Below are 53,369 nucleotides of genomic sequence, written 5' to 3' on the forward strand. Positions count from 1 at the left end.
AATCCACCGTCTATCCCGGCGCGACCGAGGAAGACTGCGTACCAGTGCTGGAGCGCACCTCGGGCCTGAGTTTCAACACTGATTTCTTTGCAGGCTACAGCCCCGAACGGATCAATCCCGGCGACAAGACCCATCGGATCGCGGATATCTGTAAGGTGACCTCGGGCTCGACCCCCGCAGTGGCCGATCTGGTCGACACGCTCTATGCCCGGATCATCACCGCAGGCACCCACAAGGCCGAAAGCATCCGCGTGGCCGAGGCCGCCAAGGTGATTGAAAACACCCAGCGCGACCTGAATATCGCGCTGGTGAACGAATTGGCGATGATCTGCGGGCGGATGGAGATCGACACCGAGGCCGTTTTGCGCGCGGCAGGGACCAAATGGAACTTCCTGCCTTTCCGTCCCGGTCTGGTCGGCGGGCATTGCATCGGCGTTGACCCCTACTACCTGACCCACAAGGCCGAGGCTGTGGGGCATCATCCCCAGATCATTCTGGCCGGGCGGCGGCTGAACGATCAGATGGGCAGTTATGTTGTGTCTCAACTGGTTAAACGCATGACCCGCGACGGCATCAATGTCGGTGCGGCACGCGTTCTGGTTCTCGGCCTGACCTTCAAGGAAAACTGTCCTGACCTACGGAACACACGCGTCGTTGATATCATTGAAGAATTGCAGAGCTATGGCATCAGCATTGATGTCCACGATCCCCATGCTGACCCCGCCGCAGCCGAGGCTGAATACGGCCTCTCGCTTTCAAGTTCCCCTCAGGACGGAACTTATGATGCAGTCGTTCTGGCCGTCGCGCATCAGGAATACAAAGACGCTGATCCGTCAACGTTCCGAGCTTACGGCAAACCCAACAGCGTGGTGTTCGACATCAAATCATGCCTGCCAAGGGACGCGAGTGACTTGAGGCTCTGATGCGGTCTGGAGTCCAACAAAAAAAGCCGGCGCACCATGCACCGGCTTTTTTGTCTCTTACCCGCCGAAATCGTCGAGCATGATGTCTTCGCGGTCCACACCCAAATCCAGCAGCATGTTGATGACCGACTGGTTCATGATTGGAGGACCACACATGTAGAACTCGCAGTCTTCAGGCGCGGGGTGGTTCTTGAGGTATTCTTCGAACAGAACGTTGTGGATGAAGCCGGTATAGCCTTTCCAATCGTCCTCGGGCTGTGCGTCCGACAAGGCGACGTGCCAATCGAAATTGTCGAACTCTTCGGCCAGTTGGTCGAAATCCTCGACAAAGAACATCTCTTTCTTCGACCGCGCACCGTACCAGAAGCTGATCTTGCGATCGCGGTTCTCAAGACGCTTTAGCTGGTCGAAGATGTGGCTGCGCATCGGCGCCATGCCCGCACCACCGCCGATGAAAACCATCTCTTTTTGGGTTTCGCGGGCGAAAAACTCACCGAACGGACCCGAGATGGTGACTTTGTCACCCGGCTTGAGGTTGAAGATATAAGACGACATCTGACCCGGAGGGATGCCATCGGAACCCGGAGGGGGCGAGGCCACGCGGACGTTCAGCATGATCATGCCCTTTTCGTCCGGATAGTTCGCCATGGAATACGCACGCTCAATCGGTTCTGCGACGACAGATTCGTACTGCCACAGATTGAAGCGATCCCAGTCTTCGCGATATTCCTCTTCCACGTCGAAATCGGTGTATTTCAACTGGTGCGCAGGGGCCTCGATCTGGATGTAGCCACCAGCGCGGAAGTTCACGTCCTCGCCTTCGGGCAGGTCCAGGGTCAGTGCCTTGATGAAGGTCGCCACGTTCTCGTTCGAGCGAACGGTGCATTCCCATTTCTTAACGCCAAAGACTTCCTCGGGGACTTCGATGTCCATGTCCTGCTTGACCGCAACCTGACAGGACAGACGGTCACCACAGGCCGCTTCACGCTTGGTGATGTGGCTTTCCTCGGTCGGCAGGATTGACCCGCCACCGGAATGAACCTTCACCCGGCACTGCGCGCAGGTACCACCGCCACCACAGGCAGACGGAACGAACAGCTTTTCAGCCGCCAAGGTCTGCAGCAGCTTGCCACCGGCAGGGACCGAGATGGTCTTTTCGCCGTTGATGGTGATGTTCACGTCACCGGTCGAGACCAGTTTCGAACGGGCCGCCAGAATGATCGTCACCAGCGCGATGACGATCACTGTGAAAAGGGCAACGCCTAAACCAAAAGTTTCCATTCTGCCCTCCTTACAGTTTCACGCCCGAGAAGGACATGAAGGCCATTGCCATCAGACCCGCGGTGATGAAGGTGATCCCCAGACCTTGCAGGCCGTCGGGAATGTCTGAGTATTTCAGCTTTTCACGAACGCCCGCCATTGCGGTGATTGCCAGTGCCCAACCAAAGCCCGAAGACAGGCCATAAGTGGTCGCCTCTGCAAAGTTGTAATCCCGCTCCACCATGAACAGCGAACCACCCAGGATGGCGCAGTTCACCGTGATCAGCGGCAGGAAGATCCCCAGCGCGTTGTAGAGCGGCGGGAAATACTTATCCAAAACCATCTCGAGGATCTGAACCATCGCCGCAATCACGCCGATATACGAGATTAGGCCAAGGAAGGTCAGGTCCACATTCGGGAACCCGGCCCAGGACAGCGCACCCGGCTTGAGCAAGTAGTTCAGCAGCAGGTTGTTGGCAGGAACGGTAATGGCCTGCACGACCATGACCGAAATACCCAGACCCAACGCGGTCGAGATCTTCTTCGACACGGCGATGAAGGTGCACATCCCCAGGAAGAAGCTGAGCGCAAGGTTTTCGACAAAGATGGCCTTTACGGCCAGTGAGATCAGACCTTCCATCAGTGGGCCTCTACCTGCTGAATTTTGTATTCACGCTCTTCCACCTGGTTCGGCTTCCATGTGCGGAAGGCCCAGATGATCAGACCGATGATGAAGAACGCCGACGGGGGCAGAAGCAGCATGCCGTTGGGCACGTACCAGCCGCCGTTGTTGACGGTCTCCAGAATGGTGACACCGAACAGCGACCCGGCACCGAACAGCTCACGAATGAAGCCAACCAGCAGCAGGATCAGGCCGTAGCCCATGCCGTTGCCCATGCCGTCGATAAAGGACGCAACCGGAGGGTTCTTCATCGCAAACGCCTCGGCGCGGCCCATCACGATACAGTTGGTGATGATCAGGCCAACGAAGACGGACAGCGTTTTGGAAATTTCAAACGCAAAGGCCTTTAGGATCTGGTCCACCAGGATCACTAGCGAGGCGATGATCACCATCTGCACGATGATCCGGATCGAGCCGGGAATTTGGTTGCGCAGGCATGAGATGAAGAAGGACGAGAACGAGGTTACGAAGATCACCGCCAACGCCATCACCATCGACACCTGCAGCGATGATGTCACCGCTAGTGCCGAACAAATGCCCAACACCTGAAGCGTGATTGGATTGTTGTCGACAAGCGGGTCGACCAGCATCTCTTTCTTGGTCTGGGACATCAGAGCTCTCCTGCTTGCAGTTTGGCCAGAAACGGTGCGTAACCCGCATCGCCCATCCAGAATTTCACCAGGTTATCGACACCTACCGAGGTCAGGGTCGCCCCAGCCAGCGCGTCGATATAGAAGTCGGGTCCGGCGGCGGGCTGGGATTTCGACACGGTGATTTGCAGATCACCATTATCGTCACGCAGCTTCTTGCCATTCCACAGCGCCTTCCAGCGTGGGTTGTCCACCTCGGCTCCAAGGCCGGGGGTTTCACCGTGCTGATAGAACTGCAGGCCATAAATGTCGTTGCCGTTGTTCTCCAAAGCGATAAAGCCATAGAGTGTGGACCAAAGACCGTAGCCATGCAGCGGTAGGATAACCTTATCCAAGGCCCCTGCATCATCGCGCAGCAGGTAGATCACGCGATAGTTCGACTTGCGGCCAATGCCCGCCGGGTCATCATCCAGCGCGACGCTCAGCTCAGGGTCGCTAGCGGCTGCGATATCGTCGAATGTGGCCGGATCAAACTGATCGTCGACAAACTCACCAGTCGCCAGTTCCAGCACATGAGGCTCAAACGCGGCGAAGGCTTCGGTCACGTCGATGCCAGGCTCATAGACGCCCGCAACCTGCAAAACGTTGACCTGTTTGTCCTTCAGGCGGTTGGTCTCCTGCACCGGGCGCAAGCTAACAGCGGCCGCGGACACGACCATCGAGGCGACCAGACAGACAGCAACCGCGATGATGATCGTCTTGCCGACAGAGTCCGGCGAGGCTGCCAGAAACTTGGCAATTGCGCCTTTAGGTGCCTCGTTTTGATCTGGGGATTGCGTATCAGACATGGCGACGCGCCCTCCGTTTGATGTTGGCTTGGACGACGAAGTAGTCGATCAGCGGAGCAAAGACGTTGCCGAACAGAATGGCCAGCATCATGCCTTCGGGGAAAGCCGGGTTGATCACACGGATCATCACAACCATGATACCGATCAGCGCGCCATAGATGTAGCGACCCATGTTGGTGTGGCTGGCCGAAACAGGCTCGGTCACCATGAAGGCCAGACCGAAGGCATACCCACCAATGACCACATGCCAGTACCAAGGCATCGCGAACATCGGGTTCGTGTCCGAACCAATTAGGTTCAGCAGCAGGGTAAAGCCGATCGTGCCTGCTAGACAGCCTACAATCAGGCGGTAGTTGGCGATCCGAGTGGCCAGCAGAAAGGCCAGACCGATCATACAAGCAAGGGTCGAAGTCTCACCGAAACTGCCTTGGATCGAGCCGAAGAACGCGTTCCACCAGGTGATGCCATCAGCGGCCAGAGCCTGAAAGCCCTGCGACGCGGAGACGGACAGCGCGGTTGCGCCCGAGAAGCCGTCAACCGGCGTCCAGACTGTGTCACCGGACATGCTCGCCGGGTATGCAAAGTACAGGAACGCACGACCGACCAGAGCCGGGTTCAGGAAGTTCTTGCCGGTGCCGCCAAAGACTTCTTTCCCGATCACGACGCCGAAGATGATGCCCAAGGCCACCTGCCAAAGAGGCGCGGTTGCGGGCATGATCAGCGTATAAAGCATTGAGGTAACAAGGAAACCCTCGTTCACCTCATGGCCCCGCACGGTGGCAAAGATGACCTCAAAGATACCACCCGCTACGAGCGTCACGATGTAGATCGGCAGGAAATAAGTGAGCCCGTGCATCACATTGGCAAAGACGCTGGATGGATCCAGCGAGATACCAAACATCTGCAGCAGAGCAATCCGCCATCCGGTGGCCGATTCAGGCCCCAGCAGCGCGATGGCCGAGTTCGCCTGATAGCCGGTATTGTACATCCCCCACAGGATACAGGGGATCGTCGCGATCACGACGTAGGTCATGATCCGCTTCATGTCGATATACGACCGAGCATGCGGCGCGGCGGTGGTTACAGTTTTCGGAGTGTAGATGAAGCTTTCCACCATCTCGTAGATGGGGAAGTACTTCTCGTACTTGCCGCCCTTGGTAAAGTTTGGCTCGATCCGATCAAAGAAGCTGCGCAAACCCATTTGGATCAGCCCTCCTTTTCAATCTTGGCAAGGCAGTCGCGAAGCGCCAGCCCATATTCATATTTCGCCGGACAGGCAAAGCCGACAAGGCCCAGATCCTCTTCGTCCAGCTCCAGTGCACCCAGTGCCTGAGCGGTATCGGTGTCCATCACCAGCAAGGCCCGCAGCAACTGCGTGGGCAGGTAGTCCTGCGGCATCAGCCGTTCGAACACACCTGTTGGCACCATCGCGCGGCGGCCACCATTCAGGTTGCTGGTCAGATTATACAGTTTGTTGGACAATGCCGAACCCAGAACCGGTTGGACCGAGTATTTCGACGGCATTGGACGAATCCAGCCCATCGGAATCTGATCGTGGTCTTCCCGGATGATGGTGATCTGACGCGCGAAGCGGCCCAGATAGGCCGTCGGTCCCTCGGCCTGAGTACCCGACAGAACCGAGCCCGAAATAATCCGGGGTGTTCCGTCCAAGTTGATCTCATCCTTCGTCAACTCATCTGTCGATGCACCCATTGCGGTGCGGATCAAACGCGGCTGACGTGCGCCCGGTCCGGACAGAGCGATCACGATATTCGGATCCAGATGGCCGGACTGCATCAGGCGACCAATCGCGATGATGTCCTGATATCCGATGGTCCAAACCTGCTTGTCGCCTGCAAGCGGCTCCAGGAAGTGGATGTGAGTACCTGCCAGACCGGCGGGGTGCGGTCCTGCAAAGGCCGCCGCTTCCACTCCGGCAACGTCTGCACCGGGAATTGCGTCGCCATCCTTGTGGCACAGGTAGGTCTTACCATCCGACAGCTTGGCAACCGCCGCCAGACCGGCGGCAAAGGCTTCCCCCGCATCACCGATGATCACCGCGGCATCAGCGGCCAGCGGCTCGCTGTCCATCGCTGTTACAAAGATCGCCGCCGGTTTGGTGCCAGGGGCCGGCATCTTCGAATAGGGCCTTGTGCGGAACGCCGTCCAAAGACCCGCCGCGCAGAGTTTTTCTGCCACGCCCTCGGCCGTATCGCCATTGCCCACGCCCGAGAAATCGACGCCCGCGTCATTCGGGTCGGAGATTTCGATCACAACGCTTTGCAAAACGCGGCGCGCACCCCGGTTGATCTGAATGACCTTGCCGGTCATCGGGGCAACCATCATCGCCTCGGGGACGTCTTTGTGGCAGAACAGCGGAGTGCCACGCTGCACCTCATCGCCTTCCTGAACCAGCATACGGGGTTTCAACCCCAAATAGTCGCCGCCCAATGCGGCAACCTGGCTGAATTCCGGCCCTGGCTGGATCGTTTGATCCGGGGCACCCTCAATCGGCAATTCCAGCCCTTTTTTCAGTTTGAAAGTTTGCATCTCGCTACTGTCTTCCAAGCCTCTCTCCTGCGCCAGCTATCATAGCCCAATTGGAAGAGGCATCTGATAGCGCGGATGATGAACCGACCGAGTCGCAAAGAGCTATTTGCTGGTCGGAATCCGCAGGCGTGTGTCTGATGTCGGTCCTTTACGCGCCGACGACCAGAAACGCAAACCCGTTAGGCTCGAAATTATCTATTGTTTGTCACTTTGTCTTAATCGAATGTTCATATTGGCGCTAACACACCGATATTTTGCCGGTCGCACCTCTGCCGCATCCGGTGTAAGCAACAAAAATGAGCATGACCCACGACCTTGATATCTTCCTGGTGGCAACACCGGGCCTCGAAACCCCGCTCTGCGCCGAGGCCACGCAGCACGGATTCGCAGGCGCACGCGTCGTGCCCGGCGGCGTCAGCTGTACTGGCAACTGGTCTGAGGTCTGGCGGGCCAATCTTGTCCTGCGCGGTGCCAACAAGGTTCTGGTGCGCATCGGCAGCTTTCCTGCCGTCCATCTGGCCCAGCTGGATAAACGCGCGCGTAAGTTTCCCTGGTCGAACTTTCTTCGCCCCGACGTGCCCGTCAAGGTCGAAGCTACAAGCCGCAAGTCTCGCATTTACCATGCCGGGGCGGCGCGCCAGCGTATTGAGGGCGCAATCTCTGACACCCTGGGCGCAGCGATTTCTCCCGAGGCCGATCTGCGTGTTCTACTGCGCATCGAAAAGGATCTCTGCACGCTTTCGATCGACAGTTCAGGCGAGCCGCTGCACAAGCGCGGTCACAAAACCGTTGTCGCCAAAGCCCCCATGCGCGAGTCCATGGCCGCTATGTTCCTGCGCGAATGCGGGTTCGAGGGAACGGAGCCGGTTCTTGACCCTATGTGCGGCTCGGGCACCTTTGTGATTGAAGCCGCCGAGATCGCCCTTGGGCTGGCGCCGGGACGTTCACGATCTTTCGCTTTCGAGCAGCTGTCCGGGTTCGACAAGGCGGCATGGCAAGCAATGCGGAGCGCGTGCCGCCCATCCGAAAGCCCCCTTCAGTTCTACGGCTCCGACCGAAATACAGGCGCTGTCGAGGCCGGCTCTGCCAACGCCGAACAGGCTGGTGTGGCGGAGCATACCCGTTTTCAGCATCGTGCGGTCAGCGATATCAAACCACCCCTCGGACCCGCTGGTCTGATCATCGTGAACCCCCCATACGGCGCACGGATTGGCGATGAAAAACGACTACGTTCGCTCTATGGCAGCCTTGGCAAAACGCTGATGAACCGCTTTCAGGGTTGGCGCGTTGGCGTCATCACCAGCGCCCCTGCCCTCGCCCGCGCGACACGCCTGCCTTTTCTGCCCACTGGTCCGTTCGTCGATCACGGAGGCACGAAAATTCGCCTGTATAGAACCGAGATTCTACAATAGTGCATTCAGCGCAAGCCCGCTGAGCGCGCTAAGACTTTTCCAATTTCGCGCGCAAGAATCCCTCTTGCGCATCCAAACCCACGCGTATAGACCCGCCGCCACGGTCGGAGTGTAGCTCAGCCTGGTAGAGCACTGTCTTCGGGAGGCAGGGGTCGGAGGTTCGAATCCTCTCACTCCGACCAATTAAATCAATACCTTACGTTGATTTTTCGAGACCCCGATTTCCCGAGTTTTTGTTACACGTAACGAAAACCCTACGATTCCGCGCCCAATCTACTGGATGTTTTGTACTGGGCTGAAGCCACCTCTGGCCATTCCGGTAGTCTATTCGGCGCCGGTACGTCGTGCCGTTCCAGCCACTCTTTGATCGCCATCCAATGGTCTTGGGGCTTTGACGTGTACCGGCGCGAGTGCAGATCCGCCATCGATATCTCCAATTGGCGCCACCACACGATCTTGAGCTTCAGGCCGTGAGTCTTGGCCCATGCCCTCAGGGCAGCATCCCACTCGTCTATGCGTCGGGATTCGAGTTCCTTATGGAGGTCGAAGGGGATTCTGTTGGGCCACGCCATAAGGAACATTTAGAGAACATTCTAAACGCCGCCAAGCCAAATTTCATTCAAACCTGTCGGGGTTCCTCCTAACGGCACTAAAGCCGCAGTCCGGCTGTTCGACGTCATGTTCGAAGGATGCGACGCGCCGAACTCGTACCCCCTCATTTACAATCGCAAACCCCATTCAAGACGCGCCGCACTTACCCGCTATCGAATTTGAATGTTTGAATTGTGACAGATTGATGAAAGAGACGTGGGAAGCTTGCTGACGTTACGGAAAGCACTTCATCGCTATCGTTGGTTCCTTGAGGGTTTCGTTGGGTGACACACCGAACCAATTAACCCCCTCAAATCCAGTCGGAAAAACCAGAACGTTCTAAAATACAAGCGTGTCACCCAGGGTCTGAGGATCTCATTGCGGCGAAATTGTGTCCACGATTCATTGCGAAACCTTTCGTTTCAGCCATGGAAACAAATCGTTTCGCCGCAAAACTGGGCATTACGGGGTTTCCCCAATTTTAACCAAAGAGCTTTGGTGTCACAGTAGATCAGACTACACGCACCTCCACTCACTCACGGGTGAGAAAAAGGGGCTGGTCCTTACCCCCTCGACCAGCCCCTCACATCACCAAAACCCTTAAGATTTCAAAAAAAGACAGCTTTAGCGGAAATTCGTATCTTGCTGCGATCCACTTGCGGGTCGATCGAAGACGCCAAAACGCCCAAACTTGTCCAACTCTCGTCTTGTGCGTAGCCTTTGGGGCCATGTGCAACCTCTACTCCAACACCATCCCTGCCACAGCAATGCGCCAACTGTTTGATGTGGCCGTTGAACGTGACAGGCTTGGGAATGCAGAACCATTGCCAGCCATCTACCCGAAGCACTTAGCCCCTGTAGTAAGGAAAGATGACGAGGATCAGCGTGAGCTGGTCCCGCTGAGTTGGGGCTTCCGTACCACCAAGAAGTCAAAGAAAACCGGTGCAATTATTCAACCCGGGGCTTGGAATAACGCGCGCGATGACAAGGTTCGCTCAAACGGTTTGTGGAAGCAGAGCTTTGAAGAGAGGCGTTGCCTTGTTCCGGCGAGTTCGTTCTGTGAGGCCAAAGGAAGAAACCCGGCCACTTATTACTGGTTCGCCCTGACAGGTGATGAAGGCCGCCCGCCATTCGCATTTGCTGGTATGTGGCAAACCTCGCGATACCAAGGCAAGGACGGGCCCGAAGAGGTTCAAACCTACACCGTCATCACCACAACAGCTAATGACCTGGTAAAGCCCATACACCCGCAGAGAATGCCCGTCATCCTCAAGCCGGAGGACTATGGGCAATGGATGGACGGCAACGCGGATGATGCATTTGAACTGTTGGAACCCTACAATTCGAACGACATGCAAATTGTTCGGTTTGGCGAGGGTGAGAAGTCGGACCCAGTAGGAATAGACGATGGAATTTACGACTGATTACGTAGACAAAGCCGACGCCATCATTGCGATGTTTTTCGAAACCTTTGCCGCATCGGAAGGACCCGAGGCTGGAACACTGATTAAGGCGTTAGTGGCCGATATGCTGACTTCGCTTGCATCTGACGACCTGCACGTGTTCACGGCAATAGAGAACGGAGAGGTCTTAGCCAGTATCATTTTCACACGAATGATCTATGCCGATGATAGTCGGACGGTGTTCATTCTTGCGCCCGTGGCGGTGGCAACCGCTCAACAGGGTAAAGGACTTGGGCAACGATTGATTAAACATGCCCTGCAAGCACTAAAGGATCGTGGGGTGGATGTTGCCCTGACTTATGGTGACATCAACTTCTATTCAAAAGTGGGCTTCGCTCACATCACAGAAGCCGATGCGCAACCGCCCTTGCCTTTACAGTATCCAGAAGGATGGTTGGGCCAGACCCTGAAATCCGGATCATTCCTCCCGCTTAGAGGTCCTTCGAGATGCGTTGGCCCGCTTGACGATCCAAACCATTGGTGACGCAACATAAGGCGCATGAGTGCATCTCCGTTACTAACCATGATCCTCAACCTCTTCGCCTTGATCCACAACATCGAAGAACAGCCAGAGAACAATCATCGATCCGAAAGGTGACCAGCAAAGCGAGATTATCCACCACGGCCAAGGGCTATGGCCACGGTCTCTAGCCATATCTCCAACTATTGAAAATATTACCCACACGAGCGCTATTGCGGCAAGGATTCCGAGCAGCGCAACTACGCCTTCCACGCTCATCACTATTGCTCCAGTCTTGCCAAAAGCGCCCGCTCGATTTTTAGATTTTGTTCTAGGACCGCTCGGCGTTCGTCATCCTCGCATCCGGCCAGTTCTTCTTCAATCTTGGCCATGTAGCGCTGATAGGATTCGCGGATCGCTGACTTCATCTCTCACCTCCAGCGTCTAGCGCGCAAATCACACCCATGCTCGCAAATCAACCAGTAGGCTCGTCGCATCTTGCGCGGCCTGTGCGGAACACACAAACCAGTCAACACGAGCGAAAAACGCCACGGTCAAGAAGGCAAGAGGTACTATGACTTCGACAAAAATCGGGAACCCAAAATCGACATACGTTTTTGCTGCTGCATAAATCCTTGACCGATAGATTTGTCTATTATGGGTTCGAGAAAGACGCGCAGTCTTTTTGTCATATTTTGCCTTTGCAGATGCAAGCTTCTTTCTATCGTTTGAGTCAGTTGTTGACAGACCGTCCAAGTAACTGCGCAAATCTCGTTCGACTGTTCTCTTTTTTAACGTCCAATAGCTTTCCAGTTGCGAAAGCTGATTGTCCAAGCCGTCTTGGATTTCGCTGTCTATTGCGACGAAACGAAAGAAAACCCCTGATTGAAACAGCCTCACGACAAATAGAGCAGTGTACGCAAACAGCAGCCACCGAACTAGCGACAGCATCTCGCTTGACGAAATACGCACGTCCAGACCGAGAAGTCTGATCTGCGAGAACTCAACCACACATTGGTTGAGGAAAATATACATCACGGAGACGATAATGACAGCTCGACCAGCCTTCACGTGGTCGTTGTGGTCCAGAATAGACAACCTCGAAAAATCCTTAGTTTCTTGAAATGCATTGCCGTTGATTTGACAGTCTTAGCAATCGCTTGCAGCGCACAAAACAAAAAAGAACACCCCAGCCGAGTCCAGGGCAAGTCGAGGGGAAGTGGTATCTAGTTTAGTTCACCGCCGCACGCTGCATAGCGACCCAGATCTCACTTGCAATAACCGGCCCGCTTGAGCCGTGATTGAGCTTCTGGGGTTTCTAGGTGTCGATACTTGCCACCCGAGTATCGTTCGCAGTCCAAGGCATGCCCTGCAGCGATAACGGCGGCACTTAGGTTTTCGCCATTTACGAAGCATGTCCCGATGTGGCGGTCCCCGTTCATTTCGCCTGTCAATTCACAACGGACGGTCTTGCCCTGAAGGTGGTCTATCATCCACTGCTTGCCTTCCTGGCCGTCCTGCGTTTCAAGTTCGGGCGCATCAACGCCCTGAAAGCGTACAGGTATCCCCTTCCTCCCGTTCATAACAATCGTATCCGCGTCGCGAACATAGATGTCCGAAGATACAATCCCGCCTGAATCGCAGGCTGCTAGTAGGGCTATCAGGCAAAAAAAACGTTTCATCGGTCGGCTTGTCCCCAAAAGTCAGCCAATCACGTATTCGGCTACAGTCTCGTTAGCAACCCGTTCGAGCTGAATGAGTACTCTTCTTTTTTTCCAATGATGACATGGTCATGGACCAAGATCCCCACGGTATCGCACGCGTTCTGAATCCGCTCAGTCATCAAAATATCTGGCCGGCTGGGGGTCGGGTCACCCGAGGGGTGGTTGTGTACTAGGATGAGCGCACTCGCATTGAGTTCAAGGCCACGTTTCACAACTTCCCGCGGATACACCGGCACATGGTTAACGGTGCCCCTTGCCTGCTCTTCGTCAGCAATCAACACGTTCTTACGGTCCAAATACAGCACCCGGAATTGCTCTACCTCTCGGTGAGCCATGGCTGTACGGCAATATGTAACCAGAGCTTCCCATGATGACATCACATCCCGCTTCAAGACCTGCGCCTGGGCCATCCTGTGCCCGAACGCTTCGACCACGCGCAGATGGTAGTAGACCCAATCGTTTGCTCCTTCGACTTGGAGAATACGATGCTTGGACGCAGCAACCACACCGTTCAGATCACCAAACTCAGCCAGAAGGCGCTTTGCCAGTGGTTTCACGTCGATCCGTTGGATCGCATTGAATAACAGTAGCTCCAGGAGCTCGTACTCAGGCATTGGCTCGTGACCGCCCTTGAGGAAGCGAGTTCTCAGTCTCTCTCGGTGCCCCCAATAGTGTGGACGTTTGGCCCCGTCATCCCCTTTGACCAAACCGCCGCCCGCGGCATTTTTTGGCGATAGTCGGTCACGGTTGACATAGGCGGGTGCGTAGGCCGGTTCCAAAACTGCGTCAGGCGGTGGAGTACGGGCTTCCAGATCCTTAAGGCCTTGCAGCGCATCTTCAGATAAACCGCCCTGTCCTTCGTATTTGACCAGCTTGCCGAACCTGTTCTTATCTCCGGCAATGACTTGTTTGAGATGATCGAGCATTTGGCTTTTCATTAATGGTTCCGCTTCAGGTGCCTACGACGAAACCATGCTCTAGTGTTGGTTAACGAACGGTAAATTGCCATTCAGCCAATTGTTGTCAGCGTCGGGGGACATGCTTCAGCCCATCGCTTTGGTCTTCCAGCAGAGCCTACGGAGCTCATGATCGGTCAAGTCTGCTTTCTACTGTAGGCTTAATGATCCAAGCTTCTCGGCCCATCTTTCGGCGTGCTCACGAAACACTTCAGACCGGTCAACATACATGGCCATCAGCGCGCATCCAGCCCACATGGCAGCGCTATACTCTGCATCCGTTTCTTGCATCGCATGCGCATTTGCGACGGCAGAACCAGGTGTTGCTCGCTCGTGTTTCAAATAGGGCTCCCAATAGTCGACCACAGGTCCGAAGACAGGCTAAATCCGATCAGCCGGAACCCCGTTTTAATAATCATTATGGGCATTTTGAAGGCCGGGATACCTTTTTAAACGACAGACCGTCGATGGTTTCGCCAAGATGTTTGAACTGACCGGCTTGAAAAGTCGCCTTCGACATGTCTCCAAGTCAATTAACGCTACTTGTTGCTAACCTTCTGCGGGCGGCAGCGTGCCAAAATTACTGGCACTAAAGTGCGCGCGAGCATCTGCTATCAGAAGGAAGGCCAAAAAGTGACAAAACCAACGGCGTTTTTGCCAAGGGTTCGTGGCGCATAATTTTTTAACGATCTTGGTCACGGCTCGACGAGTGACAAAAACGACCGTTTTGACAAACTACTTTTAGCAAGGGGTTTGTTTCTGTTGTACAGGCGAAGCTTGTCGGATGGCGAACAAGAGCGTTAAACTATTGGCATTTCATACAGTCTTTTTTTGGAGGCTACGTTGAGCTTTCTTTCGAGTATTAGGTCCGTTGACGCCGCTTACATCGCCCTGTCAGATCAGGATCAGCGATCCCGGCAACGTAAGCTTGCCTTTTGGATCGGGATTATGGCTATTGGGCTAGCGCCCGCCGTGCTATGGATAGACAGCCTATTTCCGCCCGGTTGTTATCGCAAAAGTATCAGTGCCTATTTTTACGAACCACGCTCTGGCCCCGTATTTGTATTCATTCTTGCATTTGTTTCCGCGTTTATGTTTCGCTATCGCGGAGAAAATAGATGGGACGGCATACTTGCAACAGCTGCTGCTGCTTTCGCGATCATTGTCGCGATTGTGCCGACTGATCTAGACGTTTTCTGTACCGATAGCGGGCACCAAGTCGACTTGCGCGGCAGTATCACATATGCGCTCGAGACGCCGAGGGCGCTGGCAATGGATGCGACGCTATTTGCGTCCGTTACCGATGGTGCAGAGCGATTGAGCATCGAAGACCCACAAAAGCTGTTTGCAAGCGCGGTTCTATTGCACGTCGTCGCGGCTATATTGTTGTTGTTGGTTCTTCTTTACTTCACTGCAATCGCATTTCGTCGAAAACGAGCGGAGGACTTTGTGGGCGACAAACTCCGATGGCAGAAAAAAACTCGCAATCGCATCTATGATTTTTGCAGTGTGCTGATGATCGCAAGCCTGGCTCTAGCAGGCGCCGGGATTATTGGCTTGGGCGCAGATTGGTCATTACACCCAGTCTTCCTTGGTGAAGCAGGAGCGCTAGCGGGGTTCGGCATTGCGTGGCTGGTGAAAGGTCGATTCTGGTTCGGCTGGCTCGACAGTGTATGAGTTAAGGGAGAATCGGGCGCAGCAATGCTATTCGACAGGGGTGGTGCTGTCCGTAAGCACAGCTTGGGACACGGCCTTGTCAAATGGGGTCGCCCTCCCCCTGTCGGCTAGGGGAGTTTGGTGTGTCAAAATCCCGCTGGCCCAAGAAAAAGGAGCGGCGGGACTAGCGGCCCCGCCTCAATTCATTCCGCTACGCAGGAAATGTCCGCTTTGAACTCATACCGGCATTGGTTGCCGTTCGGATTTTTGCACTTTCAGTAGGTGGCAAACGTCGCATTCCAGACATTCACAGCACGGCGTCTGGTGGCTTATTGGCGGACGAGGCCGTCGTTTTGGACAAAACGGCGGATGACCGAAATTCATCTGGATAAAAACGAGCGCTCCATGTTTTGACGCAAGTATTGCCTTATTTCTGGTACAGTTACGTGCTATCGAACGATTGTGATAGAACCGAATGTCATCCAATCAACGAAGCTACGCGTCGCCAGCATACACATTGTGTGGGTCTGCGTCGGGCTGATTTGGCCTGTACTCTATGTATTCGCAATTCACCCAGCCAATCATATCGGGGGGTTTTTCAAAGTGCTTTTTGCGCTTTGCGCTTTGGCAAGTGGTTTTCTTGCATTGAGCGAGGGTCGACGAACGTGGCTTATTTTCAACACACCGGGAGGCTGGAAAGCCACAATAAGTGCTGGCAGGCTGAAATGGGATGCTGCCATACCTTGTGAGAGTTTACCGATAGACGTCGCTCTGGGGGAAATTGCAAAAGCACTACGGTTGGAAACTCTCCGTACAAGCAAAGACAGTGACGGCGAGTACACCGAAATCAGGGAACGCTTCGAGCTTCATTTGACCGACGACCGGATCCTGACCTTTGATCGCGAGGCCACAGGCATCAACCCCCATCGGGTTTTTTTTGAACTTGCAAAGCAGGGCATTCGCTACGAATTGTGGTCGCAAGATCTCACCAAGGGCAGCGTCAATACGTCGAAGATATTTCAAAGCGTGTATTGAGCTACACCGATGGCACGCTGTCATTTGCAGTAGTCGTGGCACTTGGTGCTTTGCGCTTGAAGTAGCCATTCTCCACAGCAGGTTCAGGCAAAATCATTGAGTTCTTAGCCGCCGTTGCGGTCCGTCTAGGACGCTGTTAGCGAATTTGGCAACTAGCAACCCCGAAGTGGGCTCTCGACTCGCCTCGACTATCCAGCCTAACGGCTCACTACTGAAACTATTTGGCCGCGCTACTTAGTCCCTCGATTGCCAAGGACCGGCACTGGTGCTTCAACGTAAAGCTTACGGAACTCTGTCAGCACCATTTCAACCGCCGCATCAAAAGTCCCCTTGCTGAATGATAGGCTTTTTTCAACCTCATAGATGTAACGCCAATCTATGAAAGCGTTTTGGTGCTGAATTAGGACGCTACGAAGATCGTAGTCCGCGAAAGAAAAGTCCGGATACAAAGGCGCTACAGACAGTTTGAATTCTTGGTTTAGCCTACGTTGCGTCTCTGGCTTTAGCTTATTGAAAAGTTTGACCAAGTTATGCTCTCGAGGGACTTTCGGATTGTTGTGGTCGAAGACGAACCACGCCTTTAAAGCTAATTCCATCGCCAAAGCTAAAAGCATGGGTTCGACACCGATATGATCGAGGCTGTCACTATCCCAATGCTCAGTTTCATGAGGATTCGGGATTTTTCGGGATTTGACAAGGATGCCGTTCGCAGCTTTGGCAATTCGGATCGAGGTGGTTAGACGGTGGTTCATATATCAGCTTTTAGTTACCCATGTTTTGTAAGCGGCATAGCTAAGATCGTAAACCTGAGCCAAGTTGACTGCATTGCGAATAGCTGCCGTTGTTTGTTCTTTTTTTATCAACACAGCGAACGGCGGCTTGGTGGCCCTTGTTGCAGCGGAGCCGGTGGCGCGACCATCTGTCTGGAGGCCCGTTCTCAACGGGCTTGGGCAGTCTTTCTTTGCCTCTACCCTACGCATCATCCTTCACTACATCGAAAAACAGCCACAGAACGATCATCGATCTGAACGGTGACCAGCAAAGCGAGATTATCCACCACGGCCAGGGGCTATAGCCTCGGGATTCGGCCGTATCTCAGACTATTGTGTAGATCACCCGGAGAAGCGCCAATGCCGCCAAAAAAACGATCAGTCCGATCAATCCTTCCATGCTAGATTCTAGCGCTCCTTATCGTGAACTATTGCCCTTTGGAATCCAGGTTCGAGATTCACGCTCCATCACCAGGGCTTTCTCGGTTACTGGGTGTTTTCGTTCAATACTCTCTCGATAGATATAGCCTATGTCTTTCCAAAACTCCGCAATCGCCCAAACAAAACCTTTCAGGTAATCAAGGCTTAGATCCATCCGATCGACGTTGTGGCAGTCTTCTGGCAAATAAACGAGGCCAAATTCTGGCATATCTTCTGGAGGCGGAAGCCAAATTTCTGGCCTACTTTGAAACAGTTTTTTTGCCGCTGGTCCATTTCCATGCCGACATACGTTTCCTAGTTTCTGCAAGTCATCCAACGCGTAGTAGCTAGGAAACTCCTCCATGCTGATACCCCTATAATCTTTGAAGAGATCGCAGAGTTTTTCCCATTTTGCCGTTTGGACGCTCTTTTGGGATATTTCCGATGAAGCTAACTCTTCAGTAAATTTAGCAACGTATGCTCGAAACTGCCGCTCCCAAATCGATTGGATCGATAGCGCGAATGCCTTCAAAGCTTCATCTCTTACATCGCGCATATCCTCAACCCAAAATGGCGCGAAGTCATCTTCACTCTTCTCTAAGTCTGCTAGCCGTTTATCAAGACTCGTAATGGAAACGGAAACCACGTCGTCAAAATAGTTCAGGATCGCAACGTCGTGCCTGGCAGCGTGTACGTCCGCCATACAATTTTTCCATCTAAACACCTAAACCTCACTATCCTCACTACGGTATCCTGCAAAAAAACCACCAATTGCCTGCAAGGCCCCAACAGTTCGCACCTTTCTCAGTGGTTGAACCGTTAACAACACTCACAACGGCATCAATGCCCGCGAAGAAGAACACAAGTGCGCTTATAGCGGTGCAGAAAGCTGTCAACTGAGTTAACACTCGCATCCACCAAAGCGCATTGGCACCCTTTTCTTTCAGTATGAATGGGTATTCCCAAACATATATTGAGCGCGCCTCATATTCGGCCTCTAAATACATGACCAAGTATGAAAGAAGAGAAACAACGACAGATGCTGCGACCCCCCACGCGAACCAAACCAGTGCATCAGCGGCGGCACGGATATCAATCCGCAAAGCACCATCTCCACCCGCAATCGTTGCAACGAATCCAAGCACAGCAATAACAGCACCACCGTTAGTCAAAAGGAGTGCTTTTGCAGCAATAGACGAGAACTCAATCGCTGACTGGTTGCTTGAGCGGAGATCCCCTCGGTGAATCTCGTGCTCTAGCCTTGCCTGTTCCATGCGCAGATCGTACTGCGCTTTAGTCTCCTGTTCCAAGTCTATACCACTCGCCCCTATTCCGGCTTTTGCCCGCCGTAAGCGTCCAGCACCATTTTGAAATAGGTAGCGGTGTCGTTGGTGTGTTCTCCTAAACTCGGCCAAGCGAACGGGAACTCTCCCATCGTGCCTTCCCACTGGATTTCCACCCAAAGCAGCTTTGCAAGCTCCTCAACTTTGTTTGCCTTTTCTATGTCGGGCCAAAGGTCATCGCTTATTGAAATCCAAACCTCGTCGTCGTCATGAATGTCTATGTCAGCAATGATTGCTGCAAATCGCTCGTTCACTGTTGTGGCATCTTCTAAGAGCGCCGAGCGAAACAGTAACTCTACTTTCTTAGTATCCAAACCCATCGTTAAAGCCATGTGAAGCAATCCTTTTTTGAAAATCCCAATCCAAACTGAGGCCGAACGGAGTCGTTTACAACACCCTAAAAACAAAAAAGCCCGCCAGCGCGGAGCTGACGGGCGGAGTTGTTTGCAGAACAGGGACGTCTGCTAGGTTGATAGGACATCCTTTCATGTTTGGAGGTAGCGAGCCTGATACCCGACGCCGGTAGATGGTGTTTGCCATGCCTGTTCTTGTGGGTTGGATTGTGATGATTTGCGACGCACCCCGGCACGTGGGTCAGCCGATTTTCTTGGATGCTCGAACTCGGCCGAGAATAGCCAGCAAACCACCAGCGGCGCCGACAATGGACAGCACGTATCCCTTTGCCTCTTGCGTGTCGGCGGGCGTGATATCGTAGCCCATCATTGGACCCACAACAGGTGCGGCGACCTCAAGGATCTGTCCAGCAGAGGCAACGATAGCGATCAGACCGCCCCAGATGCCTTTTGATGCGAAAAAACCTTTTGTGCCGTTCATTTCGCTGCCTCCATTGCAACCGCACAAGTACGTGCGACGTCATCAGAGGCCTCAGGGAAAGCCACTTGGATCAGCGCGCAGCTACTAGCCAACCAGGCTAACTGGGTTTCATCCAGTTTGACCGGATCAACGCCCTGAGCGTTCAGCATCTGGACTCGAACTAGAGCAGCATCCGCTACCGCTTGTTTGCGCTCAGCGTCCCAGCCACAGGCCGCAAGCGAGAGAGCCGCCAGAATGGCGGGGATAGTGAACTTCATGATTCACCTCTTAGGCTTCGTTTTCTGTGATTTTTACGCCGCTTGGCGTGATCTTTACCGGCGTTCCGGTTACCTCTTGGCCATTAGGCCAGCGAGCGGTCAGCAGCCGAGTCTTGACGATGCGAGAGACTGTGACGGCATTGGATTGGTTGCCGCCGAGCACATGAAAATGCGTTTCGTCCTCGCCGTAGTAAAAACCGACATGGCCTTTCCACCCCTGCGGGGACCCTCGCCAGAACAATAGGCAAGCCCCCAGAACAGGGTGAGTGGGAATCCCAAACTCACGCCAATTACGGGCGCCGAGTGGGTTGTTTGGAATTTGGATGTCCTTGTCCCATTGCCGGTAGCAGGTGGCGACGAACGCACCGCACCAAGGAACCTCCCGAGGGTCGATCCAAGACACTGAGGAGTCGAACCACCGGCGTAGTGCGTTCACGTTTCGCTGCTCGTGAAGTCCCTTCACCCGCATGGCCTCGGACATCCAAGGAATACTTGTCTTATCGGGTGCAGGATCCAGCGCTTCCAAAGTAAGGGGGCCTACGAATGGGCGCGCGCGAAAGCCGACTGACTTTTTGAACGCGACAACGGCAGCGTCGGTTCTTGGACCACGCACACCATCAATCGGCCCCGGATTGAATCCAAGGTCGTGCAGCCGGGATTGAACCCAGCGCCAATCAACTGTCATCGGTTTACCTCAATTTTGACCCGTCAAGCGCTCTAGGCGTCGGTCCATGCGCTCTACGATATCGAGGATGTTTTCGAGCTTCTGGCTTTGCGCCACGTCCTGGCGCTCGGCTCGGTGAATTGCTTCGGTCTGCGTCTGGTCTACCAACCGTTGTCGCTCAACGTCTCGTTCAAGAGTTTCGATCCGGGTTGACAGGTTTGCGGCAAACCACCCCGCTAGCAGCGTTTGCCCCAGAATGGTAACGATCAGCGCGAGGGGGACACGCTTGTCTAGGTGCCAAGGTTCCTTCGAGCCGGTCATTCCACCCCCACCGCACTCCAAAGAGTGTCATCAGTGATGTCTGAGGGGATTGGGTCGATTTCCTCTATCTCATTTGAGCGCGCGCGGATCGCCTCAACCTGTTCCCAGATGGCATCACCTGCCTCAACCTGCGCGACCTCTTCGGGCGTCCATTCCGCCATTGGCTTTCGATTTAGCCGGGCGGCTTGTGCAAGCAGGTTTCGCTGCTTCCATTCCGGGATAATTTCAAGAATGCGCCGGTTCGCCTCTGCCTTTACATCCTCTACCGTGGAAGGTGGGTTCATCGCCGCCCACTCTTCATCGGTATAGGTGGTGAAGACCTTTTCCCCATTTTCGTCATAAGTCAGAGCAGTCGTCATTCCGGGGCCTCCCACTTGCGACGAAGAAGATATATTTTGCCAAGATCAAAGCTGCCCGACGATGGCCGGATACGGAGTCGATCAATCCTCCATGGGGTGGTTGTATATACCCAAGAAGCACACCTTGAATCCCCATTTGAGGTTCCCGCCCCTGAAGCTATGCTGGCAGACACCCCATGAGTGAGCGATAAATTGGTCGCATCGTTGAATTCAATAAAGCCAACCGCAACACTACTGCTAAGTGCTTGACTGGCCATAGTACTAACCGCAGGCATGTAAACACCGTCTATTGAACGGCGCGCTTCAACGTTGATAGTAAAAGAGGCCGATGAACTTACACGATCCACTAGGAACGCGTACTGATAGCCAACCTCAAGATCCGGCGTCTCAACAGATCCGATACTGCCGTCAACTGCCTGTTCCCAAAGTATCCCGTCACCGCTTCCGGCGTTAATCGTGCGGTTGTAGGGGTGCCACATGGCTTGGTTGGTAGGGGCGGTCGGTTGCCCCTCTACCAAAGCAATTGGGTCGTCGCGGAGGGCTGTGAACAAAGGCTGAGTTCCAGGGCTGTCCTGGTCGATGTCGCCGTTTGCAATTCCAGTGTATGCGGGCATCTATGAAATCCTCGCGCAAGGCGAGCCATCGGACAGAAGCCCGGTTGCATCGCCTATGTAAAAATTTCGGAAAGGCGCATCGTCCGCGCCAGGATAATCGGCAGCATCAGCGGCCATGATGTAGTGAATGCGACCGTTCAGGGTGGTGTCTTCAGCCACGTACTCTATGACCTCGCCGCTCACCTTTTCTTCTGCGGATATGATCGTCCAATTCGTGCTTCGGCGCGCGCCAAACTCGTCCACATCAAGGCTGTGCTGCAAGGTGAACGTGTCGCTAACCCAATACTGCCGGTCCTTGGCGTCAACGCGGAAAGTAGCCTGCCGTGGAATGTCAACGTATCGGGTGATGATTTTGGACGCAGTACTCTGCGCAAGAGCGTCAGTGCGCAGCCAGCGCGCATATATCTTCCGAATAGACGGCTCCCCGTATTTCTCGGGCGTTTCGCTATCTAAATCCGCAAGCACAAACTGCGGCTGATAAGCCGCTTGATCGTCCCATTTCTTAGTGAAATCGGTCTGATTGTAGTAGACCCAGACTTGCGAAGTGCGCTGCTTAGGCTTCTCTACAAACCTCAGACCTTTCAGGATGTTGCTGGCATCGGTCAAAACCGGTGGCTCTTCGTCAATACCACGGATGGCCTTAAGCTTGATGAGGCTCGCGCGCTCATCCCACCAGATGTAGCAAGCGCATTGCTCATGGATCTGCGAGACCAATGACACAGCAGGCTCTGGCTCGGTGATCAGCGTGTTTAAGCGGTAGAAGCTGCGATGCTCTGAAGCCTCTGCGGCCCAATTGACAGTATCCAGCCACGCGGCGTCTATACCCGACTCTAAGCAAATGCTTTCAAGAGCCTCATCCATTGATAGTTCGGTGTATCGGCGGCACTCTTGAACCGCGTCATCAACACTATGGTCTTCAGCCTCGCTGTTATCAGTGCCACGTGTGACACCAGAGAAGGTGACCCCATTGGTGCTATCTGCCCTACTGGTGTAGGTCATGATCTCGTCATTGATCCGCAGGGTTCCGGTTGCCGGGTAGTCCGCCTCGACAGCACGCGCGACTTCGAAGCTTGTTACAGATGCATCAATGTCTTCATAAAGCAGGCCAGGGCTGACTGGTGGTATCTGGGCCTTGCGCTCTTCCAGCCGCGCCAGAGGGTCTTTTCCCTTAATGGTGATACGGCCATTGGCAACCTGCGAGACCTCGGTAAGAAAATACCGGCGTGTCCGCATCTCTGCGAGTGTCTGGCCTGCATACCCCTCGTAGATCACGATTTGCGCGCCGGTGCGGTATTTGTTGCGCGCGAGCCAACGTGTCCAGAAGGTGCCGCGTGTCCCGTCCATCGGATCCCAAGACCGCCCGTCAATATAGGGGTCAACGATCTGATCCGTATGCGGCACGTCCTTGAACGTAACCGTGCAGACTGCGCGCTGCCCAATGCCTTGCGAATTCCTGTCCGACGTTGCCAGATTGATTTTGGTTGGTGCAGTCGACACGCCTTGAAGAAATGGCAGAACGTTGCTGAGGCCCTGCACAGTCTTATCCGCCTTGTTGCCCCTTGAAAAATAGAGGCTAAGCGGTGTCCCCAACGCGAAGTTCGGCGCGTCTTTGCAGGAGCTGCGTGTGTTGTAGCAGCGCTGATCGTTCGTGCCTGTCGCCGTGCATGGCGCTACACCGAATGTATTTGCGCAGAACGGCTGTTGCAGCGCAACAATCAGAACCGGCTCACGTCCGACTGTTGTTTCAGTCATGCGAATACCCTTGAAGGCTGAAGCCAACGGTCATCAAATCACGAATGCCCATGTTCGAAGCTGAGGGCGTGCCAGTCACGCGGCCAAACCCGACATCCTCAAAGGTCTCGGGCCTCCAAGCAATGAAAACGGCGTCGTCCTCTGCAGCTCGCTGCATATCCGACCAATTCGACCGAACCCAAGTCGCTGTTACGTTTTGCCACTCAAAGGCTGTTGCCAGCGCTGTGCGCTGCTTCGTCATCCCAAGGAATTCCCCGGTGTTTGAAACGTTGGTCCGGTACTCAGTGCGACGACCAAAGACCAACGGAGCATGCCCGCCATAGATTGGACGCTCCATCTGAAGGGCCTTGCCTACCCGGATCACCGCGATCTGTCCCGGCGTGGCCTCAGATGTCTGGATGCCAACCCGCCAACGCTGCGCTGTGACAGGTTCAAAAATAGCCATGATGTGGCTGTCATCGGTTGGGGTAAACGCGGCAACAAGATCGACCCATGAAAACCCGTTCCAATATTGGATCGAGACCGTTGCGGCCTGCGTTCCCAGGTCGTGGGCCGCGATGGCGACACAATCACATTCCACAGCGCTGCCGTGGTCATACTCCCATGTTTCAAGGCCGGTCGTTGATGGGCGCCATGCTTCATAGGTCAGGCTGTTGTTTGGCGCAGAGGCAAAGAAGTTATCCGCCGTGCTGGACGCCGTGATTGCCCCACCGGTCAACCAATTCCGCCGATGCAATATGCGCGCATGCGTCAATGGCATGTCGTTGGCGGGTAGCGTGTACCCAATCGGAGAAACGATTGTCATCCAGGGATTCCCAATGCAAATGACCCCACCGAAGCAGGGTTTTAGGTTGGTCTTTAAAGTGTTGGGTGAGCCTGCGGTTTCTAAAACCGGCTAAGCTGTGTAAGTCCTACCTTTCGAGCGAGGTCACTTCAGTGATGCTAACTCGAACTTGAGACCCAGTTGTTTCCACTGCGCCCCTCGCTTCTATTTTGCAGGCGTTTGGCATCATGAGTGGCGGGGATCGACCGCATTCTTCTTGAATCTTGACGCGGTCTTCTCGCCCAGAGTCCACAAATGCGATGAACTTAGTGTGCCCATAATTCCGGTCGCGTTCATAGTAAGCAAATTGATTTTCGTCCTCGAGAAAAACTATCCGGCCGCTCAGCTTAACTTCGTATCCATCTATGCCCCTCATAAATTCTAAAGGGGTGGGCGCTTCCTGAGCACTCAAAGAAAAAGGAATGGCAATAAGTAGCGCCGCAAGAGACTTCAATTTCGGACCTCTCAAATTCTTAGTTCAATTCCAGACGCTACGCGCACCTCTCTGAGAATGTCAAACGAAGGCAATGCTTCTAAAGCCTCGGTCCTCAGCTTCTTCCATCAGTTCTTCAAACAGAGTTCTAACGTCGCGACCTCGGTAGAGATCATCCGAGTTGATACCTTGAATGCGCAAGTCAAGGCCATTGCTGGTCTGTGACGATTCAGAAGGAGCCGCAGAAGGTGTAGTAGCACCGCCAACGCCACCGCTATAGCCTGCCGACGTCCCGCGCGAGTTGGCGGACTGAATGCTTTGGATCAACGCACCCGTCTTGAGAACAGATGCAGCCGTGAACGCTGCAGCAACTGGGGGGCCACCAATAGCCATGCCTTTGTTCCAAGCCTCTGACGCAGCTTCATGCCCATTGACAATCGCGTTTGCGAGTGACGCCGCCTTTCCAATCTCAAACAGCTTTTCGTTTTCCGTCTGCATGAGCGACGATAGATCCCGGAAGGCTCCTTTGAACTTCCCGAGCTTGGTTCGCATAGACGCCTGTTCAATATCTGCAAGCCGCTCGGCGTGTTCACGGGTGATCGCAGCTTCAAGCTCGTTGTACTCCTCCTCGGTCGCGATTTTTGCATCACGATATTCCTGGAGTTTTTCCATCTGCTCTTCGCGCCAGATTTCAAGTTGCTCGGCCTCTGTAGCCAAGCGCGCTTGAAATGCCTCGAAGTTGTCCAGGCCTAGACCACCACCGCCACCGCTGCGACGACGCCCGCCGCCAGAACTAGGCGGGATTGAAGTAATACTGACGGCTGGCGCAGTCGATCCCGGAATCGCGGGTGTGTTGTCGGAGTATTCAACTACTTCTCCTCTTTCAGGGTCCCAATAGAACGTCCCTGAGTTGGACGGATCGCCTTTGTCGTTCGGATCTGCGCCAAGACTTTGATTGCGCCGGTTCTGTTCTGCAGCGCTGTATTCTGCAACAGCCCCTCCATCAACGCCAGCCGCCGCACCGACGAGAGACATGAACTTGCGAAGCCCATCAATGGCAGGCTGCAAATCCTCAACAAAGGCAACGAAACCCTTTCCGAAATCAACCAATGCCGGAATACCAACATCTGCAACCCAAGTTGCCAGCGCCTCAATCTCATCGGCGTATTCTAGGATTGCAACCTTAGCCTTGTCCTCGATTGTGCGGGACAGGTCGCGAAGCTTTTCATCTAGCCGCGCGCCTTGGTCAATAAGGTCATTGCTGATGATCCGGCCCGCGTTTTGGGCCCCATCGCCAAGGCGCTTGAGTTCTTGCCCGTTGTTGCGAAGAAGTGGAGCCAGAGCCGTCGCATCGCTCGCCAGCGCCTCAAGGTAGAAGGTCATCTGCTGTTGGCTGACGTTTGCCTTTTCCAGCGAGGAAACATAAAGCTGCAGAGCTTCAGGCCCCGATAGGTTTGCGAACTGGTCCGCTGTTACGCCAACAGCCGGGGCGATGTTCTCAAAGAAGTCTTTCAGAGGCCCTGCACCATTGGCAAGGAAGTCGCCGAATTTGTCGTTCACGTCCTTGAAGATGTCGGCCATCTTCTCCTGGGAAAACCCGACTTCTTCACCCGCTATGGCGAGCTTTTGAAACTCCTCTGCGCCAACGCCAGCAACGCGCGAAAGGTTCTGAATTTCCTTGGCAGAGGCAGCCGCATTTCGGGCTGAGACCAAGAAGCCAACGCCCATTGCAGCGGCAGAAGCAGCAACCGCGACACCGATCTTTGCCATCTTGCGCGACATGCTTTCCGCATTGCGCTCAAAGCCTTTGACCGAATTTCCGGCTTTTTTGAGTTCCCGAACGAGGCCAGAAGCATCGCCGCCAACGGCAATGGCGACATCGCCAACGACTTTTGCCATTACGCAGCGTCCTTTCGCTTAGCAGCCTTTACCATCTCGACAACCTCAACCATTTCGTTGCCGCGCTGTTGGAAATCATCCGGCAACTTGGCCTGTATCAACCACCACACTTGCCCCGGCGACATGCGCCAGAACTCTGCGGCTGAAACCCATTCGCTGCCGACTGTGAGATCATGCAACGTCTTTACGATTCCGCTGCCTTCGAACTTTCCTGAGACTTTTTTTTACTGTTGGGAGCCAACGACAGCGCCACAGGGGGCGCAACAATTGCCAACAGGCCCATAATTGAAGCTTGAACCTTCACAGCAACGGACGAGTCCTGTTTTGCGAAGTCATCCATGATTGAAAGATAGACTTCATCATCAGATACCTCGGCCCCAGCATGGCGCAACGCGGCACCGAAGGCCCGAGACAGTCGCACATATGACGGCCCGTTAGGCTGCATCAGAACGCTGATAGCTTGCCCGCCATTACCGCCCGTTAGAGCGTCTTCAATCGACGCAATCAGCATCAATTGGTCTTCTGCTGGAACAGTGTAGTCCTCACCCTTCCAGCTAAGTTTTACCGGCTCAAAACCTTTCATTAGACGGACGGCGTGAAGGTCCACGCTCCATCGCTGCTGAAGGTCGATGTGAACGTCTGCCCGTCCTCAAACGCGCCGGTCTCCGAATAGGCGGTCATCACGAAATCGCCCGACACCTCATCCCCATTGGGGAATTCAAATGTCAGGTTGCTAAGGAACTTGCCCGAGGCAGCACCCAACGAGATGTCACGCAGAACGTTATCCTCTTCGTATCCATCAATCGTGAGTTCCAGCGACTGGCCCGTTAGAACCCCATCCAAATAGGTCGCAACGCCGTTGTCGGTCTGAGTTTCCACATTGATCGGGGATCCATTGACCGTGATGCCAACTGTGCGGCCTCCGCCAACTGTAGTGCCTCCGATTTTGATGACGCATAGGCGCCCAGCTTCTTTCGCCATGATTTAGTCTCCATCTATGGGCTTTGCGCTTATGCGCTCTCAATAAGGGCGCGATATTCACACACCCCATGAACCCTGCCGTCTTCTTCGGCAAAGCAATCTGTGTCCTCGCGTAACAGCGAGAAATTGTTGAAACCTGTTATCGTCATTTCAGAACGATGAAGGGCCGCATACATCGCGCCCTGGATGCCTTTGCACTCAAGCATTTCGCCTGTGCGGCTCCATGTGTGGATGCGGATCTGCGCGGAAAATCCGTTCGTGGTCTGCGTGTCCAGTTCGGTGATTATCGCGCGCCCGATTGTGACATACGGGAAAACACCGCTATTGCCGCCATCTGATGCCTGGGGCGTAGTCTCAAAGACTGATGCGCCGATAGATGCCGCAACTAGCTGCGAATACAGCGCCCGCTGCAGCTCAACCTCAACCCCCATTGCGCTTTGCGGCACGTTTAAGCGCCGCCTCCCATTTCTTGCCAAACTGCTGAACAAAGATGTCATTCAGCTTTGGGCGGAATTTCTCGACTGTACGCATGAAAAAAGCATGCTCCACGTTGTCTGGGCCCTGACCGTATTCCAGAAATCGCCAATAGAATGCTTTTGGCGCGACACGAACGGTAGAGAGGTACTTTCCGTGCGGTGTTCGTTCCCGCTTCGCCTTGATCGACTTCTTTAGATCGCCTTCATCTTTTGGGGCCAGCTTGCGGCTTTCCTTGCGCATTTCGCCCGCGATGCCGTGGATCGTGGAGCGCATGAGGTTATGTGCCTGTCGAGGCCCCACATCCTCAAAGATACGATTCACGTCATCAATGCCGGTGATCTCCACAGTCGGTTTCAATTCGAAACGCCCCGCTCAGCCTCGATCTGCAAATACATAGAGCGCGGACTTTCACGCATGATCGAACGAATGTTGTAGGTCTCGCCCCGCCACTGAATTCGCATGGCTTCATCAAGGTCCGACCGCTGCCGGATCTTAAAGACATACGTCGCGGATGCATTCATGCGGCCCTCAAGCAGACCTTCGATCCCACGCTTTGGCGCGACATGCGCCCATACCTTCGGCACGCTCGACAAATCAGCCCAGGTCTTTGTGAACCCGCCCGCGCCGTTTGACGTCTCGCTATAAGCCTGAAACGTGATCCGCTCGGATAGCTGGCCGACTTGTGGACGCCGAGCCATCACACCACCTTGTGCCGGTGCGGCTCGATCAGCGCCCGGAATGCCATAGGCGCTTCACTCAAGCGCATCTCTGTGACCGAAGCCCGGTTTTCGTACCAGTGCGTCACCAGTAGCAATATTGCCTGCTTAAGCGCAGCCGGAACAACACCAGAGCCGCCATATCCCGCCGTTAGAGTAACGGTAATGGGTTCTAGGGTGTCGTCGTGTACTGAAGGCTCTGAAAACGCATCCTTGAAGCGCACAACAGAACCAAGAGTGTCCTGAATAATCTCGTATTCCGCCGGGGCAACAGTCTGCTCTGTGTCATCGGTGTCCTGATAGGTGATTGTGACCGAAGCCACATTCGGAAACGGAAGCCGGATGCAGTCAGACCAGTCACGAACACCAAAGCGCCATGTCTGAGACACCACGCAGCGACCCAGAACACCCGACCAGCCATCCAGATAGGACACGGCAGCGTTGATTAGGTCTATAATCAACAAATCCTCTTCCGAGTGATCCACGCGAAGATGCGTTTTCACCCGAGAAAGAGAAACTGGCGCTTCGGTTGGCGCTGAAACAAGGACCGGGGTCATTTGCCCTGCGCGGCCTTCTTATTGGGCGTAGCGCCAAGCTTTTCGGCCACTTTTTCCATGTTTTCAGGGATTTCGTCACCCTTTTCCAGTTTGACGGGGTAAACCTCACCGTCTGGAACAGCGTAAATCGCTTTAGTTGCTTTCATGGGGTCACCTCTCAAACCATCGAAAGGGGCGAACTCGCCGCCCCTTCTGGAAAGCTTGAGCGCTTAGGCTTCAACTTTGTGCAGGCGCAGCGACTCGGGGTCGTTTACGCCGCCACCAACGCGCTTGGTCGTGTAGAACTGCACGTTAGGTTTGTCCGTGTAGGGATCGCGCGTGATGCGGATACCGACACGGTCAACAATCAGATAACCGCGCTGGAAATCGCCGAAGGCAATCGGATATGCGTTGGCCGCTACATCCGGCATTGCCGCCATTTCCGTGACCGGCTGGCCAAGAATTGTCGATGGTTCACCTGGCGCAAGGCCGCGCTGCCAAATCAGATTGCCGTCGCCATCTTTCAACTTACGAACAGCGGCGTGAGTTTTGCGGTTCATGATAAACCGCGCATTCGCGCTACGCTCGGTCGGCAGGTCGTAAACGAGATCAATCAGGCCATCGACGGTGAGTGCCGCCGCTGCACCGGAAGCAACCTCCGGGATCACACCCCAAGGGCGTGTGGCTGCATTTGCGCCGCCGGTGGCGTAGGTCAACAGACCGTTCGGCTTGTTGGTGCCATCGCCCGAGATGAAGGCCACATTCTCCTGATAGGAAAACTCGGTCTCTACCTCCATCGCCAGCCAGGACTCGATGTCGACCAGAGCATCATCCAGAACGCGCTGCGTTGCCTTCGGGTTGGCGTAGACTTCGCCGGTGTTGAAGGTCAACTGGCCAAACTGCGCCTGACCTGTGGTCGGACGCGCTGCGGTTTCACCAACCCAGCCCGACGCAGTCGCACGGTCGTTGTACAACCGGGTAAAGCCGTTGCCGCCAATCGAAATCTGCCCAGCGATCTGACGCATGGGCGAAACGATTTTTAGCTTGTCGACAATAGTGCGGTCCCATTCGGTTGGAGCCAGATAGCCGCCGTCAGCATCAGTGCCGACAGACATGGCCGCACGAATGCCGGTTGCCTGCATAGCCTCAACTTCGGTCTCGCCGCGCCCCTTACGGAACCAGTTGCCGAACGCCTTAACGTATTCGGGGTCGGTTTCTGCATCGACCGAACCACCAGACAACGACAGAGACGCAATTTTTGCGTTTGCCTCATCGATAGCGGTCTGCAGTTCACCAACGGATGCGTTGATGCGGTCAACCTGTTCAGACTGGACAACATCGCCCAGGCCTTTTTTCAGGTCAGTGACCTCTTTTTCATGCGCCGCCTTGAAGGCTTCAAACGCTTTGCCCTGCTCATCAAGCAGTGCCTTGATATCGGTGCCAGCATCAGCGCGCACACCGACAAGCCCGCGAACGGGTTGTGCGAAGGTTTTCATAAGAAAACTCCTATTTCGTCAGTTTTTCGATGTTGCTGCGGAGAGCAGCGGCTAAGTCAGCGCCCGGCATGACGTTAGGGGCCGCTACGGCAGGCCCCTCTTGTAGTTCCGCAAGAAGGCTACGACGCTCCTTGCGAGACATTCCCTGTGCGCCCAAAGACGCTTCAATCCTTGCGATGGCAGAGGCTTGTTTACCGCCATCTTCGTCCATTCCAATTGCGTCAGCGTCGAGAAACGCATCAGCAAGCCCATTTTCAACGGCATCCTTGCCGGTGAAATAGGTTTCAGCGTCCATCCACGATTCTACATCATCCGAAGATTGGCCCGAGCGCTCCGCGTAGAGGTCACGCATAGCCCGGTCGAACGGCTCAAGTGTTGCCGCAGACGCAGCCATATCATGTCGGTTGCCGACCGTGATGCCCCATGCGTTGTGGATCATCAGGAATCCGGTCTTTGCGACCCTGATTTCATCGCCGGCCATTGCAATGACGGATGCGGCGGACGCAGCTAAACCAAGTACATTGACGGTCACTTTGGCCTGATGTTCACGCAGCAGGTTGTAGATCGCCACGCCCTCAAAGAAGTCACCGCCCGGTGAGTTGATATTCACCTGAACCTCACGCGGGCCAATGGAGCGCAGCGCAGAAGCAACACGCTTTGCCGTTACACCGCCACCGGTCCATGGATCTTCGCCAATCTCATCTAAAACAGAAATCGACGTGTCATTCTCGGACGCGGCTCGCACACCGGCATTCCAGCGTTCAACAACATCGATTCTGGGTTGCCATTCGACGCCTGAAAGCGCCTTAACTGCCTCAATCTTCGGTAGTTTGCGCAGGCTCATTATGCCCTCCCGCTGTGTTGGGCGGTTCATAGTATTGACCGCCTTCCCCGTCCTCGCGGGGGTTCATATCCTCTAGTGAACGGACCTCATCAGGGCTAAACACGCCCCATTGAAGCGCCTTCACGTACGCCTCCCAACGCGCTTTGATATCGCCGCGAACCAGTCCATTGACGTTGAATTTGGCCGAGACTGACGGATCTTGAATCAAATCCCGGTTGATTGCCTCTTCCCACTCGGTCAACCAGTCTTGGAGCGTGTAGGTGACAAACCCGATTGACTGCTGTTCGATCCCAGTTCCCCAGGACGTACTTTTCTCCGTGTCACCCAGCATGTGCGGAGGAACGCCAAAGAACATCGCAATTTCAGAGCGCGTGAATTTCCGGTTTTCTACGAATTGCGCATCTGCGCTCGTCATGGTCATGGGCTTCCACTGCATCCCCTCTTCCAGGATCAGCGTCTTGTTCGCGTTTTCAGCGCCTCGAAAAGCCTCCAGGGAGGCCCGTAATGCGTCTTGGCCCTCTTTTCCGATAGCGTTGGGGTGTTCCAACACAGCGCCTGGGTTCGCGCCGTTCTTAAATAGCGTTGCGCCGTGCTTTTCTGTTTGGATGGCCATGCCGATACTTTCGCGGGCATATTGCAGCGCCGAAAGACCGGTCACGCCATCAAGCGAAAGGCCGCGTAGGTGGAAAACCTCGCTTTGCGGCAAAACAACAGACGCGCCACCCGCCTTTTGATAGTGATAGACCAATTCCCCGGTCGGCAATTGTTTTGGCTGCACCCTGTCAGGCATCATCGGAACCAATTCCGTAGTCATACCGCGGCTCTTGACCTTCATCGCGTAGCCATTGCCGCGCAAGAGAACGTGGGCCTGCAGCATGCGCCGAAACTGCGAAGGCGACTGCCAACGGTTCGGCTTTCGCCGTATCAATTGAGAAAGAGTGTCGTTCGCGGGCAGTTCCCGCCGATATTCTCCGTCGCGTCGAACGATATGCAAGGGCAGCGTAGCGACCGCGCCAGATATCAGGGTCACGCAGCGATTTGCTGCTGCCACGTTAAGTGCTGCGTCAGGCGTAACGGTCGCACCGGAGGCCGTTTCCGAGCCTGCGCGCAGAAATCCGTCCAAATCCTGAGACGTGTCAATTGTCGGGCCAACCGCAATTGTTTGTCCCATAGCCTTCGGCTGTTCAGGCGCAACCTCCGACTTGCGCCGGAACAATCCGAAAAAATCCATATACGTCTCACATCATCAAAAGGCCGCGCTGCTCATAAACTGAGGCGGCATCTTCATCCTGTCTCGCCGTTGCCGCACCAACTGCCATTGCGAGCGCAACAGCCATGTCGATCCGCCGAGCGGCCTTGTGTTTCGTGAACCGCCGCAAATCTGCAGGCGAGGTATCGAAAGTCGCGCCCGATACCGCCGAGCGCAGCGCCGGATTCACATGAACCCGTATTCTCTGTTCCAGAATGAGCGTTTCCAGCTCATCCACGGACCCAGGCATCCAAAGGGTGACTTCCTGCCCGTCAGGGGCTTCCCGCTTGCGTTTGGTCCAGCCCTGTGGGTGGTCCAACATCGGAAGCACCGCGCCCATATCTCCGACAATCGCCTCAAAGTCAGCGATCAGGAAGTTGTCATAGGCGATGAAATCCAAATCAAAACTGCTGCTATCTTCGATAAGATCAGCCGCCACATAGTCCAGCCGGGTCTTTTTCCCCGGCGTAGCCGTTAAGAACCCCGCTTCAACCCAAAGATCATACGGGGCGCCATCCCTGTCTGCCCGCGCTCGCAGTGTGTCCTCTGGCGTGTAGCCGTGGACGAAGGCGGTGAATTTTGGGTCGCCGTCATCCGTGAAACCATCCTCGAAAACCAGCGCCTTTGCCGTAAGGTCGGCTTTCGCCGAAAGGTCCAGTCCGGCATATGCCCTCTTTTTTTTGAAGTCCTCAATGTTGAGCGTGTGGTCCTCAATGGCCTCCCACGCTGCCCGACTGATCCAAGCGCTTTCGGCATCCGTCCACTCGCAGAAGTGTAAGCGCCGGATCCCGTTGGCCTTGGCTGGAATATCGCGCGCCTGCTTTGCCTGCAGCGCCAAATACTCCTCGGTGATCGTCACACCAAGCAGCGGGTTCGCCTTAATCCAACAGGATGAATCTTCAAAAGGATCGTCGCCTTCATCCAGAGCGCAGACATAGGCAAACGTTGTGTCGTCTTCGACCTCTTGGGCCGCAACAGCAACGGCATGCTTTCGCTCCTGCCAGCAGATGCTTTGCCGATCCGACCCGCTGTTAGTGATCATTATAAGTAGCGGCTGCTCTCGGAACTTGAAGCCCCGCTCTAGGATTTCAATAACGCCGCCGTCTGGGTGTTCATGCACCTCATCACAGAGCGCGAAGTGGGGCCGAGGTCCCGAACCTGTCTTTTTCGTCTCGCGCGACACTGGGCGGAAGAATGAACCGCTTTTCAGGTGCGCAAGGTTGTATTCCCTACCCGGCCCGCCACTGCGCCGGATCTTACTGTCCAGGCTTGGCGATTGGTCGACCATCTGGACCGCATCCCGAAACAGAATGCCCGCCTGCTCCTTCGTGGCACCAGCGCTGTAGATCTGCGCCCCGGCTTCCCCGTCAGCAACCAGACCATACAGGCCAATCGCGCCGACCATGGGGGATTTGCCGTTCCCTTTTCCCTGCTCAATGTAAGCCCGCCGAAAGCGGCGCTTCCCATCGCGCTTGCGCTTCCACCCAAACAGCGAACCGCAAATGAAATGCTGAGACGGGTGAAGCTCGAACGGCACCCCGTCAAACTGGCCCTCACTTAGCCGCAACACCGACCGACAGAACCGCGCAAACCGCTCGGCCTCTTCGCCATCAAAGTAGTAGCCGCGATCTCCTGCCGTATGCAGGTCATCCAAGTGCCGCCGACACGCATCACGAACATGCGGCCCCGCTACAATCTCGCCTGCCTCTACGGCCTTAGCGTAGGCCGATACCGGATCAGTTAAGGAACTCATCGGCGGGGTCTGTGCTTTCTTCTTCCGGCGCGGCTACCTTCGAGCGGTCTACCGGCGTTCCACCCATTGAACTAAGCAACAAGCGCATTTGAGCGTATACGGCGACCGGTACCTCTGGTTCGGTCAACATTTGGTATTCCAGCATTACAGCCGAACGGACTAGCTTGCGGTCAGAACGACCAAGCCAAGGGAAGTCTTCATTGAACTCGTCCCACAGCTCTTTCTGCTCGTCGTTGAAAGCCTTTGGTGCAGGCCCAAGAGACCGCACTTTTGGGGTCGCCCGATCTTTGAACCGGCCAGCGTTCTTAGCTACCGCTCCGGTGATGCTTGCCACCTCCTGCGGCAACCTTGGCCGTCCTGCCATAACTGAATCCCGATTTTGTGGATGTGAAAAAATGGCTCCCGCCGCCGGTCCCTAGGCTAGAGGTCCTGAAGATTGAGGTACCCCCTTCCCGCCTTGCGGGTTGCGGGACCGTCATTCAGTGCGCATGCTGTGAAGAATTTCATCAGCTTGAGGACTTTGATATGAGACTTCTTTCGGGATTATTGGCTATCTTCTTTGCCGCGCTAGCGACACAAGCAAGTGCCACCGTCCTTTCACCAAGTGACAGCGAACAAGTGGTTGCGCGCGGTGAGATGATCAGGGAGCGCGGGCTGAACGCCGGTTACTTCAAATACAACAACAACGCCTACTTTTGTTCGTTCGATGTGATTGGGTCGGGCCCAACCAGGGAACTTGTCGTTACTTGCATCGGATCCTAACCGACTGGCCATCCATCATCTCCCACCTGTTCCTTGGTTCCATTCTCGCGCTTCGTCTTATCGACGTGGCAGTCATGGCATATGGCTTGCAGGTTCTCGGGGTCATCCGTCCCATCCTGTGCCTTGCCTATGATGTGGTCCACCTCAGTCGCTGGTGTCGGTCTACCCTTGCGCAGACATGGCTGACATAGGTGTCCGTCTCGCTGCAGAATGTGCTGCCTTAGCTTGACCCATTGATAGCCGTACCCGCGCTCATGTCGTGAGGTGCTGTGCCATCCGGGCATTGGCGCTCTGATTCCCTAACAATAGTCCATTCTAAATATCTATTTTTTTTCTATTTGCATGAATATTTGGCATGTCAGGTCTATGACAGGTTCACCTGACATCATCAAATCAGTGCTTGGGATACGCAAGCCTTTCGCAACGGTTACTAACTTCGAAACAGAAAGGAAGATTGACATGAATATGCTCACTAAACTGACAACTTCCGTCGCGTTTTCGCTGGCGATGACGACCGCATCTTTTGCGAACGATGTTGCTGATGAGATCGGTCAGATAATGTACGGGAATGGGGCTATTGAAGGATTGGGCAGTCATCGCCAAGGCTCCCGGTCTACGCACAATGAAGGTTTCCTTGAAGGATACGGCGCTGGTACGGGAATGACACCAGGACCGGTTGAGGTTCGCGATCCAGGTGGATTCGGCGGTGGTCTGGGGTCCTTCGGTGGCGGTGCGTTTGGTACTGGTAGAACTTTCCGGATCGAGGACGTGGAAGGAGGTAGCCATTTCAATAATTAATGGCCTAGCACACGACGAAGAGTTTCGGCCCACACAATCGGGCCGAGACTTTCTGTGCTTTCGATTTCATGGAGTGTTTCCCGGGGGCGTAACGCGACGGACCGCAGTGAACAGCCCCCTTCTTGGTTGAAAGCTCATCTCGCATCACCCTATCCCCCGCTATTCGGTGCCCGTTGTTTCCGCAGTCGGGCGGCTGCGTACCCGCGAAGTACATGTTTTGATGCACTAAGGGGGTACCTCTCTCAGCGCACAGAGGTGCCTTTGATGTCACAAACAGTGATTTTAAAGAAAACCCGCCACCGGGGTGACGGGCTCAATGTTGTTGCGCTTTACGCTATGACTTAGGCCGTCTTGCGGCCTCTCCGGCTACGAGCTACGCCAAGGGCACCTAATCCACCGATTAGGAGTAGGGCGCTCGCGGGAATTGGAACCGGCGAAACTTCTCCTGCAATCGCCCAAACGTAGTCAGCCTCTCGGCCAGTGTCGTTGCTTCGTCGCACCTCATCGAGACTCTCGATCCATATCCAACTAGTCAAGAAGCCTCTGGGTTCAGCCCAGAGAAAACGAACATTTGGTCCCTCCCGAAGTTCGGGCGGTGCAGTTATTGTTGCCGTCTGCGCAAATATATTGGAAAGCTCTGAGTCACCATACCAAACTTGGTTTCGCAAGAGGTCAACATTGTCCTCGTAACTTCCATAGATCGTAGATATTTCCCAGTCTATTCCATCCACATTCACGGTAACTGCGCTAGCGCTGATAGGCGTGGAAAGCAATAAAATTGGTAGAACCAAACGTTTAAAAAACATAACAACCCCCAAAAAACTAGTAATAGCCTAGCAATTGAGTGTTTCTCGGCAATTGTAAGGATCCGCTCAGGTTCTGCCTGTGCTGGCTACCGTGTGTTGTTTGAGCGCGGGATTATTCCTCAATTACAGGAACTATCTTCCATTGAACGGGCTGACCGTCCGGCACCGAATAGATATCCCTAATCTCAGTCCAGCCGAGCATGTTTTCGCTAATCGCTTCGTAGCTTGCCTTGATGTCGATGCCGTAGTCCTGCACAGAGCTTTGGACCTTCGCTAGATCCTTGCGGATAACATCAATCTGAACGCCCTGCTCGGCACTTGCCTGCGTCAATCCAACAATCCGGTCGTTTATGGTCGCTAGCTGAGTGTTGTTGACTATGACGCTTTCGTTCAGCCTGTCGATAGAGGACTGAAGCGCGCTCATTGCTTCATTTGCACTCGATGTGTTGGCCCTAACCACATAGTCGGCGATAGCAAAGGAAACGTACCAAGCCACTGCTGCCGTTCCTGCCAAACTCAGTACAAACCTAACGCCCCAAATTGTCCAATTGCTCATGTAAACTATCCTTTCAGCCTCACCTAATAGGCAAAATAGAAAATAGTGATTAATGGGCAGAACGGTAGGAGCGCTAGACGATCAAGTCAAATCACCAAAACGCGGAATAGGAACAGAGGGTCGCCGCCATCTACCACAACTTAGGCGACCCCTCTGCTCTAACCGAAACCATCGAGTAGAAGGCTCGGAATAAGATGACTTATTTGCCTCTGTACGCAAACAATCTCAATGGAATTATACTAGCACGTTCCGCAGATTAGTCAACTACTTCTGATAGAGCTTCTACAGCCTTTACAAACTCTTTGCCCTTCTCTGTCAGCGTTCCGTCTATCATTGGATCGGCCCATCCCCGAGAAACCGATTGAATGATAGAACGCTGCCCAAGGTTCAACTGGTTAAACCATCCGTGCCATTTGTCCCATGCGTTTACCGCATCCCGGTGGCGTTCATCCTCATCGCGCAGGTCTGGTTGCTCATCCGGGTCTACCTCGAACACCTCTGGTAGAAACTCGACCTTTGCAACCTTGGCTGACATTGACTTACCCAGACAGACGCTGTGATAGCGCCGCTCAGCGTTTGTAAGCCCCGCGTAGACGCTCCATAGCCCTACGGCGTCCTCTACCGTGTGTGCTGCAAAAAGAGCGCGCCCTGCTGGCTCTCCGAGTGCCTGGAACTGCATCATCTGCCACTTGTCCGGGTCATGCCCCATCTGTCTTGCCCTGACCTCCAGTGCTGTTCGGTGTGGGTTCCTGCCTGTCGTCTTGATCTGCTCCATGCGCTTTCTGCCCCGCGCCTTCTTCCGAGGTGCTGGGGCCAAATCTAGCCCGATGCTTTGCTTTCGGTTCCGTCTATCGCCCTTGCCCATCATTGGCCCTCCCGGCGGCCATCCCACGCAAGAAACGCGATGATGAATATGGCGGGCGGACCAAAAAGCAGGGCAACCCCTGCCAGATCACCATACTCCAACGCCATTTTCGCAATAAAAGCAGCCCATTGAACAACGAGCCATGCGCACATGATCAAAAGCGCAAAAAATCCGAATCCAACTACTATTCCCTTGCCCATGTCACTGCCCCTCCAACTTGGCGTTACGTGCGTTTAGCTCGTCCCGCTGTATCCTCAGACGCTGTATCGTGGCGCGCTGTTTCTCTTCCCGCCTATGAGATGCCCGTAGGGCCTGCTCTAGCTCTGCCTCGTAGCGGGTGTAGGTCTCGCGGGGTTTCATGCAGCAGCCCTCTCTTTCATCCACTTGTCGAAGTTGTTCAGCGCTTGAAGAGATATCCGACCATCGGTGTAGGCATCGCGGACAAACTGAGGATCAAGCCCCGCCATTGAACATACATCTCTGAAGTCCTGACCTGCCCGCCGGATCCACGCATCTGACTCGCGCCGATCAAGCCGCTCTCTCGGAGATTCAATCTCCCCACTGCTCAAGCCATCAATGATTGCCTTGATGACGACGCCTTGCCATAGCTGCTGCTCTGCGATCATCGCGCTGCCTCCGGACCTAAAAGGGGATAGGATCGCCGCCCGCTTTCCAATCGACGGGTTGGCGCTGTTTGATGCCGATGACTTCAGCACGCGGAAAGTGCTTCTTTGCCTCTGCCACCATCGGACCTGCAATCTGAGCCCTAAGCGCTATTGCAACTTCTCGCAGCGTGAATGCCTGAATTCCATCTTTGGGCAACGTTGATGAATCCGAGGCATCGGCTATGAGCCTGAATGAGAAGCCATCCAGTTCATAGTGCGCCACGCATTCAGGAGAGCGGTGCCCTGCAGCTATTGCCTCCGCCTCCATTGCCCGGATGCCCTTGATGCAGTTCGATGCGGCAGCAGCAGCCTTTGTCGGGTCGTTCTCGCGGATTGCCTCATTCAGATAGGCAATGGCGCCGCCGTACTTGGCGGCCAGATCCGGCGATACCAACTCAGGCAGCCGATCATATCCCCATTTGCGCTCGGTCTCTGATGCCACGCGATCAAAGCCAGCAACGGCGTGGTCGACCATGACCTCTGCTTTTCGAGCATCGATGTTGAGCAGCCGGTCGCCTTTGCGTTGGCGACGGGGGCGTTTTGCTTTTGTCATCCGATAAGCTCCTTGTTGAAGATCCGTCTGAAAACTGTCCAGCGTGTCCCAGTCAGGGGGTTATAAGAAACCCCCCTTGGACACTGGTTCTGGACACCTGCGATTTTCATTTCCATCTGGACAGTTTCGGACACCTGCTCTTTTTCGTTATATTTCTTATGTTTGACGCAAAACTGTCCAAGTTGCTGTCCAGCTTTTGTCCAGCTTTTGTCCAGCCAAAAACCGGCCCAAAACGCATCAAACTGTCCAAGACGTTTTTCCGTTCTTGGACACCTGATTTCGGGCGCTAGAAACTGATCAAACATCAAGGTATTCCTCCCCGCCGTCAGTGAGTTTCCAGCCCTTGGCGTGGCGGCGAATAAGCTTCTCTTCCTTCGCCTCATTGATCAGATTAGAGACCGTAGACTTCGGTATTCCGGTTCTGCTTGATAGCTCGCGCAGTGATAGCCGGGGTTGCCCGGACAGCTCCATGAGAACGTTCCGCAGGCTGCTGTTGCGCCTGTCAGCGCGTGTAGCCTGCTCGATCTGCATAGCTTGCCTGCTGACCTTGAGGCGCAGTGGCGTGCCGTTTGTATCGGTAAGGTGAGAAAACTCGTGAGTGGCCATCACAAAGTCAATTGGCTCAAAGCCTGCCCCCCTAAACTTCGGGCTGTGATGCAGGGTTTGCATGTCCTCACCGTGACCCCAAACGGTCAGGTTGCCATCGATTTCTGCGAGGAACGCACCGCCGCCGCGCGGCACAAGATTATCGCGCTTTGGCTCCTTCCCGGCGGGGTGAGCGATGACCAAAACGGCGGGCCTACTGCCTATGTCACCAACCTCTCGAAACCGCCGTGCGGCCTCAACCATCTTGATGTTGGCGTTGTCGTCATCTCCCTCAAAAAAGGCCTGTAAACTGTCGATGATAATGAGCTTCAGGTTTGGCAGTTCAGCCATTTTAGCCTTAAGCGTTTCAATCATTGCGGAGATTGAAAAGTGGCCTTCGACAAAGTGCAGGCGATCCGCCGTTGTTATGTCTCGCGCCGCTAATGCGGCAGCGTATTGCCATTTGAGGTTGTATGGGTTTTCACCAGCCAGAAAGAGTACGTCGCCGCCCTCAACACGCCTCTCAACGAAATCACCGCCCAAGGCGACAGAAAGCCCGACCTGGATGGCTAGAGTGGTTTTGCCGTGGCCTGGGTAGCCTGTGAGGCTGTAGACAACTCCAGTCGGCAAGATCCCGTCGATCAGATACTCCAGCGGCTCCAGATCGGCGAGAAACTCATCTGACGTCTTGATCTTGAAATCCTGGATGATCTTTGAAGTGTCAGACTGTGATTTCAATTCCGGGCTTACAGCGTACTGACCGCCGTTTTTTGCCTCCTGCTCACGGGTCCACTTGATAAAGCCAAGCACGTCTTGGCGCGTTTGATCTGGCGTCCATCCAGGCAATGTGAACGCAGAACAACGATCTGATATCTCGCTGTCTGTCCATCCGCGGGCGACATAGCTTGCAACCAGCTTCTTGAGGTTTTCCCGCCAATCTGAACCAGCCAGAATATTGGCCGCCGCCAGGGCCCTATCCAAAGGCTGTGGCCCGGTGTCGATCGGCGGCATCGATGAGATCGATGTGGACGCTTTAGCCCCAAACACACGGATCATCTGTTCCATACTCACGGGCGCTCGGCCGTCATCGTACTCGGTGCGGATCGTCGTGACTTCTTTGATGTAGCCACGTTCCAGCTTGTGCTTGGCCGGATAGCTGACGGTGCCACCAACGCGCATGATCCGGGATGGATTCACGACGCTGCTGTCAGATCTGAAATGAGCAGCGATGGTTTCCTGCATGCGCCGCCACTCGGCCATATCCAGGCAAGGCTCTCTTAGTTCCCAATAGGTATGCACACGCACTGAAGGCGTGCGGCCTGTGGTGACGGCAGATGTCCATTTAGGCCCATCGAAGCGATAAACATTGCCAGCGCTGGCTTCGTCGTCACAATCAGCCCACAGAAAGAAACTGGCGATGATATCCGCGTCTGTTGCGCTGCCTGTGACGTCCTGACGGATTGGATTTCGAACGACGTATATGTTGTAGCCCATCTCGTTCAGATCAACGATCCAATCGACGGCTTCATCAATCCAATCAGGTGAATACTTCGAAATCTGAGGTGAGGCGCCCTCCTTAAATGCTCTCACTTCAAAGACAGCGGCTTCAGGAAGTTCGCCCCAACGCGCGACCATGTACTCAAGGTCACGGCGGATTTCTTGTTCTTCCGGCGTTGTAATTGTCACTGCCACCACTTTCCGCGCCCCTGCAATTCATGCTTTGTTGGCCCCGGCCCTTTTGGGCCGAGACGCGTTGTTTTGAGGGATTAGAACGACACGTCAGCCGGTACTGCGGCCTGTGCGGCAGGCTGCGGTGCCGGTTCCGGCTGTTGAGCAGGCTGTGGCGCGGCTTCAGACGCAATGCCAGCTGCCGCGCCCTCTTTCAGGCAATCTGGACGATCGACCCACTGCGCGACGGTTAGAATGGGCTCTACAGTGCTGCCACGCTTGAACTGCACGGGCTTTGCCCCGGTTAGCTGTACCAACGGCAGTTTGCCTTCTGGACCCTGCTGTAATTGCGGAGCGAGTGCGGTCAGTGCGCCCCACACAGCAGCACCCGCCTGCTGCCATGTGGCCGTGGCGCCATCGCCAACAGCGCACCGGATTTCAAAGCCCTTTTTGTAGTCATCGCCGGGCTGAGGCATCATCTGCGAAACGCTTGCATTCCACTTCCAGTCGGGGGCAACGCCCTGAATGCCGTCCGATTTCTGCCAACCTGTTTTCATGTTGTGGATGTCCATCACAACACCGGTCGAGAAGTCGAAAGTGGACTTATTGCTGTCATCACGAATGTAGAATGACTGCGCTGGGATGGTGCCGTCTTGCGTGCCGCGCGCGGACCACGAAAGCCAGGGCCCTTCCCCGCCGGTGCTGCCAGTATCAAGATCAAAAGCCATAAGTTTTTCCTTTGTCGATTTGCCCATATCGGGGCATTGGAATGCGGCATACCGTGCCGCGCGGATGTGGCGACCTAGGTGCCGAACATTTCGGAACGCGCGACCTCATCGCCGCGCCAGTAGAAAGAACTTGGATTGTGTGGAACGCATGCCAGCGCATCATCGGCGCTATGCAGGGCTAAAAAGCGCTCAAGCCGAGTGATCTGCGCCTTTGCTGAACGCAGAACAGTATCCGGATCACCATCTTCTAGAAGCGCAGTCTTCTTTGCGCTGGCGTAGAGAAACTTCACCGCCGAGTTGCCAACGGCCTTGGCGTAAATGGCGCGCTGCAGCTGATGGTCTGATGACATCTTCGACGGGATTCGCGTTGTTGTTTTTAGATCGATCACCAAGCCATGCATGGGAAAAGTGAAGTCCAGAAAGCCTATGACTGGAATTTCCCAGCCATCGCCCTTGGCGGTGATACTGATCTTGTGCTGGGCATCTCCGCCACTCTCGGGCGCGCCATACTGAGCCAATTCAGCGAACGCCAATTCAGCCATTGGTGCGATCAACGAGCGCTCTCTAGAAGTCGCTTCATCACCGAGGATGAACGTCTGATCGAACTTATTTTCAGCGATTTGGATTGCATCTGGCAGAGGTGTGCCCGTCAGGGCCATGTGAACAGCGGTTTCAACACATTGGCCGCGGCGCGGTGCCGGTCCAAATGCTTGCTTGTGGCCATGCAAATACTTGGCGACCCACACATCAGGCGCGTTGACCCAAAGATTCAAGCTGGACGCCGACAAGTGATTGATGTTGTGCTTTTTGAATCCGTTCATCCCATCGCCTCCACCGTCACGACAGTGCGGGCGTGTGGGCCCCAAAACTTAACAACCGTTTGTTCCGCGACCTGGCTGTCATCGGCAAAGGCAATGCGGTTCAGGCCGTCCAAAATGGCTTTGACGACGTTGTCAGCGTCCGGTTTTTGCGTGTGCGGCCGGTTTAGATGCTCGGCTGTTTTCTTCTTTGACCAGGACTTGGCGGGTTCGAATGTGGCCGCCACAATGACCCGCACTGGCCCTTCGATGGGCTGCGGAAAATGCGGCAAAGCAATCTGCCCAACTTGACGCTCGAAGCTGACAGTCTGGCTGGGCGTATGGCTGCGACCTGACTTGCGAGAAAACCGCGGGCGTTGCTTGGCGAACGGTTTGCCGGGGATGGTGAAAGTGGTCATACCAACGCCTCCCCATGCGCAGCCGCATCTTCAGCCCGGATCTTGTTCAGGAGCCGGGATACGGAGCCAGAGCCAACACCGTGCATCTTTGCGATTTTGCCGAAGCTGTGGCCCTCGTCGTGCAGCTGCAGCCAGTGCAGGACTTCTTCGTCACGTTCACGAGGTACAAAGACGACCTTGATTGGAGTTTGGTCGGTCATGCGCAGCCCTCCGCTTTGACGACCAGTGCCGCGCGGTACTTGAGCGCCGCCTGTACCATCTCGTCGACTTCTTTGATCGTCTCCTGCGCTTCCTTCGGCGTGTAGTCCGCCGGGTTTTCAGACCGATCGGAGTGCGCTTTGGCGTGGTGATCAAGTACGTCCGAGAACTCACGCATGAGCGTATTTACGTCCGACAACAGAACACCGTCGTTCGGAAGCGGCTGGTAGACGCCACCCGCGAGACGTGCGAAGTGAATAGCGACAGGCTCGGCCGAAGCCGGTGTGATCCGTCCAAGCGCATCCAGGTATTTGATGCCAAGGCCACCAGGGCGATCGTCTTCGCAGCTGGACGCACGCGATAGATTTGACGGCGAAAGGCTGAGATCAACGCTAGCCGCCTCAAGACCGCCATGAGCGCTGATAGCTTTTCGTGTGGTTTCCTGAATTGAACCGGGTCGAACGTTCCTCACGGCAAAAGAACCTTTTTGATTTGCCGTGCAATCTGTTCGGGCTCAGCCCAAATTGCTTGGCATGTTGTTGATTGACTTGAGAACGAAAGCATTTGAGCGGAGGTCACTGCCCTGCCTCCGTTTCTTTTCTCTCAGGCTGAATGAACCCAAACAGTGCGTCAGGACACGATATGCCTTTGTCGGCACACAATGCGGACACAACACGATACCACCGGGGAGAAAACTTCCCGGCGGATATGGCGTTGGTTATCGCCGACTTGGTAACGTTGAGGGCGTTCGCAAGCTTCTTGCGCCCAACCTCATCACAGATTTTTTCAACCGTCATCATGACGACGAACATAGTACATTATTTATGTACTCTCAAGATGCATAAATCGAATACGTTCACATTTTATGTACTTTAGACAAGAATGAGTTATGACTTTTGAAGAAAAAGAACGGCTTGCCCGTACACGAGACTCATCTGTGCAAGCAGCTGGACTGCGCTTGTGTGCTGCGCGGGAATCTATCGGTCTCAGCCAGCAAAAATTTGGCGAGGCTGTTGGTAAAGGGAAAGCAGCCGTCAACAACGCTGAAAACGCGAGATCCTTTCCAAGCCGGGACATGATGCTGTTTCTGCACCGCGAGCACCGGATTGATTTCAATTTTCTGATTGTTGGTGAGTTTGTTCAGCTTCCGCTGGACGTCCAGGATCGCTTGTTCGCCGAACTGTCTGCTTTAGACAGTAAAGCGGATCAAACACCCAATTGAGGTTCACCCCAAACCTCACAAGCAAAGATCCGATTTTGAAGATGACAGCACCAACCAGTCTCTCAAAACGAGTCATATAATCCCCTTATTGTTCTAATTATTGGCAGCAAAACCCGTCAAAACGGGAAGGGGATCGTGAAAGGCGCTCAAGGAAGAATCCGAGTCGGTCAACTCTCACATTGCAACTAACCCATACAAGAACATTTAAAGAACATCTAGTCGCGAGATGTTGTGACACTCGGGTTCAGGCACGACAATAGCGCCACCTGGGACACCAGATGTTGTGATTCTCTACGATTTTGGGCTTTGTTTCCTAGATGTAGATTTAGTGTTTTCTAGTGCTCGCCAGTCAGGTGAAGCAATGCCGGCAGTACGCAAGTGTTGCTAATTTAGAACAGAACATTAAGCCTTTGCCATATTTTCGCCACGATTCATTGAACCCTCCCTCGCCCCTTACAACGTCAATAAGACAACCGCCGCTATCGGCACTCAAAAGGGAGAATGAAGATGTTGAAGAACTTTTTTTCGACCGTCGCTGTCATTGGCGCTCTCACTTTGCCACAACTAGCAGAGGCGTCGTCGCGCGTTTGGTGGCGCGCAGACACAATCGGAGATCACCAAGTGATCACAGTCACAGTAGTCCAGCACCCCGCTGGAAACGTCGACCTAAAGGCTGAGTTTAGCAATGGCCGAAAAGTTGACGGTGATAACTTCGTTGCAGATATCTATCTGTATTCAAATGATAAACTTCTGAATAAAACTCAGCTTGCTGGAGCAGTAGATGCTACTTTCTTCGGTGGAACTCGAGTTGTATTCGACTACGCTGAGCTTGACCTGGAGCCAAACTCGATAACTCACGTATTGGTATCCCCGTATCAATGGGACCGCCTACGTGAGCCTGTTCCGAGCTTCAAATGCAACGGCCCCATGTCAAACAACCCGAAAAAAGACAATGGGTCGACATGCAACTTCGGGCTCGGCCTGAAAGAAAGAACCCCTACGATCCCACCAGTGCCTGTGAATGTACCAAGACAGGCAGATATGGACCCATGTGTGGGTTATCCGAAGAAAATGGGTTCTTTGGAATCTATCCTGGAAATGAGTTGCGACCCCGCGACAGGTAAAGAGTTTGTATCTAAGATGTGGGATCGACCACTGCCAGAGGGCTATATGAGACCCTGACCATCAAACGTGACTGTCAAAGATGATCGTTCCTTGGCGCTCACACTTTTTCGAGACTTGAATGAAGCGGCGGAGTTCCTCGCCGCTTCGATTTTCTTACTCTAGCCCATCCTCGGACCGTCGTTCCGAGGGGAGGCTATTCGTCTAGGTCTGGCTCTTGGAGGACTGGGGTTTAGTTATGTCTCTCAAGGATCGTATAAGCTCTTCCGGCACTCCCATCTCTCTAGCGGCATCTTCGACCTGTCTGGTAAGGTTGTTAAGATTGACCATAGCCTCGTTCGCTCTTTGGTATATGCCTATAGCTTCATCGTACTGCTTCGATGCATCTTCAAACGTTTTAATTGAACGTTGGTTCCTGTCATTGGCGTCCTGAAGCTCGTCGAGGGCAGCTTCCAAGCTTAGTGATACTTCAATGCTGTTCTCCAAGCGCTCAACAATTTCAGCATTTACGGACTTTTCGCCAGCAGCTTCCTTCAGCCGCTCGTAGAGCGGAGTTGGGATCCGAATAGTGTATCGAGTATATCCATCATGACCAGCCATGGGCCTATGTCACGATGTTCGTGAAAAAAGTCAAGCAGGCAGCTTGTCACGAACTTCGTGACATGTTATCTCACGTGTCACGATAATCGTGAAAGGTGAGATATGGAGCCAAATGATAGCAGAATGACAGTCCAAATTCCGGCCAGCTTGAAGACACTGCTCAAGGTACAGGCCGCGCAGAATGATCGTCCACTTAGTAAGCAGGTGCTTTACTGCCTGAAAAAGGCGTCTGGGTGGGAGGAAGCGAATGGACAAATCACACAAAAGTAAAGCCACCGGAGTTAGCGGCTCCGATGGCTTTGGAATGTAAGTCACCCTGAAGAGGAAACTTGAGATGAATGTAGTACCATTCAACTTTAAAAACAATACGGTTCGCGTGATCGAGATCGAGGGCGAACCTTGGTTCGTCGGCAAGGACGTCGCGATAGCACTCGGTTACAGCAACCCGCAGAAGGCCGTGCGCGATCACTGTCGGCGAACAAACCGCATAGGGGGTGCACAAATCGTTCACCCCTCAAATCTGGACCCACAAACCACGATCATTCCTGAGGGCGACGTCTACCGCCTCATTATTCGATCCAACCGGCCAGAGGCACAGGAGTTCGAAAATCTGGTTATGGACGTAATCCTGCCTTCAATCCGCAAGACCGGGAAATATGAGGCGAAAGCGCCGACACATAAGTCGGTGCCGCAGCATCGCATTCAGCAACAACGAGAATCCCGGCTTCAGATGCGTCAGTACCTTGCTATTGGTAAGGAAATTGGCCTGTCCGGCAATCAGTTGATCCTGTCAGCCAGCCAGGCTGTCGCCAAGGTCACTGGCTTTAGCCCTCTGGATGCCATGGGTATCACCCATGTCGACGCACCGACGAACGAGGCGTTGATGACGCCGACCGACATTGGGAAGCAGATGGAGGGCATCTCCGCTCAGCGTGTGAACATGATATTGAAGAATGAAGGATTTCAGATTTCGTTCCGCAACGCCAAGGGTAATCTGGTCTACGAACCGACCGATAAAGGCCGCGAGATCGGAGCGGTCATGCAGGACACTGGTAAGCGTCACGGCGATGGCGTGCCAATCCGGCAACTCAAGTGGCCATCCAGTGTAGTCGACGTTCTTCGGGAAGGTGGTGCGGCGTGAAGCGCCGCCAACTCCTGAAAGCAAGCCTCCGTGCCCTTGCAACCGCTGTCGCCGCCAGCGTAGCGGTTGGTGAAGTCACAGATCCGCACGCAGAGTGGGTCGAGGAACACCGGCAACTGGTCAAGGCATTCAATGGCTCCGACCTGGATGCGGAAGTTTTCGATCGGCGCCGGACCAGGCTGGAAGAGCTTATCAGTTCAACTCCAGCAAGGACGCTTGAAGGCGCGGCGGCTCAGTTAGAATTCGCGATCAGCGAAGAAGCCGACTTTCGGATGATAGGAAATATTCGGGGTAACCTCGATGGGGCATTGCTGAACAACGTTATTCAGTCCCTCAAAGCCATGGCTTAGCAGTACGCATGAATGACGCAATTAGCCCCGCTCTGGCGGGGCTTTTTGGTTTGGTAGGACGCCAGGTGCAAGTTTGTACATTTTTTTTGTACTTTTTTTCTTGTCGGTACACATTTTATGTACTATTTTCTCCTTAGGGACTGAGAAGAACGACATGAAACACGAGCGCATTAAAGTAGACGACATCACCAGCCGGTGCCCGGTTTCAGAGAGACCTTGGTACTTGGTTTTTGAGCGCATCATTCCGATCCCAGGCATGATGGACCAGGCGCCTTTCTGGTCGACGACAGCCCTGACAAATGACGCTGACGAGGTGCTTGACTGGGCGAATTCTGAGAATGAGCGTGACGTGTTCGTCTGTGCCATGTCCTATTCAGAAGCCAGTGGCATTCGCTATCGCCACATGACCTTCACCGATGCAGAAGTTGCGATCTACCGCAGCCCCTACCCTATGGCGGCGGAGTGATCGCCATGTGGATCCCCATCATCCTCGCCTTCTTGAGCGGCTGCTGCAGCACGATCTGCCTGCTGATCCTCCTGGGGAAGGCTGAACACAAGCGTAGGCAGCAATGACTCTCGCTCCGAAATTCGCGCAGCCCGACCGGCAAAAGGCCACTCAAACTCACGGAACCCACTTTCGGTCGGGTCAAGAGAGCGTCCCTCTTCCTCCCTTCGAGGGGCGCTCTCAAGACTTCAGTACGCCATTTGACGGGATCAACGACGAGATCACGGGGTGGGATGAGCGATCGCTGTATCAACGCATACTGCTAGTCCTGTCCCGCCTACTCCTGGCCTTCTTATGCGCCATGATTGGTGTGCTGATCTTCACCAACTGGCCCACATGAGTACTCCCCTGCGAAGGCCTGCCTCAAAACCTGATCCTTCGCACAACTGGCGGGCGGCTGTCCCAGACCCATCCCAGAGTGTCGCCCGCCTCTTTTGAACACCCCCGGCCCACCTACAGCCCCCGGAGCGAAAAGGGCCGCGCATCTACACCGGGGACAACAGAGGGAACAGAATGACGATACCAAACATTGCATCGTTGGACGAAGCGACCAAAGAGCTACGCTGTTTTTCCAAGCAAGCAATCCGAAACGCAGCCGCTGAACACGGCTTCTTAATAAAGATCGGTCGCGGATACGGGATCGATAGGAACGATTACCGGAGGCTCATCAAAAAATGCCAAGGCCCAGCAAAGGAGCCAGACTCCACAAGTACGAACACCGCCCGCAGTGGTACATCCTCGACACCGGACAGCGACCCCGTTCGACGGGCTGCACAAGCCGCGCAGATGCTGAAAAAGCCCTCGCAGCGTACATCGCAACCAAAGGACGGTCAGGTGCTGCAAATGAGCCGGAAAACGTAACCTGTGGTGAAGTTCTCGGGATCTACGCATCCGAACACGCGCCGACTGTCGCCAACCCCGAGCGGATAGGATACGCGATTGAAGCCCTCCTGCCCTTTTGGGGGTCGCTAAAGCTGAGTCACATCAGGGGTGAAACATGCCGCCGATATGTGAAGTGGAGAGACCGCGCGAACGGAACAGTGCGACGGGAACTCGGAGCGCTTCAGGCCGCAGTCAACTACGCGCACAAAGAGGGATACATAACCTCAGCGCCGGTTGTGACCCTGCCGACAAAGCCAGAGCCGAAGGACCGCTGGTTGACCCGCGAGGAGGCCGCAAGGCTGCTCAGGGCCGCTTGGACGGGTGACAGGACCCAGCACCTAGCCCGCTTCATCCTGATTGCCCTATATACCGGCACACGCCGCGACGCGATCCTGCGCATGGGCTTCGAAAGAAATACCCTCGGCGGATGGTTCGACCTGGAACACGGCCTCATGTACCGAAAGGGCGACGGAGAGCGAGCGACCAAGAAACGCCGTAAGCCTGCCAAGATCCCCCGCCAGCTTGCCGCCCACCTGAGACGCTGGAAAGCCAATGGCCAGCAATGGGCCGTAGAGTACGAAGGCGCGCGCGTGGGCAGTATTAAGCGTTCGTTCCGCAATGCAGTCAAAGCGGCCGATCTTGAAGACGTCACGCCCCATACCTTGAAGCATACGGCAATTACATGGGCGCTAATGAACGGCGCAAGCACATGGGATGCTGCCGGGTTCTTTTCGACCTCAGCAGAGACGATTGAGAAGGTCTATGGACACCATAGCCCGTTGCACCAAGCGTCCGCCGTTAGAGCTGTGGAAAGAAAGGGCAGATAGTTTTTGTTACGCGTAACGAAAACCCCCTATCCGAAGGACCCTGAACCGTGATCAAACGAGGGGAATATAGGGGTTATAGCGTGAACATAGGGGCCGGGGCTGTCTTCGGGAGGCAGGGGTCGGAGGTTCGAATCCTCTCACTCCGACCAATTAAATCAATACCTTACGTTGATTTTTCGAGACCCCGATTTCCCGAGTTTTTGTTACACGTAACGAAAACCCTACGATTCCGCGCCCAATCTACTGGATGTTTTGTACTGGGCTGAAGCCACCTCTGGCCATTCCGGTAGTCTATTCGGCGCCGGTACGTCGTGCCGTTCCAGCCACTCTTTGATCGCCATCCAATGGTCTTGGGGCTTTGACGTGTACCGGCGCGAGTGCAGATCCGCCATCGATATCTCCAATTGGCGCCACCACACGATCTTGAGCTTCAGGCCGTGAGTCTTGGCCCATGCCCTCAGGGCAGCATCCCACTCGTCTATGCGTCGGGATTCGAGTTCCTTATGGAGGTCGAAGGGGATTCTGTTGGGCCACGCCATAAGGAACATTTAGAGAACATTCTAAACGCCGCCAAGCCAAATTTCATTCAAACCTGTCGGGGTTCCTCCTAACGGCACTAAAGCCGCAGTCCGGCTGTTCGACGTCATGTTCGAAGGATGCGACGCGCCGAACTCGTACCCCCTCATTTACAATCGCAAACCCCATTCAAGACGCGCCGCACTTACCCGCTATCGAATTTGAATGTTTGAATTGTGACAGATTGATGAAAGAGACGTGGGAAGCTTGCTGACGTTACGGAAAGCACTTCATCGCTATCGTTGGTTCCTTGAGGGTTTCGTTGGGTGACACACCGAACCAATTAACCCCCTCAAATCCAGTCGGAAAAACCAGAACGTTCTAAAATACAAGCGTGTCACCCAGGGTCTGAGGATCTCATTGCGGCGAAATTGTGTCCACGATTCATTGCGAAACCTTTCGTTTCAGCCATGGAAACAAATCGTTTCGCCGCAAAACTGGGCATTACGGGGTTTCCCCAATTTTAACCAAAGAGCTTTGGTGTCACAGTAGATCAGACTACACGCACCTCCACTCACTCACGGGTGAGAAAAAGGGGCTGGTCCTTACCCCCTCGACCAGCCCCTCACATCACCAAAACCCTTAAGATTTCAAAAAAAGACAGCTTTAGCGGAAATTCGTATCTTGCTGCGATCCACTTGCGGGTCGATCGAAGACGCCAAAACGCCCAAACTTGTCCAACTCTCGTCTTGTGCGTAGCCTTTGGGGCCATGTGCAACCTCTACTCCAACACCATCCCTGCCACAGCAATGCGCCAACTGTTTGATGTGGCCGTTGAACGTGACAGGCTTGGGAATGCAGAACCATTGCCAGCCATCTACCCGAAGCACTTAGCCCCTGTAGTAAGGAAAGATGACGAGGATCAGCGTGAGCTGGTCCCGCTGAGTTGGGGCTTCCGTACCACCAAGAAGTCAAAGAAAACCGGTGCAATTATTCAACCCGGGGCTTGGAATAACGCGCGCGATGACAAGGTTCGCTCAAACGGTTTGTGGAAGCAGAGCTTTGAAGAGAGGCGTTGCCTTGTTCCGGCGAGTTCGTTCTGTGAGGCCAAAGGAAGAAACCCGGCCACTTATTACTGGTTCGCCCTGACAGGTGATGAAGGCCGCCCGCCATTCGCATTTGCTGGTATGTGGCAAACCTCGCGATACCAAGGCAAGGACGGGCCCGAAGAGGTTCAAACCTACACCGTCATCACCACAACAGCTAATGACCTGGTAAAGCCCATACACCCGCAGAGAATGCCCGTCATCCTCAAGCCGGAGGACTATGGGCAATGGATGGACGGCAACGCGGATGATGCATTTGAACTGTTGGAACCCTACAATTCGAACGACATGCAAATTGTTCGGTTTGGCGAGGGTGAGAAGTCGGACCCAGTAGGAATAGACGATGGAATTTACGACTGATTACGTAGACAAAGCCGACGCCATCATTGCGATGTTTTTCGAAACCTTTGCCGCATCGGAAGGACCCGAGGCTGGAACACTGATTAAGGCGTTAGTGGCCGATATGCTGACTTCGCTTGCATCTGACGACCTGCACGTGTTCACGGCAATAGAGAACGGAGAGGTCTTAGCCAGTATCATTTTCACACGAATGATCTATGCCGATGATAGTCGGACGGTGTTCATTCTTGCGCCCGTGGCGGTGGCAACCGCTCAACAGGGTAAAGGACTTGGGCAACGATTGATTAAACATGCCCTGCAAGCACTAAAGGATCGTGGGGTGGATGTTGCCCTGACTTATGGTGACATCAACTTCTATTCAAAAGTGGGCTTCGCTCACATCACAGAAGCCGATGCGCAACCGCCCTTGCCTTTACAGTATCCAGAAGGATGGTTGGGCCAGACCCTGAAATCCGGATCATTCCTCCCGCTTAGAGGTCCTTCGAGATGCGTTGGCCCGCTTGACGATCCAAACCATTGGTGACGCAACATAAGGCGCATGAGTGCATCTCCGTTACTAACCATGATCCTCAACCTCTTCGCCTTGATCCACAACATCGAAGAACAGCCAGAGAACAATCATCGATCCGAAAGGTGACCAGCAAAGC

General features: G+C 54.4%; 68 protein-coding genes and 1 tRNA gene (1 of these 69 only partly in view). 17 read left to right on the top strand and 52 right to left on the bottom strand.

Annotated elements, in window-relative coordinates:
- Positions 1 to 923, top strand: partial view of a Vi polysaccharide biosynthesis UDP-N-acetylglucosamine C-6 dehydrogenase TviB gene (tviB, locus tag ACR0KL_RS05825; RefSeq protein WP_480776735.1) — the 3' portion only. Its footprint begins 361 nt before the window's first position; only the last 923 of its 1,284 coding nucleotides appear in the window; its start codon lies off the left edge, out of view; the stop codon is at positions 921 to 923.
- A 57-nt stretch (positions 924 to 980) separates the two neighbouring features.
- On the opposite strand, the gene nqrF is transcribed toward tviB, so the two are convergent.
- From nqrF to ACR0KL_RS05855, 6 genes are read right to left on the bottom strand one after another with little or no spacing between them, the layout of a single operon-like run.
- A complete protein-coding gene (gene nqrF / locus ACR0KL_RS05830; RefSeq protein WP_170659344.1) occupies positions 981 to 2,204 on the bottom strand; it encodes an NADH:ubiquinone reductase (Na(+)-transporting) subunit F in 1,224 nt (407 codons plus the stop codon).
- 10 nt (positions 2,205 to 2,214) lie between these two features.
- Entirely contained in the window at positions 2,215 to 2,823 is a 609-nt protein-coding gene (nqrE, locus tag ACR0KL_RS05835; protein WP_170377273.1) for an NADH:ubiquinone reductase (Na(+)-transporting) subunit E, read from the bottom strand.
- On the bottom strand, positions 2,823 to 3,476 hold the full coding sequence (locus ACR0KL_RS05840; protein ID WP_170679833.1) for an NADH:ubiquinone reductase (Na(+)-transporting) subunit D: 654 nt from the start codon (positions 3,474 to 3,476) through the stop codon (positions 2,823 to 2,825). Before ACR0KL_RS05840 ends, nqrE begins: the two co-directional genes overlap by 1 nt.
- Positions 3,476 to 4,303 (bottom strand): Na(+)-translocating NADH-quinone reductase subunit C, encoded by an 828-nt coding sequence (locus ACR0KL_RS05845; protein ID WP_170554954.1) that lies wholly within the window; start codon positions 4,301 to 4,303, stop codon positions 3,476 to 3,478. Before ACR0KL_RS05845 ends, ACR0KL_RS05840 begins: the two co-directional genes overlap by 1 nt.
- Complete coding sequence (locus ACR0KL_RS05850) at positions 4,296 to 5,504, bottom strand: NADH:ubiquinone reductase (Na(+)-transporting) subunit B (RefSeq protein WP_170472437.1); 1,209 nt, start codon at positions 5,502 to 5,504, stop codon at positions 4,296 to 4,298. Before ACR0KL_RS05850 ends, ACR0KL_RS05845 begins: the two co-directional genes overlap by 8 nt.
- 5 nt (positions 5,505 to 5,509) lie before the next feature.
- Positions 5,510 to 6,853, bottom strand: a complete 1,344-nt coding sequence (locus tag ACR0KL_RS05855) for a Na(+)-translocating NADH-quinone reductase subunit A (RefSeq protein ID WP_170679997.1) — start codon at positions 6,851 to 6,853, stop codon at positions 5,510 to 5,512.
- 296 nt (positions 6,854 to 7,149) lie between these two features.
- Here ACR0KL_RS05855 and ACR0KL_RS05860 point away from each other — a divergent pair, with 296 nt between their 5' ends.
- From ACR0KL_RS05860 to ACR0KL_RS05875, 4 genes are all read left to right on the top strand, one after another.
- Positions 7,150 to 8,265 carry a THUMP domain-containing protein gene (locus ACR0KL_RS05860; protein ID WP_170679830.1) on the top strand — a complete coding sequence of 372 codons (1,116 nt, stop codon included), beginning with the start codon at positions 7,150 to 7,152 and terminating at the stop codon, positions 8,263 to 8,265.
- A gap of 105 nt (positions 8,266 to 8,370) precedes the next feature.
- Positions 8,371 to 8,447 (top strand) — tRNA-Pro (locus ACR0KL_RS05865).
- 1,137 nt (positions 8,448 to 9,584) lie between these two features.
- The gene (locus ACR0KL_RS05870) at positions 9,585 to 10,280 is read left to right on the top strand and encodes an SOS response-associated peptidase (RefSeq protein WP_480776736.1); all 696 of its coding nucleotides are present in this window, start codon (positions 9,585 to 9,587) and stop codon (positions 10,278 to 10,280) included.
- Entirely contained in the window at positions 10,264 to 10,803 is a 540-nt protein-coding gene (locus tag ACR0KL_RS05875; RefSeq protein WP_480776737.1) for a GNAT family N-acetyltransferase, read from the top strand. Before ACR0KL_RS05870 ends, ACR0KL_RS05875 begins: the two co-directional genes overlap by 17 nt.
- A 257-nt stretch (positions 10,804 to 11,060) precedes the next feature.
- Here ACR0KL_RS05875 and ACR0KL_RS05880 read toward each other — a convergent pair whose 3' ends face one another.
- From ACR0KL_RS05880 to radC, 4 genes are all read right to left on the bottom strand, one after another.
- The gene (locus ACR0KL_RS05880) at positions 11,061 to 11,207 is read right to left on the bottom strand and encodes a hypothetical protein (protein WP_480776738.1); all 147 of its coding nucleotides are present in this window, start codon (positions 11,205 to 11,207) and stop codon (positions 11,061 to 11,063) included.
- Positions 11,208 to 11,235: 28 nt separating this feature from the next.
- Positions 11,236 to 11,877 carry a hypothetical protein gene (locus tag ACR0KL_RS05885; protein ID WP_480776739.1) on the bottom strand — a complete coding sequence of 214 codons (642 nt, stop codon included), beginning with the start codon at positions 11,875 to 11,877 and terminating at the stop codon, positions 11,236 to 11,238.
- 170 nt (positions 11,878 to 12,047) lie between these two features.
- Positions 12,048 to 12,461, bottom strand: a complete 414-nt coding sequence (locus ACR0KL_RS05890) for a thermonuclease family protein (RefSeq protein WP_480776740.1) — start codon at positions 12,459 to 12,461, stop codon at positions 12,048 to 12,050.
- Between the two features lie 41 nt (positions 12,462 to 12,502).
- On the bottom strand, positions 12,503 to 13,429 hold the full coding sequence (gene radC, locus ACR0KL_RS05895; protein ID WP_480776741.1) for a RadC family protein: 927 nt from the start codon (positions 13,427 to 13,429) through the stop codon (positions 12,503 to 12,505).
- A gap of 873 nt (positions 13,430 to 14,302) precedes the next feature.
- Here radC and ACR0KL_RS05900 point away from each other — a divergent pair.
- Together ACR0KL_RS05900 and ACR0KL_RS05905 are read left to right on the top strand one after the other, a co-directional pair.
- Positions 14,303 to 15,136, top strand: a complete 834-nt coding sequence (locus ACR0KL_RS05900) for a hypothetical protein (RefSeq protein ID WP_480776742.1) — start codon at positions 14,303 to 14,305, stop codon at positions 15,134 to 15,136.
- 582 nt (positions 15,137 to 15,718) lie between these two features.
- Positions 15,719 to 16,150 (top strand): hypothetical protein, encoded by a 432-nt coding sequence (locus ACR0KL_RS05905; RefSeq protein WP_480776743.1) that lies wholly within the window; start codon positions 15,719 to 15,721, stop codon positions 16,148 to 16,150.
- 230 nt (positions 16,151 to 16,380) lie between these two features.
- Here ACR0KL_RS05905 and ACR0KL_RS05910 read toward each other — a convergent pair whose 3' ends face one another.
- The 26 genes from ACR0KL_RS05910 to ACR0KL_RS06035 form a co-directional block, all read right to left on the bottom strand.
- Positions 16,381 to 16,902 carry a hypothetical protein gene (locus ACR0KL_RS05910; protein WP_480776744.1) on the bottom strand — a complete coding sequence of 174 codons (522 nt, stop codon included), beginning with the start codon at positions 16,900 to 16,902 and terminating at the stop codon, positions 16,381 to 16,383.
- A 436-nt stretch (positions 16,903 to 17,338) separates the two neighbouring features.
- Positions 17,339 to 18,043 carry a hypothetical protein gene (locus tag ACR0KL_RS05915; RefSeq protein WP_480776745.1) on the bottom strand — a complete coding sequence of 235 codons (705 nt, stop codon included), beginning with the start codon at positions 18,041 to 18,043 and terminating at the stop codon, positions 17,339 to 17,341.
- A 40-nt stretch (positions 18,044 to 18,083) separates the two neighbouring features.
- Positions 18,084 to 18,650 carry a hypothetical protein gene (locus tag ACR0KL_RS05920; protein ID WP_480776746.1) on the bottom strand — a complete coding sequence of 189 codons (567 nt, stop codon included), beginning with the start codon at positions 18,648 to 18,650 and terminating at the stop codon, positions 18,084 to 18,086.
- Between the two features lie 17 nt (positions 18,651 to 18,667).
- Complete coding sequence (locus ACR0KL_RS05925; RefSeq protein WP_480776747.1) at positions 18,668 to 19,015, bottom strand: hypothetical protein; 348 nt, start codon at positions 19,013 to 19,015, stop codon at positions 18,668 to 18,670.
- A gap of 262 nt (positions 19,016 to 19,277) precedes the next feature.
- Positions 19,278 to 19,517, bottom strand: coding sequence for a hypothetical protein (locus ACR0KL_RS05930; protein WP_480776748.1), 240 nt, complete (start codon positions 19,515 to 19,517; stop codon positions 19,278 to 19,280).
- Entirely contained in the window at positions 19,514 to 19,774 is a 261-nt protein-coding gene (locus ACR0KL_RS05935; RefSeq protein ID WP_480776749.1) for a hypothetical protein, read from the bottom strand. The genes ACR0KL_RS05930 and ACR0KL_RS05935 overlap by 4 nt, the downstream gene beginning before the upstream one ends.
- A 10-nt stretch (positions 19,775 to 19,784) precedes the next feature.
- Positions 19,785 to 20,459 (bottom strand): NlpC/P60 family protein, encoded by a 675-nt coding sequence (locus ACR0KL_RS05940; RefSeq protein WP_480776750.1) that lies wholly within the window; start codon positions 20,457 to 20,459, stop codon positions 19,785 to 19,787.
- Between the two features lie 9 nt (positions 20,460 to 20,468).
- A complete protein-coding gene (locus tag ACR0KL_RS05945; protein WP_480776751.1) occupies positions 20,469 to 20,759 on the bottom strand; it encodes a hypothetical protein in 291 nt (96 codons plus the stop codon).
- Positions 20,756 to 21,118 carry a hypothetical protein gene (locus tag ACR0KL_RS05950; protein ID WP_480776752.1) on the bottom strand — a complete coding sequence of 121 codons (363 nt, stop codon included), beginning with the start codon at positions 21,116 to 21,118 and terminating at the stop codon, positions 20,756 to 20,758. Before ACR0KL_RS05950 ends, ACR0KL_RS05945 begins: the two co-directional genes overlap by 4 nt.
- Positions 21,115 to 21,732, bottom strand: coding sequence for a hypothetical protein (locus tag ACR0KL_RS05955; RefSeq protein ID WP_480776753.1), 618 nt, complete (start codon positions 21,730 to 21,732; stop codon positions 21,115 to 21,117). Before ACR0KL_RS05955 ends, ACR0KL_RS05950 begins: the two co-directional genes overlap by 4 nt.
- Positions 21,733 to 23,484 carry a hypothetical protein gene (locus ACR0KL_RS05960; RefSeq protein WP_480776754.1) on the bottom strand — a complete coding sequence of 584 codons (1,752 nt, stop codon included), beginning with the start codon at positions 23,482 to 23,484 and terminating at the stop codon, positions 21,733 to 21,735.
- A complete protein-coding gene (locus ACR0KL_RS05965; RefSeq protein ID WP_480776755.1) occupies positions 23,477 to 24,289 on the bottom strand; it encodes a hypothetical protein in 813 nt (270 codons plus the stop codon). Before ACR0KL_RS05965 ends, ACR0KL_RS05960 begins: the two co-directional genes overlap by 8 nt.
- 532 nt (positions 24,290 to 24,821) lie before the next feature.
- Positions 24,822 to 26,639, bottom strand: a complete 1,818-nt coding sequence (locus ACR0KL_RS05970) for a hypothetical protein (protein WP_480776756.1) — start codon at positions 26,637 to 26,639, stop codon at positions 24,822 to 24,824.
- Complete coding sequence (locus ACR0KL_RS05975) at positions 26,639 to 26,818, bottom strand: hypothetical protein (RefSeq protein WP_480776757.1); 180 nt, start codon at positions 26,816 to 26,818, stop codon at positions 26,639 to 26,641. The genes ACR0KL_RS05970 and ACR0KL_RS05975 overlap by 1 nt, the downstream gene beginning before the upstream one ends.
- Before the next feature lie 5 nt (positions 26,819 to 26,823).
- The gene (locus ACR0KL_RS05980; RefSeq protein ID WP_480776758.1) at positions 26,824 to 27,222 is read right to left on the bottom strand and encodes a hypothetical protein; all 399 of its coding nucleotides are present in this window, start codon (positions 27,220 to 27,222) and stop codon (positions 26,824 to 26,826) included.
- Positions 27,222 to 27,620 (bottom strand): phage tail protein, encoded by a 399-nt coding sequence (locus ACR0KL_RS05985; protein ID WP_480776759.1) that lies wholly within the window; start codon positions 27,618 to 27,620, stop codon positions 27,222 to 27,224. The genes ACR0KL_RS05980 and ACR0KL_RS05985 overlap by 1 nt, the downstream gene beginning before the upstream one ends.
- A 29-nt stretch (positions 27,621 to 27,649) precedes the next feature.
- Complete coding sequence (locus ACR0KL_RS05990; protein ID WP_480776760.1) at positions 27,650 to 28,051, bottom strand: DUF3168 domain-containing protein; 402 nt, start codon at positions 28,049 to 28,051, stop codon at positions 27,650 to 27,652.
- Positions 28,041 to 28,454, bottom strand: coding sequence for an HK97-gp10 family putative phage morphogenesis protein (locus ACR0KL_RS05995; protein WP_480776761.1), 414 nt, complete (start codon positions 28,452 to 28,454; stop codon positions 28,041 to 28,043). The genes ACR0KL_RS05990 and ACR0KL_RS05995 overlap by 11 nt, the downstream gene beginning before the upstream one ends.
- Positions 28,451 to 28,795, bottom strand: coding sequence for a phage head closure protein (locus ACR0KL_RS06000; protein ID WP_480776762.1), 345 nt, complete (start codon positions 28,793 to 28,795; stop codon positions 28,451 to 28,453). Before ACR0KL_RS06000 ends, ACR0KL_RS05995 begins: the two co-directional genes overlap by 4 nt.
- Positions 28,795 to 29,370, bottom strand: coding sequence for a head-tail connector protein (locus ACR0KL_RS06005; RefSeq protein WP_480776763.1), 576 nt, complete (start codon positions 29,368 to 29,370; stop codon positions 28,795 to 28,797). The genes ACR0KL_RS06000 and ACR0KL_RS06005 overlap by 1 nt, the downstream gene beginning before the upstream one ends.
- Entirely contained in the window at positions 29,367 to 29,516 is a 150-nt protein-coding gene (locus tag ACR0KL_RS06010; protein ID WP_480776764.1) for a hypothetical protein, read from the bottom strand. Before ACR0KL_RS06010 ends, ACR0KL_RS06005 begins: the two co-directional genes overlap by 4 nt.
- Positions 29,517 to 29,579: 63 nt before the next feature.
- Complete coding sequence (locus ACR0KL_RS06015; protein WP_480776765.1) at positions 29,580 to 30,845, bottom strand: phage major capsid protein; 1,266 nt, start codon at positions 30,843 to 30,845, stop codon at positions 29,580 to 29,582.
- 10 nt (positions 30,846 to 30,855) lie between these two features.
- The gene (locus ACR0KL_RS06020) at positions 30,856 to 31,689 is read right to left on the bottom strand and encodes a head maturation protease, ClpP-related (protein WP_480776766.1); all 834 of its coding nucleotides are present in this window, start codon (positions 31,687 to 31,689) and stop codon (positions 30,856 to 30,858) included.
- The gene (locus tag ACR0KL_RS06025) at positions 31,661 to 32,920 is read right to left on the bottom strand and encodes a phage portal protein (protein ID WP_480776767.1); all 1,260 of its coding nucleotides are present in this window, start codon (positions 32,918 to 32,920) and stop codon (positions 31,661 to 31,663) included. Before ACR0KL_RS06025 ends, ACR0KL_RS06020 begins: the two co-directional genes overlap by 29 nt.
- Positions 32,921 to 32,927: 7 nt before the next feature.
- Entirely contained in the window at positions 32,928 to 34,691 is a 1,764-nt protein-coding gene (locus ACR0KL_RS06030; protein ID WP_480776768.1) for a terminase large subunit, read from the bottom strand.
- Positions 34,675 to 35,055: a hypothetical protein gene (locus ACR0KL_RS06035; protein WP_480776769.1), complete on the bottom strand. Its 381-nt coding sequence runs from the start codon at positions 35,053 to 35,055 to the stop codon at positions 34,675 to 34,677. The genes ACR0KL_RS06030 and ACR0KL_RS06035 overlap by 17 nt, the downstream gene beginning before the upstream one ends.
- A gap of 161 nt (positions 35,056 to 35,216) precedes the next feature.
- Between ACR0KL_RS06035 and ACR0KL_RS06040 the strand changes: the two genes are divergently transcribed.
- Positions 35,217 to 35,453 (top strand): hypothetical protein, encoded by a 237-nt coding sequence (locus ACR0KL_RS06040; RefSeq protein ID WP_480776770.1) that lies wholly within the window; start codon positions 35,217 to 35,219, stop codon positions 35,451 to 35,453.
- Here the strand turns inward: ACR0KL_RS06040 and ACR0KL_RS06045 are convergent.
- A complete protein-coding gene (locus ACR0KL_RS06045) occupies positions 35,450 to 35,737 on the bottom strand; it encodes an HNH endonuclease (protein WP_480776771.1) in 288 nt (95 codons plus the stop codon). The two genes, ACR0KL_RS06040 and ACR0KL_RS06045, sit on opposite strands and share 4 nt — an antisense overlap.
- An 82-nt stretch (positions 35,738 to 35,819) precedes the next feature.
- On the opposite strand from ACR0KL_RS06045, the gene ACR0KL_RS06050 reads away from it, so the two are divergent.
- On the top strand, positions 35,820 to 36,251 hold the full coding sequence (locus ACR0KL_RS06050) for a hypothetical protein (RefSeq protein WP_480776772.1): 432 nt from the start codon (positions 35,820 to 35,822) through the stop codon (positions 36,249 to 36,251).
- Positions 36,252 to 36,592: 341 nt separating this feature from the next.
- Here ACR0KL_RS06050 and ACR0KL_RS06055 read toward each other — a convergent pair whose 3' ends face one another.
- The 14 genes from ACR0KL_RS06055 to ACR0KL_RS06120 all read right to left on the bottom strand — a co-directional run bounded on the left by ACR0KL_RS06055 (position 36,593) and on the right by ACR0KL_RS06120 (position 44,563).
- A complete protein-coding gene (locus tag ACR0KL_RS06055; protein WP_480776773.1) occupies positions 36,593 to 37,057 on the bottom strand; it encodes a VPLPA-CTERM sorting domain-containing protein in 465 nt (154 codons plus the stop codon).
- Between the two features lie 112 nt (positions 37,058 to 37,169).
- Positions 37,170 to 37,613 (bottom strand): hypothetical protein, encoded by a 444-nt coding sequence (locus tag ACR0KL_RS06060; protein WP_480776774.1) that lies wholly within the window; start codon positions 37,611 to 37,613, stop codon positions 37,170 to 37,172.
- Between the two features lie 256 nt (positions 37,614 to 37,869).
- A complete protein-coding gene (locus ACR0KL_RS06065; protein ID WP_480776775.1) occupies positions 37,870 to 38,388 on the bottom strand; it encodes a hypothetical protein in 519 nt (172 codons plus the stop codon).
- An 89-nt stretch (positions 38,389 to 38,477) separates the two neighbouring features.
- Positions 38,478 to 38,678, bottom strand: coding sequence for a hypothetical protein (locus tag ACR0KL_RS06070; protein ID WP_480776776.1), 201 nt, complete (start codon positions 38,676 to 38,678; stop codon positions 38,478 to 38,480).
- A 1-nt stretch (position 38,679) separates the two neighbouring features.
- Positions 38,680 to 38,838: a hypothetical protein gene (locus ACR0KL_RS06075; protein ID WP_480776777.1), complete on the bottom strand. Its 159-nt coding sequence runs from the start codon at positions 38,836 to 38,838 to the stop codon at positions 38,680 to 38,682.
- Positions 38,835 to 39,104, bottom strand: coding sequence for a hypothetical protein (locus ACR0KL_RS06080; RefSeq protein WP_480776778.1), 270 nt, complete (start codon positions 39,102 to 39,104; stop codon positions 38,835 to 38,837). The genes ACR0KL_RS06075 and ACR0KL_RS06080 overlap by 4 nt, the downstream gene beginning before the upstream one ends.
- 16 nt (positions 39,105 to 39,120) lie before the next feature.
- On the bottom strand, positions 39,121 to 39,696 hold the full coding sequence (locus tag ACR0KL_RS06085; RefSeq protein ID WP_480776779.1) for a hypothetical protein: 576 nt from the start codon (positions 39,694 to 39,696) through the stop codon (positions 39,121 to 39,123).
- A complete protein-coding gene (locus ACR0KL_RS06090; protein ID WP_480776780.1) occupies positions 39,693 to 40,001 on the bottom strand; it encodes a hypothetical protein in 309 nt (102 codons plus the stop codon). Before ACR0KL_RS06090 ends, ACR0KL_RS06085 begins: the two co-directional genes overlap by 4 nt.
- Complete coding sequence (locus tag ACR0KL_RS06095; protein ID WP_480776781.1) at positions 39,994 to 41,976, bottom strand: AAA family ATPase; 1,983 nt, start codon at positions 41,974 to 41,976, stop codon at positions 39,994 to 39,996. The genes ACR0KL_RS06090 and ACR0KL_RS06095 overlap by 8 nt, the downstream gene beginning before the upstream one ends.
- Positions 41,977 to 42,047: 71 nt before the next feature.
- A complete protein-coding gene (locus ACR0KL_RS06100; RefSeq protein ID WP_480776782.1) occupies positions 42,048 to 42,677 on the bottom strand; it encodes a hypothetical protein in 630 nt (209 codons plus the stop codon).
- A 74-nt stretch (positions 42,678 to 42,751) separates the two neighbouring features.
- Positions 42,752 to 43,498, bottom strand: a complete 747-nt coding sequence (locus tag ACR0KL_RS06105) for a hypothetical protein (protein WP_480776783.1) — start codon at positions 43,496 to 43,498, stop codon at positions 42,752 to 42,754.
- A complete protein-coding gene (locus tag ACR0KL_RS06110; protein ID WP_480776784.1) occupies positions 43,495 to 43,893 on the bottom strand; it encodes a RusA family crossover junction endodeoxyribonuclease in 399 nt (132 codons plus the stop codon). Before ACR0KL_RS06110 ends, ACR0KL_RS06105 begins: the two co-directional genes overlap by 4 nt.
- On the bottom strand, positions 43,890 to 44,093 hold the full coding sequence (locus ACR0KL_RS06115; RefSeq protein WP_480776785.1) for a helix-turn-helix domain-containing protein: 204 nt from the start codon (positions 44,091 to 44,093) through the stop codon (positions 43,890 to 43,892). Before ACR0KL_RS06115 ends, ACR0KL_RS06110 begins: the two co-directional genes overlap by 4 nt.
- Positions 44,090 to 44,563, bottom strand: a complete 474-nt coding sequence (locus tag ACR0KL_RS06120) for a hypothetical protein (protein ID WP_480776786.1) — start codon at positions 44,561 to 44,563, stop codon at positions 44,090 to 44,092. Before ACR0KL_RS06120 ends, ACR0KL_RS06115 begins: the two co-directional genes overlap by 4 nt.
- A 417-nt stretch (positions 44,564 to 44,980) precedes the next feature.
- Between ACR0KL_RS06120 and ACR0KL_RS06125 the strand changes: the two genes are divergently transcribed.
- Together ACR0KL_RS06125 and ACR0KL_RS06130 are read left to right on the top strand one after the other, a co-directional pair.
- Positions 44,981 to 45,313: a helix-turn-helix domain-containing protein gene (locus ACR0KL_RS06125; RefSeq protein WP_480776787.1), complete on the top strand. Its 333-nt coding sequence runs from the start codon at positions 44,981 to 44,983 to the stop codon at positions 45,311 to 45,313.
- A 507-nt stretch (positions 45,314 to 45,820) separates the two neighbouring features.
- A complete protein-coding gene (locus tag ACR0KL_RS06130; RefSeq protein WP_480776788.1) occupies positions 45,821 to 46,495 on the top strand; it encodes a hypothetical protein in 675 nt (224 codons plus the stop codon).
- Between the two features lie 144 nt (positions 46,496 to 46,639).
- Here the strand turns inward: ACR0KL_RS06130 and ACR0KL_RS06135 are convergent, their stop codons facing one another.
- Entirely contained in the window at positions 46,640 to 47,035 is a 396-nt protein-coding gene (locus ACR0KL_RS06135) for a hypothetical protein (protein WP_480776789.1), read from the bottom strand.
- 334 nt (positions 47,036 to 47,369) lie between these two features.
- Here ACR0KL_RS06135 and ACR0KL_RS06140 point away from each other — a divergent pair, with 334 nt between their 5' ends.
- The 6 genes from ACR0KL_RS06140 to ACR0KL_RS06165 all read left to right on the top strand — a co-directional run bounded on the left by ACR0KL_RS06140 (position 47,370) and on the right by ACR0KL_RS06165 (position 53,245).
- On the top strand, positions 47,370 to 48,176 hold the full coding sequence (locus ACR0KL_RS06140; protein ID WP_480776790.1) for a BRO-N domain-containing protein: 807 nt from the start codon (positions 47,370 to 47,372) through the stop codon (positions 48,174 to 48,176).
- Positions 48,173 to 48,526: a hypothetical protein gene (locus ACR0KL_RS06145; RefSeq protein WP_480776791.1), complete on the top strand. Its 354-nt coding sequence runs from the start codon at positions 48,173 to 48,175 to the stop codon at positions 48,524 to 48,526. The genes ACR0KL_RS06140 and ACR0KL_RS06145 overlap by 4 nt, the downstream gene beginning before the upstream one ends.
- 154 nt (positions 48,527 to 48,680) lie before the next feature.
- Positions 48,681 to 48,992, top strand: a complete 312-nt coding sequence (locus ACR0KL_RS06150; protein WP_480776792.1) for a hypothetical protein — start codon at positions 48,681 to 48,683, stop codon at positions 48,990 to 48,992.
- A 713-nt stretch (positions 48,993 to 49,705) separates the two neighbouring features.
- Positions 49,706 to 50,740 (top strand): tyrosine-type recombinase/integrase, encoded by a 1,035-nt coding sequence (locus ACR0KL_RS06155; RefSeq protein ID WP_480776793.1) that lies wholly within the window; start codon positions 49,706 to 49,708, stop codon positions 50,738 to 50,740.
- Between the two features lie 1,286 nt (positions 50,741 to 52,026).
- Complete coding sequence (locus tag ACR0KL_RS06160) at positions 52,027 to 52,722, top strand: SOS response-associated peptidase (RefSeq protein ID WP_480776736.1); 696 nt, start codon at positions 52,027 to 52,029, stop codon at positions 52,720 to 52,722.
- A complete protein-coding gene (locus ACR0KL_RS06165; protein WP_480776737.1) occupies positions 52,706 to 53,245 on the top strand; it encodes a GNAT family N-acetyltransferase in 540 nt (179 codons plus the stop codon). Before ACR0KL_RS06160 ends, ACR0KL_RS06165 begins: the two co-directional genes overlap by 17 nt.
- The last annotated feature ends 124 nt before the right edge of the window (positions 53,246 to 53,369 follow it).

The organism is Ruegeria sp. C8 (assembly GCF_056537565.1).

Excerpts from the sequence above, each read along its gene's own strand:
- nqrF (WP_170659344.1), bottom strand. The coding sequence starts at position 2,204 with ATGGAAACTTTTGGTTTAGGCGTTGCCCTTTTCACAGTGATCGTCATC.
- nqrE (WP_170377273.1), bottom strand. The coding sequence starts at position 2,823 with ATGGAAGGTCTGATCTCACTGGCCGTAAAGGCCATCTTTGTCGAAAAC.
- ACR0KL_RS05840 (WP_170679833.1), bottom strand. The coding sequence starts at position 3,476 with ATGTCCCAGACCAAGAAAGAGATGCTGGTCGACCCGCTTGTCGACAAC.
- ACR0KL_RS05845 (WP_170554954.1), bottom strand. The coding sequence starts at position 4,303 with ATGTCTGATACGCAATCCCCAGATCAAAACGAGGCACCTAAAGGCGCA.
- ACR0KL_RS05850 (WP_170472437.1), bottom strand. The coding sequence starts at position 5,504 with ATGGGTTTGCGCAGCTTCTTTGATCGGATCGAGCCAAACTTTACCAAG.
- ACR0KL_RS05855 (WP_170679997.1), bottom strand. The coding sequence starts at position 6,853 with ATGCAAACTTTCAAACTGAAAAAAGGGCTGGAATTGCCGATTGAGGGT.
- ACR0KL_RS05860 (WP_170679830.1), top strand. The coding sequence starts at position 7,150 with ATGAGCATGACCCACGACCTTGATATCTTCCTGGTGGCAACACCGGGC.
- ACR0KL_RS05870 (WP_480776736.1), top strand. The coding sequence starts at position 9,585 with ATGTGCAACCTCTACTCCAACACCATCCCTGCCACAGCAATGCGCCAA.
- ACR0KL_RS05875 (WP_480776737.1), top strand. The coding sequence starts at position 10,264 with ATGGAATTTACGACTGATTACGTAGACAAAGCCGACGCCATCATTGCG.
- ACR0KL_RS05880 (WP_480776738.1), bottom strand. The coding sequence starts at position 11,207 with ATGAAGTCAGCGATCCGCGAATCCTATCAGCGCTACATGGCCAAGATT.
- ACR0KL_RS05890 (WP_480776740.1), bottom strand. The coding sequence starts at position 12,461 with ATGAAACGTTTTTTTTGCCTGATAGCCCTACTAGCAGCCTGCGATTCA.
- radC (WP_480776741.1), bottom strand. The coding sequence starts at position 13,429 with ATGCTCGATCATCTCAAACAAGTCATTGCCGGAGATAAGAACAGGTTC.
- ACR0KL_RS05910 (WP_480776744.1), bottom strand. The coding sequence starts at position 16,902 with ATGAACCACCGTCTAACCACCTCGATCCGAATTGCCAAAGCTGCGAAC.
- ACR0KL_RS05915 (WP_480776745.1), bottom strand. The coding sequence starts at position 18,043 with ATGGCGGACGTACACGCTGCCAGGCACGACGTTGCGATCCTGAACTAT.
- ACR0KL_RS05925 (WP_480776747.1), bottom strand. The coding sequence starts at position 19,015 with ATGGCTTTAACGATGGGTTTGGATACTAAGAAAGTAGAGTTACTGTTT.
- ACR0KL_RS05930 (WP_480776748.1), bottom strand. The coding sequence starts at position 19,517 with ATGAACGGCACAAAAGGTTTTTTCGCATCAAAAGGCATCTGGGGCGGT.
- ACR0KL_RS05935 (WP_480776749.1), bottom strand. The coding sequence starts at position 19,774 with ATGAAGTTCACTATCCCCGCCATTCTGGCGGCTCTCTCGCTTGCGGCC.
- ACR0KL_RS05940 (WP_480776750.1), bottom strand. The coding sequence starts at position 20,459 with ATGACAGTTGATTGGCGCTGGGTTCAATCCCGGCTGCACGACCTTGGA.
- ACR0KL_RS05945 (WP_480776751.1), bottom strand. The coding sequence starts at position 20,759 with ATGACCGGCTCGAAGGAACCTTGGCACCTAGACAAGCGTGTCCCCCTC.
- ACR0KL_RS05950 (WP_480776752.1), bottom strand. The coding sequence starts at position 21,118 with ATGACGACTGCTCTGACTTATGACGAAAATGGGGAAAAGGTCTTCACC.
- ACR0KL_RS05955 (WP_480776753.1), bottom strand. The coding sequence starts at position 21,732 with ATGCCCGCATACACTGGAATTGCAAACGGCGACATCGACCAGGACAGC.
- ACR0KL_RS05960 (WP_480776754.1), bottom strand. The coding sequence starts at position 23,484 with ATGACTGAAACAACAGTCGGACGTGAGCCGGTTCTGATTGTTGCGCTG.
- ACR0KL_RS05965 (WP_480776755.1), bottom strand. The coding sequence starts at position 24,289 with ATGACAATCGTTTCTCCGATTGGGTACACGCTACCCGCCAACGACATG.
- ACR0KL_RS05970 (WP_480776756.1), bottom strand. The coding sequence starts at position 26,639 with ATGGCAAAAGTCGTTGGCGATGTCGCCATTGCCGTTGGCGGCGATGCT.
- ACR0KL_RS05980 (WP_480776758.1), bottom strand. The coding sequence starts at position 27,222 with ATGAAAGGTTTTGAGCCGGTAAAACTTAGCTGGAAGGGTGAGGACTAC.
- ACR0KL_RS05985 (WP_480776759.1), bottom strand. The coding sequence starts at position 27,620 with ATGGCGAAAGAAGCTGGGCGCCTATGCGTCATCAAAATCGGAGGCACT.
- ACR0KL_RS05990 (WP_480776760.1), bottom strand. The coding sequence starts at position 28,051 with ATGGGGGTTGAGGTTGAGCTGCAGCGGGCGCTGTATTCGCAGCTAGTT.
- ACR0KL_RS06000 (WP_480776762.1), bottom strand. The coding sequence starts at position 28,795 with ATGGCTCGGCGTCCACAAGTCGGCCAGCTATCCGAGCGGATCACGTTT.
- ACR0KL_RS06005 (WP_480776763.1), bottom strand. The coding sequence starts at position 29,370 with ATGACCCCGGTCCTTGTTTCAGCGCCAACCGAAGCGCCAGTTTCTCTT.
- ACR0KL_RS06010 (WP_480776764.1), bottom strand. The coding sequence starts at position 29,516 with ATGAAAGCAACTAAAGCGATTTACGCTGTTCCAGACGGTGAGGTTTAC.
- ACR0KL_RS06015 (WP_480776765.1), bottom strand. The coding sequence starts at position 30,845 with ATGAAAACCTTCGCACAACCCGTTCGCGGGCTTGTCGGTGTGCGCGCT.
- ACR0KL_RS06020 (WP_480776766.1), bottom strand. The coding sequence starts at position 31,689 with ATGAGCCTGCGCAAACTACCGAAGATTGAGGCAGTTAAGGCGCTTTCA.
- ACR0KL_RS06025 (WP_480776767.1), bottom strand. The coding sequence starts at position 32,920 with ATGGATTTTTTCGGATTGTTCCGGCGCAAGTCGGAGGTTGCGCCTGAA.
- ACR0KL_RS06030 (WP_480776768.1), bottom strand. The coding sequence starts at position 34,691 with ATGAGTTCCTTAACTGATCCGGTATCGGCCTACGCTAAGGCCGTAGAG.
- ACR0KL_RS06035 (WP_480776769.1), bottom strand. The coding sequence starts at position 35,055 with ATGGCAGGACGGCCAAGGTTGCCGCAGGAGGTGGCAAGCATCACCGGA.
- ACR0KL_RS06040 (WP_480776770.1), top strand. The coding sequence starts at position 35,217 with ATGAGACTTCTTTCGGGATTATTGGCTATCTTCTTTGCCGCGCTAGCG.
- ACR0KL_RS06045 (WP_480776771.1), bottom strand. The coding sequence starts at position 35,737 with ATGCCCGGATGGCACAGCACCTCACGACATGAGCGCGGGTACGGCTAT.
- ACR0KL_RS06050 (WP_480776772.1), top strand. The coding sequence starts at position 35,820 with ATGACAGGTTCACCTGACATCATCAAATCAGTGCTTGGGATACGCAAG.
- ACR0KL_RS06055 (WP_480776773.1), bottom strand. The coding sequence starts at position 37,057 with ATGTTTTTTAAACGTTTGGTTCTACCAATTTTATTGCTTTCCACGCCT.
- ACR0KL_RS06060 (WP_480776774.1), bottom strand. The coding sequence starts at position 37,613 with ATGAGCAATTGGACAATTTGGGGCGTTAGGTTTGTACTGAGTTTGGCA.
- ACR0KL_RS06065 (WP_480776775.1), bottom strand. The coding sequence starts at position 38,388 with ATGGAGCAGATCAAGACGACAGGCAGGAACCCACACCGAACAGCACTG.
- ACR0KL_RS06070 (WP_480776776.1), bottom strand. The coding sequence starts at position 38,678 with ATGGGCAAGGGAATAGTAGTTGGATTCGGATTTTTTGCGCTTTTGATC.
- ACR0KL_RS06075 (WP_480776777.1), bottom strand. The coding sequence starts at position 38,838 with ATGAAACCCCGCGAGACCTACACCCGCTACGAGGCAGAGCTAGAGCAG.
- ACR0KL_RS06080 (WP_480776778.1), bottom strand. The coding sequence starts at position 39,104 with ATGATCGCAGAGCAGCAGCTATGGCAAGGCGTCGTCATCAAGGCAATC.
- ACR0KL_RS06085 (WP_480776779.1), bottom strand. The coding sequence starts at position 39,696 with ATGACAAAAGCAAAACGCCCCCGTCGCCAACGCAAAGGCGACCGGCTG.
- ACR0KL_RS06090 (WP_480776780.1), bottom strand. The coding sequence starts at position 40,001 with ATGTTTGATCAGTTTCTAGCGCCCGAAATCAGGTGTCCAAGAACGGAA.
- ACR0KL_RS06100 (WP_480776782.1), bottom strand. The coding sequence starts at position 42,677 with ATGGCTTTTGATCTTGATACTGGCAGCACCGGCGGGGAAGGGCCCTGG.
- ACR0KL_RS06105 (WP_480776783.1), bottom strand. The coding sequence starts at position 43,498 with ATGAACGGATTCAAAAAGCACAACATCAATCACTTGTCGGCGTCCAGC.
- ACR0KL_RS06110 (WP_480776784.1), bottom strand. The coding sequence starts at position 43,893 with ATGACCACTTTCACCATCCCCGGCAAACCGTTCGCCAAGCAACGCCCG.
- ACR0KL_RS06115 (WP_480776785.1), bottom strand. The coding sequence starts at position 44,093 with ATGACCGACCAAACTCCAATCAAGGTCGTCTTTGTACCTCGTGAACGT.
- ACR0KL_RS06125 (WP_480776787.1), top strand. The coding sequence starts at position 44,981 with ATGACTTTTGAAGAAAAAGAACGGCTTGCCCGTACACGAGACTCATCT.
- ACR0KL_RS06130 (WP_480776788.1), top strand. The coding sequence starts at position 45,821 with ATGTTGAAGAACTTTTTTTCGACCGTCGCTGTCATTGGCGCTCTCACT.
- ACR0KL_RS06135 (WP_480776789.1), bottom strand. The coding sequence starts at position 47,035 with ATGGCTGGTCATGATGGATATACTCGATACACTATTCGGATCCCAACT.
- ACR0KL_RS06140 (WP_480776790.1), top strand. The coding sequence starts at position 47,370 with ATGAATGTAGTACCATTCAACTTTAAAAACAATACGGTTCGCGTGATC.
- ACR0KL_RS06150 (WP_480776792.1), top strand. The coding sequence starts at position 48,681 with ATGAAACACGAGCGCATTAAAGTAGACGACATCACCAGCCGGTGCCCG.
- ACR0KL_RS06155 (WP_480776793.1), top strand. The coding sequence starts at position 49,706 with ATGCCAAGGCCCAGCAAAGGAGCCAGACTCCACAAGTACGAACACCGC.
- ACR0KL_RS06160 (WP_480776736.1), top strand. The coding sequence starts at position 52,027 with ATGTGCAACCTCTACTCCAACACCATCCCTGCCACAGCAATGCGCCAA.
- ACR0KL_RS06165 (WP_480776737.1), top strand. The coding sequence starts at position 52,706 with ATGGAATTTACGACTGATTACGTAGACAAAGCCGACGCCATCATTGCG.